Origin of the sequence: Eubacterium pyruvativorans (assembly GCF_900102225.1) — a bacterium.
Taxonomy (GTDB): Bacteria; Bacillota; Clostridia; order Peptostreptococcales; family Anaerovoracaceae; genus Aminicella; species Aminicella pyruvativorans.
In genome coordinates, this window is record NZ_FNBF01000013.1 from 1 (window position 1) to 49002 (window position 49002).

Sequence of the window (49002 nt, forward strand, 5' to 3'; positions counted from 1 at the left end):
TGTCTTCTGAACCGCTGCGGTATGCGGCTTCGATGCTTTCGGATTCTTCGCATTCGGCGTACTCGGTGCAGCCGGCACTGTCGGAGTATCGACGGACGGCTTGGATGGTGTCGTCGGCGTCGTCGGAACTACTGTTGACGGCGTTGTTGGCTGTGCCGGCGTTGTTGGCGTTGTCGGCTGTGTCGGTGTGGTCGGCGTTGTCGGCGTGGTCGGCGTGGTCGGCGTGGTCGGCGTGGTCGGCGTGGTCGGCGTGGTCGGCGTGGTCGGCGTGGTCGGCGTGGTCGGCGTGGTCGTATCAGTGGACGGCGTATTTTGCGGGATAATGCTTTCCGGAGAAGTTGGCTTGAATTGGTAATGAGAAATATTGTGCCATTCTCCGCTCGTGATGTTTACCTGGTTAGCAACAATCCATCCCGAACTCGTCGCATTAACATTAACGATTGCGTTAGGTGCGTAAATTACACCGGCAACTGATCCATTAATATTCAAAGTATTTACATTAGGCAAATTCCAAATTACTGATGTTGCCAATGAATCATCCGGTTCGAACGCTTTGTCTTTTTTGTCTCCGAGATACTTCTTAGCATCGCTTCCCGTTCCGTTCCAGTTGAATTTCTGAAGTTGGAAACTACTATTATTATCCAAAAAATCTTTATCTACGTTGAATACAATGCTTTGACCTTTCTCTGCAGTGATCCAAAGACTCTCAGCTTGTTTGAATTTTTCCTTCGTGTTCTGACCATCGGCATTGGAATCAAAAATAGTATTCTTCAGTGTGACATAATATGTCCCCGGCGCATTTTGTGGTAATTCCAAGTGGTATTTCTGATCAGTCGACCGATATTCAATCGTTGCTTTCAGACTGGTGTTGTCTGCAGCCCTCTGAAGACATGCATCTGATTGGATCCTCACATTATCTCTCAGCGAATCGATCGCATTATTAATGTCTTCTGAACTATAGTTATTTACCGTTATTTTCACAACGTCTAAGCCCGTTACTTTGCTCTGTTCAGTCGATGGTGTGTACACCGTAGTAGATTTATTTCCTTTGATTTTGAACTTATCATCAACTGTCCCTAACATGAATTCCTGTTTGACTTTTTCGGAAGTCAGATCATTTCCGGTTTGAGTTTTACATACTCCGGTTTTTGCTGCCACATTTGTCTCGGCATCCCCCTGGTTTAACTCAAATCTGTTTGCTACGATGCCATAGTTTACTGCTTGTCCAAGGAATTTGTCTGCAGTGTAGACAGTATTTACATCATTGTTCTCCGTAGAAGCTTCTGTTGTTGTAGACTGCTCGCTTACCTGTTGTCCGGAATTTGTGACAGTCGTGTCCGTTGCTGCCTCCGCCATCGCCGGAATGGACGAACATACGAGCGTGATCGGAACGCAAAATCCGAGGATCAGCATCTTCTGTACGAATTTTTTCAAATTAGTTTTCTTCATGCCTTGGTCCTTTCTTTTTCTTTGATTCGATTCGTGCGGCTTTTCGTGCAATTCGGGTAAACAAAAAAGCCGCAAGGACATCATCCTCCGGCAGCTGGCTGTCTCGCACGGTTCACGGGCGAGACCCTATAGTTTTGCGTCTCAGCATCACTGCTGATTTGCTCTTTTCACTTATGATTTCCTTCTTAACTTAAATGCATATCGCAACTATGCACCTTTGATGATACCACTTTTTGACCATCTGTCAATATCTGGCGCACAAAATCAGGTTCAAATCGGATATTCCGGAGCAGCAACAGGGAGGTACGATGATGAAGAAAGTATTAGTGACATATTTTTCGGCCAGCGGCGTCACAGCGGGGGTTGCAGAGGAACTGGCAGCAGGCGCCCGGGTTGCGGCAGAGGAATTAACCTATCGTTTCCTCAGACAGCTGTTCTGAGAAGGGAGGCGGTATCCTTCGATGCAGCAGCTTCATTCCGTGTCGAAGGCGTAGACCGTTTCTGTCCGGAAGGTTTCTCCCGCCCGCAGAATGGTGGCGGGATGCGCCGCATAGTGAATCTCATTGGGCGGGAACTGGGGCTCGAAGGCGATGCCCGCCCGGTTGCTGTAGGGCAGTCCCTGCCGGGAGCGGGGACCGCCGGACAGGTAGTTCCCGGTGTACACATGAACCGCCGGCCGGTCGGTGAATATCCGAAGACGCCTCCCGGAAACGGGATCCGACAGAATGACCGCAGGGGTATCCGCCGGCGCTTCCGTGAGACGGAAAGAGTGGTCGATGCCCCGGGTGCCGCAGTGACTGCAATAGTCATCGTTTAACGCCGATTGAAGATGGGTTGGCATGCGGAAGTTCAGCGGGCTGTTTTCCGTCTGCAGTAATGCACCGGTGGTCAGGCCGTTCTGATCCACCGGATACCATGTGTCCGCTCGGATTTGAAGCATGTGACCGCCGATGTCTGTGCCGGTGCCGTCGGTCAGCAGCGGATGACCGGTCAGGTTGAAATAGGTGTGGACAGTGGGATTCAGCAGTGTGTCCCGGTCGGAGCGGCCCGTGATCAGGATGCGCAGGCAGCTTCCTTCCAGCCGGTAGGTGACCTGCAGCGTTACCGTGCCGGGATATCCCTCTTCGCCGTCCGGGGAGGTTGTGGTGAAGGTGACTGCGGCGCCTTTCCTGTGCGGCCCGGAAGAGCAGGCGGGTTCAGATGAATCGTCGGTTTCGGAAAGATCCGGGTCTGTCGGCAGGATGCGGAATATTTTTTTGTCGAAACCCCGGCGTCCGCCGTGCAGATGGTTCGGTCCGTTATTCCGGGCAAGGCGGAATTCCTGTCCGTTCAGGGTGAACCAGCCCCCGGCGATCCGGTTGGCAACCCGTCCCACACAGGCGCCCAGCATCCGGTCGCAGTTCAGGGCATCCCGGACGTCGGCATAAGAGAGGACGATGTCGTCCCGGTGTCCGCTGCGGTCCGGGGCCTCGATGCTCATGATGCGGGCGCCCAGAGGAGAGAGGCGGACTGTGAGCTGGTTGCTCCGGAGTGTGATGCAGGTGTCTTTCACGGGACTTCCCCTTTCTGTTTCAGTGGAATATGGAATGCGGTTTCGGCAGCGGATCCGGCCTGCCGCTGGAATCGGACACCCCCATTATACAATCTTCGGCCCGGATGGAAAATAGATCAGCGCAGGAAGTACGTCCGCTTTCTGCGCTTTTTCATTGAAATTTCAACGATGCAAGCAGGGCTTGACAGCCGAGAAACCGTCTGGAAAGAGCGGGTTGCTTGTGCTATCATGGACTCTGCCCCAGAATGGGATTCGTCAGAGGGATGCGGCGGCGCCGATCCTTTGCGCAGAAACATTTTTTTCAAATATGCAGAAGGAGAAACGAATGGAATTCAGTGAACAGATCCGGCAGATTCGAAAAGACAGCGGTCTGACCCAGGAAGCATTCGCCGAAAAGGTGCATGTGACCCGGCAGGCAGTTTCCAACTGGGAGAATAACAAGAATCTCCCGGACATCGAAACGCTGATCGTGATCTCTCAGACCTTCCATGTTTCTCTGGATGAATTGATTCTGGGAGGAAAAGAAGACATGAACAAGATGACAGAAAAACTCATTAAAGACGGAAATGAAGGAAGAAAGGCGAAGATGAACCTGGTTTCCACGGGGATCGGCGGTGTGCTGATGCTGATGGGGCTGATGTGTCTCTTCATCAAGGCGAACTCGGTGGAATACGTGGACAAGCAGGGGATTCTGCACGAGAATTTCTACCTGCTGCCGGTGGGTTTCCTGTTTCTCGTTGTCGGCGCAGTGGTTATCCTGACCACGGGAATCGTGTTTGCGGCAAAAAGAAAGAAGGAGGCCGATCGGGAAAACTGTTAATAATATATCTAAATTGACAGAACCGATCCGGTTCGGATATAATCGGCGTATGAAATGCTCCGGAAAGGAGCCCCGCTGCAGTACTGGCGGAAGGTGAATTGACACAGTGTACTGCAGCGGGAATACGCCGACCGCCTGGGCATCTCGGGAGAGATGTCCTTTTTTTATTTTTTTCTCTCCCGGGACAGTGAAGGATTCCGTTTCCGCAGAATGCGGAAGCGGAGGCGAAAGAGGTGCGCGATGGAACGAAAAACGCCGCTCTATGATCTGCATGTCAGCTTAGGCGGAACGATGGTGCCCTTCGGCGGGTATCTGCTGCCGGTGCAGTATCCGGCAGGGATCCGGAAGGAACACATGGCAGTCCGGGAGGGCTGCGGTCTGTTCGATGTCTCCCACATGGGGGAATTCACGCTGCGGGGATCGGATGCGGCCGGGAATCTGAACCGTATTCTGACGAACCGGTATGATGATCTGACAGTGGGTAAGGCCCGGTACAGTCCCATGTGTTATGAAGACGGGGGCACGGTGGACGACCTGATCGTATACCGGCGGGGAGAAGAGGAATTCTTCCTCATTGTCAATGCGGACAACCGGGAGAAGGATTTCAACTGGATCAGGGAGCATCTTTCCGGGGATGCGGATCTGGGGGATGTTTCAGAGGATCTTGCGCTGATCGCTTTTCAGGGGCCGAAGGCAGAAGACGTTCTGAGCCGGTCCGCCGGCCCGGACAGCATTCCGGCGAAGAATTATTCGGCGGTTTTCGACGCCCGGATCTGCGGGAATATTCCGTGTATGATCGGACGGACCGGATATACCGGCGAGGACGGATTCGAAATCTGTCTGCCGAAGGAATATGCGGAAACGGTTTTCCGGAAGTTCCTGGAGGACGGCGAAGAGTACGGTATTCTGCCCTGCGGGCTGGGTGCCCGGGATACGCTGCGGCTGGAAGCGGGAATGCCGCTCTACGGTCACGAACTGAGCCGGGAGATTTCTCCGGTGGAAGCGGGACTGGATTTCGCCGTGAACTGGGGCAAGCCGGATTTCATGGGCCGGACGGCGTTGATGAAGCAGAAGAATGCGCTGGCGGAACCGGGGAAGGGCATCCGGAAGCGGGTCGGCATCCTGGCGGAAGGCCGGGGGATTTTCCGGGAGCACTGTCCGGTTCTGATCGGAGAAGAAGAGATCGGGGTCACCACTTCGGGAACATTCCTGCCGTACCGGAAAGTATCCGGCGCCATGGCGATGGTGCCGGCGGAATGTGCTTCGCCGGGGACGGCAGTGGAAGTTCTGGTCCGGGGGCGGAAGATCGGAGGAACGATCACCCCGCTGCCTTTTGTCCTTCCGGCAAGGAAGAGAAAGTAGCATCATCACAGAGAAATAGAAGAAAGTTATACAGGAGGAAAATGAAATGGCAGGAGAATACAGATACACAGAGTCCCACGAATGGGTTCGCTTCGAAGAGGACGGCACCGCTTATGTAGGCATTTCCGATTATGCGCAGACCACGATGGGGGACATTGTTTTCGTCGGGCTGCCGGAGCCGGAGGAGGAAGTGACTGCCGGGGAGGTCTTCGGGGACATTGAATCCGTGAAATCCGTTTCCGATCTGATCTCGCCGGTGACCGGTGTGATTCTGGAAGTGAACGATCAGCTGACCGAGGAGCCGGAGCAGGTGAATGCGGCGCCGCTGGATGCCTGGTTCATTCACGTGGGCAGCATCACGGATCAGGCAGAGTTCATGGATGAGGAAAGCTACCGGACATTCACAGAGGAGGCGTAGCGGATGGGTAATTTCATACCGGGAACAAAAAAAGAGCAGCAGGCCATGCTGCAGGATATCGGCTTCCGGGACTGGGAGGACCTGTTCCGGGATATTCCGGAGGATACCCGGTTCCGGGGGGAACTGGACATGCCGCCGGGCCGGTCCGATCTGGAAGTGGAACGGGAGATCCGCCGGATGGCGGGGAAGAACCGGATTTTTCCGGTGATGCTCCGGGGTGCGGGCGCCTATGATCACTATGTGCCGGCGGCGGTGGACGAGGTCAGCTCCCGGGAGGAGTTTCTCACCGCTTACACCCCGTATCAGGCGGAGATCAGCCAGGGCATCCTGCAGTCCATCTTCGAATATCAGACCATGATCTGCGAGCTGACGGGCATGGATGTGTCCAATGCATCGCTGTATGACGGCGCTTCTGCGGCGGCGGAGGCCTGCGGCATGGCGTGCGACCGAAAAAAGAAGGTTCTCCTCCTCTCCGAAACCCTGGATCCCCGGGTGGTTCGGGTGATCCGGACCTATGCGGCGGGCCGGGGACAGCGGATTGTGATGGTGCCGGCAGTGAACGGCGCCGCCGATCCGGCGGCGCTGGAGAAGCTGCTGGGAGAAGAGCCGGAGACGGCCGGGTTCCTGATGCAGTACCCGAACTACTTCGGGATTGTGGAGGATGCGGACAAACTGGCGGAAATCACCCGCCGGGCCGGGGCAAAATTTCTCATGCATGTGAATCCGTTGGCGCTGGGCGTGCTGAAGACGCCGGGCGAGATCGGCGCCGACATTGTCAGCGGAGAGGGCCAGCCCCTGGGACTGGGCCTGGCCTATGGCGGCCCGTACCTGGGCATCCTGGCATGCCGCAAAAAGCTCATGCGCAGCATGGTGGGCCGTTTAGTCGGGGAAACGAAGGACTCCCGGGGGGACCGGGGGTATGTGCTGACCCTCCAGGCCCGGGAGCAGCACATCCGTCGGGAAAAGGCTTCCAGCAATGTCTGCTCGAATCAGGCCCTCTGTGCGCTGAAGGCCTCGGTGTACCTGGCGGCAGTGGGGCCGGCGGGGCTCCGGCAGGCGGCGGTGCTCTGCTCCTCCAAGGCCCATTATCTGGCGGAGCGGCTGGCCGGCGCCGGGCTGACCCCGGCTTACGACAGACCGTTCTTCCATGAGTTCGTCACCGTGTCCCGGGATCCGGCGACAAAAAACATCCTGCATGCGCTCGCCGACAACGGCATTCTGGGGGGATTCCCGCTCTCGGATCACGAGATCCTGTGGTGCGCCACCGAAAAGAATACGAAGGAAGACATGGACCGGGCAGCGGCGATTGTGGCGGAAACACTCTCCGGGCTTTCCGGCCGCCGGTACGGGGCGGCTCCGGGTGAAACCATGAAGGAAGCTGCGAAAAAAACGTCGGATAAAGTCATGAAGGAAGCCGCAGAAAAAATCCCGGGAAAGGAGGTACAGGCATGATGAAACTGATTTTCGAACGAAGTGTGCCGGGAAGAAGGATGTCCCTGTTCCCGGAGTGTGATGTGGAGGAATGTCTGCCGGAAGTACCGATGCGGGAAGCGCCGCCCCGGCTGCCGGAAGTCTCTGAAAATGAACTGGACCGGCACTACACGGCGCTGGCCCGGGAGGCCAGAGGACTGAACGACGGTTTCTATCCGCTGGGCTCCTGCACCATGAAGCATAATCCGCTGCTGAATGAACGGATGGCCGCTCTGGAAGGATTCACAGGGGTTCATCCGCTGCAGCCGGCGGAGACGGTGACCGGCTGCACGGAAGTCATCGACACACTGGAGAAATATCTGAAGACAATCACCGGAATGGACCGGGTGACCTTCCAGCCGGCTGCGGGATCCCAGGGAGAATTCACCGGCCTTCTGCTGATCCGGGCTTATCATGAAGCCAGGGGAGAAGGAGAACGGAATGAGATTCTGATTCCGGATTCCGCCCACGGCACGAATCCGGCCAGCGCTGCCATGGCCGGCTACCGTGTGGTGGAGCTGGTGTCCGATGAAAACGGAATGATCGATCTGGAGGACCTGCGGCAGAAGGCGGGACCGAAGACGGCGGGACTGATGCTGACGAATCCAAATACGGTGGGGATCTTCGACACCCATATCCGGGAAATCACAGCCATCGTTCACGACGCCGGCGGACTGTGCTACTACGACGGTGCGAATCTGAATGCGGTGATCGGTCTGGTCCGGCCGGGGGACATCGGCTTCGATGTGACCCACCTGAATCTGCACAAGACCTTCTCCACTCCGCACGGAGGCGGCGGTCCGGGTGCGGGTCCGGTGGCCTGCAAATCCTTCCTGGCGGAATATCTCCCGGGACTTAGGGCAGTCCGGGGGGAGGCCGGCTCTTCAGATACCTGGCAGTACGTCCGGGAGAAGCACAGCATCGGCAATATGACCGGATTCTACGGAAACTTCCTGATTCTGGTGCGGGCACTCTGTTACCTGGAGAGCCTGGGGCGGGACGGCGTCCCGGAACTGGCCCACAATGCGGTGCTGAACGCAAACTATATGATGGAGAAACTGAAGGACATCTATCCGATGGCCTATTACAGAATCTGTATGCATGAGTTCGTGATGAACCTGGATTCCTTCCGTGAGAAGGCCCATGTGTCGGCACTGGACGTGGCCAAAGCCCTGCTGGACTTCGGCATCCATCCGCCAACAATGTATTTCCCGCTGATTGTGCCGGAAGCACTGATGGTGGAACCGACAGAAACCGAAAGCCGGGAAACACTGGACGGAGCGATCGCCGCCTTCCGGGCGATCTACGAAGCGATGGTGAAAAATCCGGAGCGGGTGAAGGCGACGCCGGCCACCACGCCGGTGCGGCGGCTGGACGAGGTGACGGCGGCACGGAAGCCGGTGCTGAAATACGGCTTCGGCGGAGCAGAATAGGCTGGAAGCTGCCGGCGAAAGCCGATGGGGAGGGGAGGCAGGATGGAAACTGCCGTTGCGCCGGGTGCGGAATTCGAATTTTTTCGGATTTCGCACTCAATTTCCGCTGAAATGGCCGGAAATCCGGGGCGACACGGATAGGGAGGGTGCGGAATTACGAAAATCTGATGTTTCGCACTTCACTTCCCGAATGTCAAAATTTTACATCGTGTTTATTTTACTCAAAGCCGGGGATTATATCTAATCTTCGGCTTTTCTGTTTACTCTCTCGGCGCACTGTCGTTTCAACCGGAATGGTCGGACGACTGCTGCGTTATTTTTTGTCTAACTCAACCAAAATGTATACAATCCGTCTGACCATTCAGGTGCGAAAATCCTGTTTTATCCAGAATCGCACCCTCAGAGGAGGCTGGAATATATTAATCGGGATTTTCTTTCGGTTTCGCACCCTGCCAGCCGGCATTTTGGATGCGGATCAGGACTTTATAGGCGATTCCGCACATTTTCCATACAGTATACACGAAAATCACGGCCAAACCGTCTGCCCGCCGCACAGGTACCGGCAGTGCGACCGCCTACTCGGCGCACCCTGGTATTACAATCGTGATTTGTATACAATCTTCGGCCGGATCTCCGAACGACCGCCCACCCGTCGACCGCCCACCCGGCCCCGGTTTTACGAAGATCTTACAATTCCATGATAATGAAATTGATGTAAAGTCTCTATGATCTTAGTTGTAACAAGAAAGCAAGTGAAAAGACGGTTACAGTCTAAGGAGGGAATGAAGAATGAAGAAGAAATCTTTGAAAAAAGTGATGACAGGAGTCACCATTCTGACGCTGGCATGTGCCATGCTGCTGACCGGCTGCGGGAAGTCCGGCGGCGGTTCTTCCGCCAAGTCCGGCGGGGATCTGTCCGGGAATGTGTCCACCAACGGGTCCACATCCATGGAGAAGGTGATCGGCGGTCTGTCCGAGCAGTTCATGAACGACAACAGCGGTGTGAAGATCACGTATGATGCGACAGGATCCGGAACCGGTATCGAAGCAGCGAAGAAAGGAACCTGTGACATCGGTCTGGCGTCCAGAGACCTGACGCCGGAGGAGAAGAAGGCCGGTCTGGTTCAGAAGACGATTGCGCTGGACGGTATTGCCATCATTGTGAACGAGAAGAGCCCGGTGAAGGATCTGACGGTGAAGCAGATCGCAGATATCTACACCGGAAAGATCACCAGCTGGTCCCAGGTGGGCGGCAGCGACAAGAAGATTGCGGCCATCGGAAGAGAAGCCGGTTCCGGAACGAGAGACGGATTTGAATCCATCACCAATACGGCAGACAAGTGCAAGCTGTCCCAGGAACTGACCTCCACCGGCGGTGTGATTGAGGCCGTCAGAAACAGCCAGAACGCCATCGGGTATGCGTCCTTCTCCGATGCAGAGAATCAGAAGGGAATCCGCATTCTGACAGTGGGCGGCGTGAAGTGCAGTGAAGAGACCATCTCCAACGGTAAGTACAAGATTCAGAGAAACTTCAACCTGATCACGAAGAAGGGTCAGAAGCTCAGCAAGCAGGCCCAGGCATTCTATGACTACATGACATCCAAGGATGCGAATGACCTGATCATGAAGGCAGGAGTCGTCCCTGCGGGAAAGTAGCGAAATGAAGAGTAGAAATAAGAAAAAAATCTCAGAGGCGGTGCCGCACATGATCTTCCTGATCTGCGGCCTCGTCGCTGTTACCTTCGTACTTTGTATTTCGGTCTACCTGGTTGTTTCCGGCATCCCGGCGATCCGGGAAATCGGGCTGATTCATTTTCTGGGAGGCACGAAGTGGGCGTCCACGGCGAAGAATCCGAAATTCGGCATTCTGCCGTTCATCCTGACCAGTGTCTACGGCACAGCGGGGGCGGTGCTGATCGGTGTGCCGGTCGGCCTTCTCACGGCAGTGTACCTGTCCAAGTTCGCGAAGCCGAAAGTCGCCGGAATCATCCGGATGGCGGTGCAGCTCCTGGCCGGTATTCCGTCTGTGGTTTACGGCCTGGTGGGTATGATCGTGCTGGTTCCGGGAATCCAGCACGCATTCCACCTGTCCTCCGGCGCCACGCTGCTGGCGGCGATCATCGTTCTGGCGATTATGATTCTGCCTTCCATCGTCAATGTTTCGGATACGGCGCTCCGGGCGGTGCCGAAGGAGTATGAAGAGGCCTCCATGGCGCTGGGCGCGACGGAGACCGAGACCTATCTGAAGGTTTCCGTTCCGGCGGCAAAAAGCGGAATCGCAGCGGCGATCGTCCTGGGCGTAGGCCGGGCCATTGGCGAAGCCATGGCGATTATCATGGTATCCGGCAATGTGGCCAATATGCCGGGGCTGCTGAAGTCCGTCCGGTTCATGACCACGGCAATCGCTTCCGAGATGTCCTATGCGGCAGTGGGATCGCTGCAGCGGAATGCCCTGTACAGTATCGGTCTGGTGCTGTTCCTGTTCATTCTGCTGATCAATGTGATCCTGAACGTTATCATCAAGGGAAAGGACGGAGGCGGAAATGAGTCGTAAAATCTGGAACGGCATCTGGAAAGGGGCGCTGTATGTTTCGGCAGCGGTGACGGTGCTTCTGCTGATTCTCCTGCTGGGATATATTCTGGTGAAGGGCATTCCGAATCTGTCCGGAAAGCTGCTGACCTCGGTCACCAGCTACCTGACGAATACCATCGGAATTCTGCCGAACATCCTGAACACGATTTACATTGTCATCGTGACCATGGTCATTGTCACGCCGATCAGCGTGGGTGCGGCGATTTATCTGACAGAGTATGCGAAGAACCGCAGGCTGGTCAGCGTCATCGAGCTGGCTTCCGAGATTCTGACCGGTATCCCGTCCATCATCTTCGGTCTGGTAGGTATGCTGCTGTTCACCCAGCTCATGGGAATCCGGCAGGGTATTCTGGCCGGTGCACTGACTCTGGTGATGATGACCATGCCGACGATCATCCGGACCACCCAGGAGAGCCTGAAGACGGTGCCCCGGAGCTACCGGGAAGGGTCCCTGGCCATGGGCTCCGGAAAATGGTATATGATCCGGACGGTGGTTCTGCCGAATGCGATCGACGGAATTGTAACCGGCTGCATCCTGGCAGTCGGAAGAATTGTGGGAGAATCCGCCGCCCTGCTGTTCACTGCAGGCTTCGGACTGGCGCTGAACGGCTTCTGGCATTCTTTGACTTCTTCGTCGGCGACGCTGACGGTTGCGCTCTATGTGTACGCCAGCGAGCGGGGGAAGACCGATGTGGCATTCGCCATTGCGGTGATTCTGATCCTGCTGACGCTGCTGATCAACTTCATGGCGGATTTCGCAGCAAAACGTCTGAGGAAACAGCAGAAATCGAACTGAGATATATTGAACTGAGGTAATCTATGGAACATATGGACATTTCAATCGAAGCGGCGCACCTGAATCTCTGGTACGGCGACCATCATGCCCTGAAGGATGTGAATGTGTCGATCCCGAAGAATGAGATTACAGCGCTGATCGGTCCTTCCGGATGCGGCAAGTCCACATTTCTGAAGACGCTGAACCGGATGAACGATCTGGTGGACGGCTGCCGGATTGAGGGTGAAGTGCGATACGAGGGAAAGGACATCTACGACCCGAAAGTGGATGTAACACTGCTCCGGAAGAAGATCGGTATGGTCTTCCAGAAGGCGAATCCGTTTCCCATGAGCATTTATGACAATATTGCTTACGGTCCCCGGATCCACGGGATCCGTTCGAAAGCGAAGCTGGATGCAATCGTCGAGAAATCTCTGCGGGACGCAGCCATCTGGGACGAGGTGAAGGACCGGCTGAAAACCAGTGCCCTGGGCATGTCCGGCGGACAGCAGCAGCGGCTCTGCATCGCCAGAGCGCTGGCAGTGGAGCCGGATATCATCCTGATGGACGAATCCACCTCCGCCCTGGACCCGATCTCCACAGGAAAAATCGAGGATCTCTGTCTGCAGCTGAAGGAAAAGTACACGGTCATCATGGTGACCCATAACATGCAGCAGGCGGTTCGAATCTCCGATTACTGTGCCTTCTTCCTGCTGGGAGAACTGGTGGAATTCGGAAAGAGTGAAAAGATATTCTCCACACCGGAGGATAAGCGGACAGAAGATTATATTACCGGGAGGTTTGGTTAATGCGTGCGAGATTTGACAGACAGCTGGATGAATTGAATGAACAGATGACGAGAATGGGCATGCTGTGTGAGACAGCTATCGAGCGGTCCTCTGAGGCACTTTTGAATCATGATATCAGCATGGCGGAAAGTGTCCGGAAACTGCAGGAACAGATCGGGGAGATGCACCGGGACATCGAGAACCGCTGTTTCCGCCTTCTGATGCAGCAGCAGCCGGTAGCCCGGGATCTTCGGACGATTTCTTCTGCTTTGAAGATGGTGACGGATATGGGCCGGATCGGTGTGCAGTCTGGTGAAATCGCAGAGATTGTGACAATGGATGCCATCCGCTCCGTGGATCCGGAACTGCCAATCCGGGATATGGCCCAGAGTACCATCCGGATGGTGACGAGAAGTCTGGATGCCTTCGTCCGGAAGGATGTTGACATGGCCCGCAAAGTGATTAATGATGATGATGAAGTGGACAGCTACTTCAATCAGGTGAAGAAGAAGCTGATCGAAGAGATCAGGACGACCGAAGAAGACGGCGCCATGGTGCTGGATCTTCTGATGATCGCCAAGTACCTGGAACGGATCGGAGATCACGCAGTGAATATTGCGGAATGGGTCGCCTACTCCGTTACCGGAGAAATGGAAGGATTGGACATCTAAGATATGATCTATTGTGTAGAAGACGATTCCAGCAGCAGGGAGCTGATGCTGTATACCTTGAAGACCGCTGGGTTCCGGGCAGAAGGATTCCCGGATGCCGGCTCTTTTCATCGCGCTCTCCGGGAGCGGGTGCCGGATCTGGTGATCCTGGATATCATGCTGCCGGATGAGGACGGCATCACCATTCTGAAGAAACTTCGAAGAGACTCCCGCACGGAAGACCTCCCCGTCATCATGGCCACGGCCAAGGGGACGGAATATGACAAGGTCATCGGGCTGGATCTCGGCGCAGATGATTATCTGGCGAAGCCCTTCGGTATGATGGAAATGGTTTCCAGAGTGAAAGCGGTGCTCCGCAGGGCCGGCAGGGAGAAGGAGCAGAAGCAGAATGTGCTCCGGATCGGCGGGGTGGAAATGGACACGGCTTCCCACAGCGTGAAGGTGCATGGGGAAGAGACCGAGCTGACATTGAAGGAATACGATCTTCTGAAACTGTTCATGGAGAATCCGGGGCGAGCGTTCACCCGGGAAGCTTTGTTGATGAATGTATGGGACAGCGAGTACGCCGGGGAAACCAGAACGGTGGACGTCCATGTGGGGACGCTCCGCACGAAGCTGGGGGATCAGGCCGCCTTGATCCGGACGATCCGGGGTGTAGGCTATCGAATGGAGAATGAATTATGACAAAAAAGATATTCCGTGCCATACTGCTGGGAACCATAGCGGTGCTGGTGTTCACCACGGTCATGCTTTCCGGCATCATGTACCGGTATATGACACAAGTGTCAGAGCGGCAGCTCAGGACCCAGCTGAACCTGGCCTCCCGGGGACTAACACTGGAAGGAACGAAATACTTCCGCAGCCTGAATGATGAAAACGTGCGGATCACCTGGATCGACCGGAACGGAAAAGTTCTGTACGACAGCAGCCGGTCGGATGTTTCCGGCATGGAAAATCACAGAGACCGGAAGGAAGTACAGGAGGCGCTGCAGAAAGGGTACGGGGAAAGCGAGCGGTATTCCACAACCTTGACCGAGAAGATGCTGTATGCGGCCCGGAGGCAGCCGGACGGCACCGTGCTGAGAATGTCGGTCAGCCAGTACTCCGTATGGATGCTGCTGGTGGGCATGATCCAGCCATTTGTCATCATCATCATCGTGGCGGTGCTGCTGTCCCTGCTTCTGGCCTCCCGTCTGTCAAAACGTGTAGTGAAACCGCTGAACGACGTGGATCTGGATCATCCGCTGGAGAATGAAGGCTGCGACGAAATCGCTCCGATTCTGCGGAAGATCGACTACCAGCAGCGCCAGCTGGCCCGGCAGGAGCAGTCTCTGGACCGGCAGCAGGATGAACTGAACACCATTCTGCAGAATATGGCGGAAGGGATGATCCTCCTCCGCCGGGGCGGAAAGATCATCAGCATCAACAATCCGGCGGCGGAAATTCTGGGCATCACCGGCGACCACACCGGAGAAAGTCTTCTGCAGATCTGCCGTAATCTGGAACTGGAAGAACTGGTTCGAAAAGGACTGGATGGAACGCCGGCGGAGCAGGTTTTGGCGCTGGAGAGCGGCAGATACCAGGTGCAGGTCATGCCGGTCAGGGAGGACAAAGAGGTCCGGGGTGTCACGGTCGTTCTGTTCGATGTGACAGACCGTGAACTGGCGGAGCAGATGCGCCGGGAGTTCACGGCGAATGTCTCCCACGAACTGAAAACGCCCCTCCATGCGATCTCCGGCTACGCAGAGCTGATGCACAGCGGCGTGGTCCGTGAAGAGGACATCCATCACTTTTCTGGAAAGATCTACCACGAGGCCCAGCGCACCATCCGGCTGGTGGAGGACATCATCAGCCTGTCCCATCTGGATGAGAGCCCGGAGGACCTGGAATTCACGGAAGTACACCTGCTGGAAACGGCAAAGGACGTCTCCGTACATCTGGCGGAAAAGGCATCAGAGAGAGATATCGAAATCGTGGCGGACGGCGAAGACGCTGTCATGGAAGGCAATCCGTCCCTTCTGGCCACCATCATCACAAACCTGGCGGATAACGCAGTGAAATACGGCCGGTCCGGTGGGCGGGTGCGGATCCGTGTCGAAGACGACAACGATTCCGTGCACCTCACCGTCAAAGATAACGGCATCGGTATTCCGAAAGAAGATCAAAAGCGCATCTTCGAACGGTTCTACCGAGTAGACAAGAGTCATTCCAGAGATGTGGGCGGTACGGGACTGGGCCTCTCCATTGTGAAGCACGGCGTCCTGCTCCATCACGGAACGATCTCCCTTCAGAGCGAAGTCGGGAAGGGCACTGAGATCCGGATCACCTTCCCGAAGAAGCAAACAGAAGAATAACCAATTTCCCTCTTGTACATTTAAAGAAAGCCGAAGCTCGGAGCATCATCGCTCCGGGCTTCGGCTTCGCTGCGTATGGGGCGGATGACCGGCAGGCCGTCCGAAACGCCGAGACCATATACAATCTGCCTGCCCGATCAGAATCCGATCAGCATCCGATCAGCACCCGATCAGTGGAACGCCGCAATTTCCTGGAACGGCAGACTGCCGCCGAACAGATCCAGTGCGCTGCCGACGGTGAAGTCCAGCCGGCCGGAAGAGAGTTCTTCCAGCTCCCGGAGGTGATCCATGGAGGCGATGCCGCCGGCGTAAGTGATTCGGTTCCGGCGGTGGGAGGCCAGGATGCGGATCAGGTCTTTTTCGAAGCCGGCGCCCAGGCCCTCGGAATCTACGCCGTGAATCAGGAATTCATCGCAGTAACCGGCCAGTTCGTCCAGGATGCCGCTGCCCACTTCCAGATCGGTGAAGGTCTGCCAGCGGTCGGTGACGACATAGTATTTCCCGTCCCGCTTCCGGCAGCTCAGGTCGATCACCAGGTGGTCCCGGCCGGCTGCGGCGCAGAGTGCGTTCAGTTTTTTTGGGGACAGCGCCGGTCCGTCGAAGATGTAGGAGGTCACGATGACGTGGGAAGCACCCAGGTCCAGGAAGTCGGCGGCGTTCTCCGGTGTCATGCCGCCGCCGATCTGCATTCCCCCGGGCCAGGCGGAAAGCGCCTTCACCGCCTGGGCCCGGTCTGCCTCGTATTCCGGAGTCCCTTTCGGGTTCAGCAGAATGATGTGACCGCCGGAAAGGCTGTATTTCCGATACAGATCGGCGAAATACGATGCATCCTGGGAAGCAGTGAAGTTCTCTGTTGCGGAGACGTGACTATCCGAAAGACTTCCGCCTACGATTTGCTTGACCTTCCCGTTGTGGATATCGATGCAGGGTCTGAATCTCATTTTTTCTTCCTTTCTAATCTAAGTTCCGTCTGCGGGCGCGCCGGCTGTGCCGCCGCTACAGGCAGCGGGCTATTCGGTCCGGAGGGCGGTCACCGGATCGCTTTTTGACGCTTTCCGCGCCGGGATCAGTCCGCCCAGCAGGGTCAGGCCGGTGCTCAGGAGGATCAGGACCAGCGCCGCCAGAGGCGGAAGGGAGGCATGGATCGCCGCCCCGGAGGTCACCCGACCGATGACCAGGTTCACCGGAATCAGCAGCAGCCCGGTGATGGCCACGCCCATAAGGCCGGCCAGGGCGCCGATGATGAAGGTCTCTGCGTTGAACACGCTGGAGACGTTGCGCTTCGATGCACCGATGGCCCGGAGGATGCCGATCTCTTTTCGCCGCTCCAGTACGCTGATGTAGGTGATGACACCGATCATGATGGAGGAGACGATCAGGGAGATGGACACGAAGGCGATGAGCACGTAGCTGATGGCGTTGACGATTTTTGTGACAGAGGACATCATGGTGCCCACAATGTCGTTGTAGGCGATGACCCGGTCTTTCTGCCCGGCGGCCCGCACCCGGTCGTTGTAGCGGTCGATGAGTTTCGTGATCGATGTTTTCGCTGCGAAGTTTTTTGGATAAATCACGATTTCGGCCGGATCGTCCTCGTCAGCATATCCCATGGACCGGAGATTTTCCTCGTAGGAAGCGGTCTCCGGGGACATCATGGAAGTCAGCATGGACTGAAGCTGTTCTTCGGACAGGTTGGTTTTCATGGCACCGGCGAAGGCGGAGGCGTCGAACTTCATGCTGCCCGCCAGCGCCGAGGAGAGCCGGGATACGTACCGGGACATATATCCGGTCATCTGCTGTCCAATGGCTTTTGTGAGCTGGCTGCCCAGACTGGCGGAGATTTTTTTCGTGTCGATCATTTTCGACAGCCCGGCGGTCAGGCGCTTCTGGCCGTCCCGGGACTGCAGGTATTTTGTGAATCCCCCCAGGATGGTCTCCGGTGTGGTCAGATGGTATTTCTCAGCATAAGGGCCGTAGCCTGCGGCAATGGCGGCGGTTACCTGACGGATTTCGTCAGAGGAGACCGCCGGCCGGCTTTTCGCCAGGATTTTCTTCAGTCCGTTGGTGAGCGCCTGCCGGGCTGCCGGGGTTTGAAGGTACTGCGCCACATATTCTCCGGCCTTCGTCACATCGGTCAGATGGTTCTGTTCCACGTAACTGCTGAAGCCTTTCATGACGTCGTTCACCAGGGACTGTACATCGTCCTGGGAAACGCCGGAGGCGGCGATTTGGTCCAGCTTCTTCTCCATTGCCTCCCGCAGGATCTGCTGCACTTCTTCGGATCGTAAATAGGCGCTGTATCCCTGGGACAGTGCATCCAGGCCCGGTTCGCCGGACTTTCCATATCCTGCGGCCAGGTCCCGGAACAGAGTTTCCATGTTTTCCTGTGTCAGCCCGCTGCCGGCCTGCTTGAGCAGTTTCTGCATGTCTTTGTTACTGAAGCCCGGCAGGGTACCTGCCTTGAGCGGATTTTGTCCGGATGCAAGGTCCGGAAGGGACCCCGGGGCCAGTGCGGACTGCAGCGCCGACGGGTTGAACCGGAAGGCCTGGCTCAGTTTCTGGGGATCCAGGTGGAACAGCTTCTTCAGATCTGCACCGTTTTCTTTCGAAGTGAAAGCCTTGCCGGTCAGAACATTTTTCGCCGGCTGGGTTAGCTGCTGCCGGACCACTTCGCTTGCGGAAGCATCCGCAATAATATGGCTGCGGAGGGATGTCGGGAATCCCAGGCCGGTGCGGAGCATTGTGATGTCCGAGTTCTTCTTCGGGCTGACCACGCCTACGATCCGCAGCGTTTCCCCCTTTGCCGCCAGACGGCTGGTAAATGCAGTATCCCGGGACATGTCAGTCCAGGTCTGGTAATCTGCGTTGTACCGGTACAGGTCCGCATTATTCACCAGCTTGAAGTGGGTATGCATCAGATCCCTGTAGTCATACCGGGAGAGCTTCGTCCGGAACCGGACCTTCTTCCCGGCACTGAAATTCTTCGCCGCCTGTTCCAGTTCTTCCGGATTCTTCAGGCCCAGGGTGTACAGGGTCATGTCGCTGATCCGGTCTCCGGAGGAGAGCACCACGACGATCTCGTTGTATTTCCGGGGCCAGCGGCCCGCCTTCACCGTATACTGACGGCTGTAGAGCGCCCGGTCTTCCGGAAGAACGAAGAATGAATCACTGCCGGAGAACCCGCCGATGGAGGACAGGGAATCGCTTCCCAGACTGCTGAATGTGATGTCCGGATTGACCTGCCGGTAGGTTTTCGCTCCGGTCTTCCGATAAATCCGGGGCGTGATGTTATAGTGGTATTCCACGGATTTCGCGTATTTCTTCAACGTGGCGCTGTCCCGGTCCAGATACTGCTTCAGGGATTTCAGATCATTAGAGTTCATCCGGGAAAACGTCCGGGTCACTGTCTGGTATTCCTGCACACGGCCGGATTTTTCGGACTGATTCTCGGTGCTTCCGGTTTCACTCGTCGCATCCTCCGAAGAACGGTTTCCCGCCATCGGCATCATGGAACTGAAATCAATATTCGTCTTCTCGATCTGAACCGGATACTGGGACAGGGTTTCCTCTTCGATGCCGTTGATATACCCGTTGACCCCATTGGACAGAGAAAGAATCATGGCGATGCCGATGATGCCGATACTGCCGGCGAATGCCACCAGCAGGGTGCGGGCTTTCTTCGTCAGCAGGTTGTTGAAACTCAGGCCCAGGGCAGTCAAAAAAGACATGGATGCCCGGCCGAATGCCCGGTGTTCGCTGTCGGCATGCTGATCCGGGAGCGGATTGGAATCCGAGATGATCCGGCCGTCCCGCAGGTTGACAATGCGGGTGGCGTACCGCTCTGCCAGCTCCGGATTGTGGGTGACCATGACCACCAGACGGTCCCGGGCCACCTCCCGGAGCAGATCCATGACCTGCACGCTGGTATCACTGTCCAGCGCACCGGTGGGCTCGTCCGCCAGCAGAATGTCCGGATCGTTCACCAGCGCCCGGGCGATGGCCACCCGCTGCATCTGGCCGCCGGAAAGCTGGTTCGGCTTCTTGTGAAGCTGTTCCCCCAGCCCCACCTTCTCCAGAGCCTCTGCCGCCCGCCGCCGTCTCTCCTCCTTCGGAATGCCGGAGATGGTCAGTGCCAGCTCCACGTTGGACAGGATCGTCTGGTGGGGAATCAGGTTATAGCTCTGGAAGACGAAACCGACGGTGTGGTTCCGGTAGGCGTCCCAGTCCCGGTCCCGGTATTTCCGGGTGGAGATGCCGTTGATCACCAGATCCCCGCTGTCGTACCGGTCCAGGCCGCTGATGATATTCAGCAGGGTGGTCTTGCCGGAGCCGCTGGGACCCAGAATAGCAACGAATTCGCTGTCCCGGAGATTCAGGCTGACGCCGTCCAGAGCGTGCTGGACGAAACTGCCGGTCCGGTATTCTTTCCTGATGCTGCTGAGGTTGAGCATAAAAATTATTCTCCTGAATAGTATCGCCGGATCTCCGCATCATAGAGCTGCATTATGCGGCGCAGGGCTGTGTCGTTTACATCCAGTGTCTGCTCCCCGATCCGGGCGATGGGCAGAACCTTCGGGGATGTGCCGCTGATGAAGGCGGCATCGAAAGAATTAAGAGTGTCTGCCGGAATGATCTCTTCCTTCAGCACAACACCACCGGCTTCCGCCGCATGCAGAATGTGCTTCCTGGTGACCCCCAGCAGAACCCCGGACGCCGGGCTGGTGACCAGTTCCCCGTTTCGGACAAAGAAAATATTCGACTTGCTCCCCTCCGTGATATTCCCATGGTCATCCACCAGGATCGTCTCGAACAGGTGGTGGGCAGCGATCTGCGCATCCGCCTGCTCCCGGAGGGAGTCATTGATAATCTTCGCATGGGGGTTCTTCCGGACGGAGCGCATCAGCTCCGTGGCCACTCCCTGCCGGTACATCTCCTCCGTCGGGTAGGACGTGTGGGTGAAGAACAGGTAGAAGTTTCCGCCCGCCCGGAAGTCGTTATAGATGACCTTGACGTTATAATTCTGCACTCCGTTCCGTTCCGCCAGTTCCGTGATCATCCGGCCCAGGGTGTCGCAGCTGACCGGTGGCTTCTGCCCCACCGTGGCCAGGGTATGACAAAAACGATCATAGTGATCTTCCAGAAACAGTGCTTTCCCGTTGATCACCCGGATCACCTCATAGCAGGAAGGCTGAACCTCCCGGTAAACTTCATCGAAGCAGGCGGCATCCATCTGCGCACCGTTCAGCAGAAAATACTGCAGCATTGCATGGTCTTTCATGATTATCACCTCTTCCTGATAGTATACCCCGCCGCTTCACTGATGAAAACCGGGATAAGCGGTTCCAGTGCTGTGTCCGCCGCTTTGTCATTATTTCGTTCAGCACATCAGATTCGAATGACCCCGAATACGTTCAGCACGGAACTGATCAGAATGATGACCAGGAAGACCGGTGCGAGGTACCGGATCACGAAGTTATACATTTTCTTCATGCGGAAGCGGGAAGAGATGGTCACTTCCTCCTCGATCACCCGGGTTCCGGCCACCCGGACCACCAGCAGACAGGTCATGAAGGCGGCCACCGGCATCATGACGGAATTGGTCAGAAAATCGAAGAAATCCAGAATCGCCATGCCGAGGATCGTGACACCGCTGAGAGTGCTGTAGCCCAGAGAAGACAGGGAGCCCAGTACAATCATAATGAGCAGCATGAAGCCGCAGGCTTTCTTCCGGCTCCAGCCCAGTTCGTCCTGGAAGGTGGAGGCACTGGTCTCCGCCAGCGAAATGGCACTGGTCACGGCGGCGAAGAGAACCAGAACGAAGAACAGCAGGCCGAACCACCGGCCCAGTCCCATGCTGGCGAATACCTTCGGCAGTGTGATGAACATCAGTGACGGCCCGGCATTGAGCACTTTCGGCGCTCCGCCGTAGAATGCGAAAACCGCAGGGATGATCATCAGGCCGGCCATGATGGCGATGCCGGAGTCGAAGATCGCCACCTGACAGGTGGCAGACTCAATGTTGACCTCTTTCTTCATATAGGAACCGTAGGTGTACAGGATGCCCATGGCGATGGACAGGGAGTAGAACATCTGGCCCATGGCTGCCACCACGGTCATGATGGAGAAATGGGAGAGATTAGGTACCAGCATATACTTCACGCCGGCCAGCGCTCCCGGCCGGGTGATGGAGTAGATCATGACCACGGCAGCCAGTATCACCAAAACCGGCATCATGAACTTGGAAACCCGCTCCACACCGCTTTCCACACCGCCCAGGATGACCAGAATGACGATGGCTGCGAAAATCAGGAACCAGATTTCCGCACTGGCCGCATTGCTGATGAACTCCGGGAAGAAGCTGTCTCCCGCAATCCGCTTCTGATCCCCCAGTGCGTATTCCGCCAGATACTTGGTGACCCAGCCGCCGATCACACTGTAGTAGGGACAGATCAGCATCGGAATGACGGCGTTGATCCAGCCGCCGAACTTCGCTCCGCCGCTCCCGGAGAAGTGGCGGAATGCCCCCACCGGGCTCTTCTGGGTCAGTCTTCCGATGGCCTCTTCGGATACCATCATGGTGTACCCGAAGGTGAAGGCCAGCAGAATATAGACCAGTACGAACATACCGCCGCCGTACTTGGCAGTCAGGTAAGGGAAACGCCAGATATTGCCCAGTCCCACTGCGCTGCCTGCGGTGGCCAGAACGAATCCCAGCTTTCCGGAAAAATTAGCGCGGGTGCCGGTGTTCCCGGAAGATGCACCCGTTTTTTTTGTTACTTTTGACATTGTTATACCTCTCTCTTTCACAACAGAATGACTTTTCCATTGTAACACTGCACAATTAATTTGCAATTGCTTCCTGAATTGTTAAGTTTTTTTTCGCTTTATTGTGCACGAATACAATGTTCGGGGGAAGAGGGAGTTCCGGGAAGAAGGAAAAGCATGTAAGGGAAATAGTTCAGTGTTCTTGAATTATGTTTGGGATTCGATATAATCATATATAATTGAAGCAATCCGGGCTGCCGGAAGAACAGACGGGAGAATGCCGTCGGGCGGCCGGGATGGGCAGGGTATTTTTTGTCTGGGAAACAGGAGGGAGCGTATGCTGAACCGCAATTTGGCCCGGGTATATCGGAAATGCAAGCTGTCGCTGTACGCCCGGGTGATGCAGAGTTTTGCGGATGACCGGGAGGATGCGCTGTCCGCCATGGAAGTGATCTGTATGGAGCTGATTGTGGCGCTGGAAGAGCCGACGGTGAATGAGTTCGCCCGGTACGCCAGTCTGTCGGCGCCGAACGCAGCCTACAAGGTGGGACGGCTGGTGAAGAAGGGATATCTGGAGAAGGTGCGGAGCGAGAAGGACCACCGGGAGTATCATCTCCGGCCGACGGAGAAGTATGACCTGGAGTACGGCGAGGTGTTCGGTTACACGGATGAGGTGAGCCGGAAGCTGCGGGAGAAGTTCAGTCAGGAGGATCTGGCGAAGTTCGATGTCATGCTTCGTTATGTGGGGAATCTGGTGATGCCGGATGCGAATTCCGTCCGGGATTTGAAATAGGGGAAAATGGAAGAAACCGCTCCGGCCGATCGGGCTGACGGGGCAGGGAGGTCCGCTGTGAGAAATCATGGCGGATCTTTTTTTGTGTTGTTTCTGTGTTGTTCGCGTTAAGAACCGGAGAAATCCGGCTCTACGGGGAAATGAATTCTTAACAAAAAGGGCAACGTTTATGTCTTTTTCGTGAAGAGTGACCGGCGGTCATTTACATCCGGGGGAAGGTGGGTAAAATGAGTTTGCTCGAAAAAAATTGTATACACGATCCGGAGCAGGGAAGGAGGAGATGCCTTGATTGATCTGAATCATATCGGACCCAGAATCATACTGACGTTCGGTAACGGACATATCTATCTGACGGAAAGCGTGTGTCTGGAAATCATCGTCTGTGCCGTGATCGCCGCCCTCGGTATCTGGATGGGAAGCCGCCTGGAGCGGGTCCCCCGGGGGAAGCAGGTTGTGGCCGAGACTATTGTCAGCGCAGTGTACAAGCTGGCGGAGGACAATCTGGGGAAGGAAACCGGAGAGCGGTATGCGCCCTATCTGGGGTCGCTGATCGTCTTTCTGATTTTCGCTAACAGTCTGGGGCTTCTGGGGCTCCGGCCGATCACTGCGGATCTGAATGTCACATCTGCACTGGCCGTGATGTCCTTCCTGATCATTCAGGTGAGTGCTGTGAAGAAGCTGGGATGGAAAGGAAGGCTCAGCGCCATGGGAGATCCTTACTGGTTCATGATCCTGATGAACATCATCAGCGCAGTGGTGCTGCCGGTAACGCTGGCACTGCGGCTGTTCGGCAACATCTTCGGCGGCATGATTGTCGTTGATCTGTGGCTGAACTTCATGGGGAATCTGAGTATGCGGTTCTGTTCCGTGCCGATTCTCCGTTGTGTGACCGGGATCCCGCTGAATCTGTTCTTCGACATTTTCGAACCACTGATCCAGGCATACATTTTCACAGTACTGACGGCGGTCAATCTGAACGAAGCCCTCAGCGGAGAGATGCCGGAAACGGCCGAAAAACGCCGGCGGAAACGTCTGGCCCGTCAGGAAAAACGAAGGTTGAGAGAAGAGAAACAGGAGGCATAATTATGCATGCATTCATCGCAATTGGTGTGGGTCTCGCCATGGGACTCGCTGCACTGGGTGTTGCCATCGGACAGGGTCTGGTGGGCAAGGGAGCTATGGAAGGCATTTCCCGACAGCCGGAAATGAGCAACAAACTGATCGCTTATATGATCGTGGCCATGGCCGTCATGGAGACCGCGCTGGTACTGGGGTTCGTCATCGCCCTGATGCTGCTCGGCAGAATGTAAGGAGCAGCCTATGCGGATGACACAGGGATTATTTGAATTCGACTGGAATTCGCTGTTCGCCCTGATTACATTCCTGGTGCTGTTCCTGATCCTGAAGCATTTCTTTTTCGAGAAGATCCATAACTTCATGGAGGAGCGGGCCGCATCGGTGCAGAAAACGCTGGATCATGCGGCGGAAACCGACCGGAAGGCGGAGGAACGCCTGAGAGCCTATGAAGAGAAGATCGACGGCGCCGAGGCAGAGGGCCGGCAGATCATTGCGGATGCCAGGAAAACAGCGGATGCGCAGGCAGACCGGATCCTGGAAGATGCGAATGCGAGAGCGGAGGAAGCGCTTCGCCATTCCCGTCAGGAACTGGAGCGGGAAACCGCCGGCGCCCGGAAGCAGCTGCGCCGGGAGGTGGGAGAACTGGCCACAGAGGCTGCGGGCAGAATCCTGCAGAAGGAGCTGAATCCGGAAACCCATCGGGAAATCATCGACCGGGTGCTGGAAGAAGCGGACCGGAAATACCGCAGCGAAAATGCGCCGGGAGAGCCGCCTGCGGAAGCGCAGAAGGAATGAGGTGGATGAATGGAACGGGCAATTGCGGATATCTATGCGCGGGGGATGTACGCCGCCGCCCGGGATGCCGGGAAGACCGATGAGGTGCGGGAAGAACTCCTGGGCCTGAGAGATATTCTCCGGGCAGAGAAGCTTTTCCGCCGTTTTCTGCAGGATCCGGCGATTTCCCGGGACGAGAAAAAAGAGAAGATCCACACGATCTTCGACGGAAAAGTGACGGATGAGACGAGAAATTTCCTTTGCCTTCTGGTGGACAAAGGGCGAATGGCGCTGTTTCCGAAAATCACGGAGCAGTACATCGCCATCGACGATGCGGAGCACGAGGTGGCGGAAGGCGTGATTCAGTCGGCCGTGCCGCTGACGCCGGATCAGCTCAGCCGCTTCGAAGAGCAGGTTGGTGCATTCTACGGGAAGAAGATTGTTCTTCGAAACCGGGTGGAGCCGAAACTGATCGGCGGCGTGAAAATCTACGCAGAGGACAGACTGATCGATGCTTCGCTGGCGAGCAGGCTTGAGGAATTGAACGAAAGAATACAGAGGGGGTGATCGGTGCATGAATCTGAAACCGGATGAGATCAGTACCCTGATCAAGAATGAGATAGAAAATTACAGCAATGAACTGGACGTTTCGGATTTCGGACGTGTCATGCAGGTAGGAGACGGAATCGCGAGGATCTACGGGCTCCGGAACTGTATGTCGGGGGAACTTCTGAAATTCCCTCACGATGTATACGGCATGGCCATGAACCTGGAAGAGGACAACGTTGGTGCTGTCATATTAGGAGATGATTACACCATCGGCGAAGGGGATATTGTGAAACCTACCGGTACCGTTGTACAGATGCCGGTGGGGGAGAACATGATCGGCCGTGTGGTGGACGCCCTGGGGCGTCCGATTGACGGGAAAGGCCCGGTGGAAACGGAAGAAAGCCGGCCGGTGGAATGCCCGGCGCCGGGGGTGCTGGACCGGCAGCCGGTGACGGAACCGATGCAGACCGGCATCAAGGCCATCGATTCCATGGTGCCGATCGGCAAGGGTCAGCGTGAGCTGATCATCGGAGACCGGCAGACCGGGAAAACGGCGCTGGCAGTGGATACGATCCTGAACCAGAAGGGAAAGAATATGATCTGTATCTACGTGGCCATCGGACAGAAACAGTCCACCGTGGCCCAGCTGGTACAGACCCTGACGGACCGGGGCGCCATGAAATACACAACGGTGGTATCCGCCACAGCCAGTGCCGCTGCACCGATGCAGTACATTGCGCCGTATGCGGGATGCGCACTGGGAGAATATTTCATGTACGGCGGGAAAGATGTGCTGATCATTTATGATGATCTGAGCAAGCATGCGGTGGCGTACCGGGCCATGTCCCTGCTGCTGAAGAGACCGCCTGGAAGAGAGGCGTATCCGGGAGATGTTTTCTACCTGCACAGCCGGCTGCTGGAACGGGCGGCCCGGCTTTCCGATGAACTGGGCGGCGGGTCCATGACTGCGATTCCGCTGATTGAGACCCAGGCGGGGGATATCTCTGCGTACATTCCGACGAATGTCATTTCCATTACCGACGGGCAGATCTTCCTGGAATCGGATCTGTTCTTCTCCGGACAGCGGCCGGCCATCAATGCAGGTATTTCCGTGTCCCGTGTCGGCGGCAAGGCCCAGACGAAGGCCATGAAGCAGGTGTCGTCCCAGATCAAGCTTATTCTGTCTCAGTACCGGGAACTCCAGTCCTTCGCCCAGTTCGGGTCCGATGTGGATCCGGCCACGAAGAAACGGCTGGCCCACGGCGCCGCACTGATGGCGGTGCTCCGGCAGAGACAGTATCAGCCACTGGATCTGGCGGACCAGGTGATGATCCTGTATGCGGCGGTGCATAACATGGTGGATGATGTTCCGGCGGACCGGATGCCGCAGTTTGAAGAGGCGTTCCGGACTTATATGACGGAACGGTACCCGGAGGTCCGCCATTCCATCGAGGATACCGGGGAATTGACGAAGGACACCGAGGAACTGCTGGTGAAAGGGATCCGGGCATTCCGGAAACAGTTTCTTTCGTTTAATCAATAGAAGAGAATCAATAGAAAAGGAAAGAAAGGCGGTGTGAAGCATGGCGGAACATATGCAGGATATCAAGCGGCGGATCCGCAGTGTGGAGAGCACAGGGCGGATCACCGGCGCCATGAAGCTGGTTTCAGCATCGAAGCTCCGAATGGCCAGAAGCCGGTATGAACACAGCCGGGCCTATCTGGAACGGCTGACCGATTCTGTCCGGGATGCATTCGCAGACGCCGGGGCGGTTCCGGACGCCTATATTCTGGGGCGGAGAGAAATACACCGGACCTGCTTCGTGATCATCACCAGCAGCAGCGGCCTGTGCGGATCGTTCAACGGCGATGTGATCCGGGCGGCGCAGGATATCATCGACGGGTGTGAGCATGAGAAAGTGCTGATGTGCATCGGCTCCCGGGGGGAGGAGTATTTCCGTCGCCGGGGATACACCCTGTCGGACAGTGCTTCGGACGCCGGCGCACTGCTGGAGGACCGGTCTTTCCGGGAAATTCAGAAGCTGACAGGGCCGCTGGGCAGACAGTATCTGGATGGGGAAATCGACGAGATCGTGTTCATCTACACCCACTACGTGAACCCGCTGGTGCAGAAGGTGGTCAGTCAGCGGCTGCTGCCGGTGGATATAAAAAAACTCCGGCGGGATGTCCGGGAGAGCTATGGGGATACCGGTGCATATCGTCACATCATTGAATACGATCCGGATCCGGATACCCTGTTCCGGTACCAGATGGAGCGATATGTACAGCTCAGGCTCTACGGTGCGGTTATGGAGTCTGTCACCTGCGAGCATGCCGCCCGCAGACAGGCGATGGAGAGCGCCAGCGACAATGCCTCCGATCTGCTGGGCAGGCTCCGGACCAGCTATAACCGGGTCCGGCAGAGCCGGATCACAGACGAGATCATCGAGATCGTCTCCGGAGCGGAGGCAATGAAATAGAAGGAGGAATGACCATGAACAAAGGAAAAATTCATGAGATCATCGGGCCGGTCATCGATGTGAAATTCAAGAGAGGAGAACTGCCGGAACTTCTGAATGCCATCGAGATCACGAACGACAAGGGAGAAAAAATCGTGGCGGAAGTTGCCCAGCACAAGGGGGACGACCAGGTCCGGTGTGTCGCCCTGTCCTCCACGGACGGGCTGTCCAGAGGCATGGAAGCTGTGGATACCGGAGCACCGATCCGGGTGCCGGTGGGGAACGAAGTGCTGGGAAGGCTGTTCAACGTCACCGGAGACCCGATTGACCGGAAGGGTGCGGTGGAGACCCGGGAAAAATGGCCGATTCACCGGAAGGCGCCGGACTTCGAGGATCAGGACACGAAAGCACAGATTTTCGAGACCGGCATCAAGGTCATCGATCTGATTGCGCCGTACACGAAGGGCGGAAAAGTCGGTCTGTTCGGCGGCGCCGGGGTCGGGAAAACAGTTCTGATTCAGGAACTGATCCATAACATCGCCACCGAGCGGAACGGCATCTCTGTTTTCACCGGCGTCGGAGAACGGACCCGGGAGGGCAATGACCTGTATGGTGAAATGTCGGAATCCGGGGTGCTGGAGAAGACCGCCATGGTTTTCGGACAGATGAACGAACCGCCGGGAGCCAGAATGCGGGTGGCGCTGACCGGCCTGACCATGGCGGAATATTTCCGGGACCACGAGAAAAAAGATGTTCTGCTGTTCATCGACAATATTTACCGTTTCACCCAGGCGGGATCGGAAGTCTCCGCCCTGCTGGGCCGGGTGCCGTCCGCCGTGGGCTATCAGCCGACCCTGGCCAATGAAATGGGAGATCTTCAGGAGCGCATCACCTCCACAAAGGACGGATCCATCACCTCCGTGCAGGCAGTCTATGTACCGGCGGACGATCTGACGGACCCGGCGCCGGCCACCACCTTCGCCCATCTGGATGCGACCACCGTGCTGGATCGTTCCATCACAGAACTGGGCATCTACCCGGCGGTGGATCCACTGGCCTCCACTTCCCGGATTCTGGATCCGCTGATCGTGGGAGAAGAGCACTACCGGACGGCCCGGGAGGTACAGGAGATTCTGCAGAAATACAAGGATCTGCAGGACATCATTGCAATTCTGGGCATGGATGAACTGTCGGAGGAAGACAAAAAAACCGTTTCCCGCGCCCGGAAGATCCAGCGTTTCCTGTCCCAGCCGTTCACCGTGGCGGAGCAGTTCACCGGAAACCCGGGAAAGTACGTGCCGCTGAAGGACACGATTGCCGGGTTCCGGGGCATTCTGGACGGGGAATATGATGACATCCCGGAAGAGCTGTTCCTCTTCGCCGGCGGCATCGACGATGTGACCGCCCGCTGGGAGAAGGCAAAGCAGGAGAAAGAGGCGTAGCATGGCACAGAAAGTGAAACTGGAAATCATGACCCCCCGGGAACTGCTGTACCGGGACGAGGTAGATTCCGTTTCGGTGAAAACCGTCAGCGGTTCGGAGGGCTTCATGGCCGGTCACACCTGGGCTCTGAAGCTGCTGCCGGAGCAGGGGGGCGTGACGATCCGGAACGGGAAGAACACCCGGAAGGCCAGACTCCGGGGCGGCTGCCTCTACGTCAGAGACGATATCATCATTCTCTGTGACGAGGCAGAGTGGGTCAGCTGATTTCGGAAGCGAATTGAATACGAAAAAGCTGCTTCCCGGGGGACGAAACCGTTCGGGAAGCAGCTTTTTTACGTACGAAACCATTGCTTCGGCCTGCGTCGGTGGCTTGTGTACGGGCTTTTGCGTGTATACTGTATGGAAAAGGTGCGGATTTGCTCCTTTGGTCCATTTTCGCAGGCAATGCCACGTTCGGAAGGGTGCGAAAATGAAAGAAAAACCTGGTTAATTAATTCCTGCCGCCTCCTCAGGTGCGATTCGGAAGAAAATGTGATTTCCGCACCCGGACCTGAGGGCAGACTGTATACGATTTAGCTGTTTTCGAATTCGTTAGACAAAAAATGACCCGGCTTCCGATCGGTCATTCCGGACATCGCTTTGCTGCGGCAGAAAAGCGGACGGAAAAGCCGGAGCTTGGCGTCCATACGTGGGCGTTGGGAAAATAAACTACAGTTTCAGAACTTGACGTTCATACAGCAATGTGCGGAAATAAAGATTTTCATATTTTCGCACCTCACTGAATCGTGTCGCCTCGATTTCCGGCCGAATCGAGCGGAAATGGGGTGCGAAATCGAAGAAAATGAAGATTTCGCACCCGCCCGGACCGCACCTGTTCGGCCGCCCGCACCTGCCCGTATATATAGGAAGAGAGGGCGTCACATGAAGCATGGTGTTTGCTTCATGTGACGCCCTCTCTATTTGCAGCCGGAATTATAATTTTGCGATAGTGTTCCGGTAGAGACGCCGGAACAGCATGATAGTGATGCAGAGAGACACGACTTCCGCGATCGGGAATGCCCACCACACGTTGGACAGCACGCCGGTGCGGGACAGCAGCCAGGCCACCGGAATCAGTACCACCAGCTGCCGGGTGACCGAGACGATGAGGGAGTTCACGCTGCGGGAGAACGCCTGGAAGATGGATCCCCCGATGATGCCGATGGAGGCCAGCGGGAAGGACAGGGCGATGATCCGCAGGGCGGGATCTCCCAGTTTTGTCATCTGCTGCGAAGCGCTGAACAGAGCCAGGAGCTGGGACGGGAACAGCTCGAAGATCACCGTTCCGACGACCATAATGCTGAAGGCCAGCATAAAAGCGAACTTCAGCGCATGGACGATCCGCTCTTTCTTTCTGGCACCGTAGTTATAGGCCAGCACCGGGATGATGCCGTTATTCAGTCCGAACACCGGCATGAAGAAGAAACTCTGGAGCTTGAAGTATACGCCGAATACCGCAGTTGCCGTGGTGCTGAACGTGATCAGAATCCGGTTCATCAGGTAGGTCATGACGGAACCGATGGACATCATCAGGATGGACGGTACCCCCACGGCGTAGATGCGGCCGACGATCCGGGCCTTCGGCTTCAGGATCAGTGCGAAGGAGAAATGAATTTCTTTGTTCTTCTTCAGGTTCAGGGTTAATCCTGTGCAGGCGGCGATGTGCTGTCCGATGCAGGTGGCGATGGCGGCGCCTGCGACGCCCAATTTCGGCGCACCCAAAAGCCCGAAAATCAGGATCGGGTCCAGGATCAGGTTGATCACTGCTCCGGTAATCTGGGAGATCATGCTGAGGTGGGTCAGGCCTGTGGACTGAAGCAGACGCTCGAAGGTCACCTGATAGAAGAGCCCCAGGGAGAAACAGGAAATATAGTGCAGGTACGTGGTGCCGTATGCGATGATTTCCCGGTTATCGGTCTGGGTGGTCATAAACCAGCGGGCGCCGAAAATGCCAAGTAACAGGAACAGGATGAAGTTGCAGAACGTCAGCAGCAGTCCGGTATTCGCCGCTGCATCCGACCGGTCGGTCCGCCGTTCTCCCAGAGATTTCGATAGCAGGGCATTGATACCCACGCCGGTTCCGGCACCCAGAGAGATCATCAGATTCTGCACCGGGAAGGCCAGTGAAACAGCGGTCAGTGCATTCTCTGAAATCTGGGCGACGAAGACACTGTCCACAATGTTATAGAGAGCCTGCACCAGCATGGAGATCATCATCGGAATGGACATGGTGATGATCAGCTTCCGGATTTCCATGGTTCCCATCTTGTTTTCTTTCGGAGCGCATTCCTTCGCCATTTTTTCCTCCAGAGCGTGATAATCATGAATGTTATTCTTCTCTGTCATTACACCAAACCTTTCTTCTATTATATATCATTTCAAATTCACTTTGAGGCATACCAAACTATTATATCGAAGATCGAAAAGATGTCAAATGTGGTGCAGGGACAAAAAATGACCGTGCATGCGTTCCGGAAGAACTGATATAATGAAAGAAAATACAGTCATTTTTTGTCCCTGCCGGAAGGCGGGATGAAACAGTTCACATCCGGCAGTGAGCCGGGGGAGGTGCGGATGAGTCGATACATGCTGGAGCCGGAATACACACTGGCGGTGCTGGTGGATTATCAGGAAAAGGTCTGCCGGCCGATCTGGAAGACAGAGGAACTGGAGCAGAAGCTGGTTCATGCGGTGAAGGGACTGCAGATTCTGGAGGTGCCTCTTCTGGTGACGGAGCAGTATCCGAAGGGCCTGGGGCAGACCACGGAGCCGCTCCGGAAGGCGCTGGAGAACTATGAACCGCTGGAAAAGGTGACATTCAGCTGTATGCGGGATCCGGTTTTCCGGAAGAAGCTGGTGGAAAGCGGGAAGAAAGATATCATTCTGATGGGAATTGAGGCCCACGTCTGTGTGCAGCAGACGGCGCTGGAGCTGATGGAAGAGGGATACCGGGTGTTCCTGGCGGCGGACCTGGTGTCCAGCCGGAATCCGTATGACCGGGAAATGGGCATTGAACGGATGCGGGATGCGGGATGTGTGATCACCACCATCGAATCTTTGTACTTCGAGCTCATGGGCAGTTCGAAGGCGGATCATTTCCGGGAGATTTCCCTGCATATCCGGTAAATAACCCGGTACATATCCCCGCATATCGGCAGCGCAGGGCGGGGCAGGGAGCACGCCTTCTTCGGACGCAAAAGCGGGACCCCGCAAATCGAGGTCCCGCTTCCGCATATAGAGGCGTTAGTTGTAGATTGCAAATTATTTATTCTGGAATACCGGATCCCTCTTTTCGACGAATGCGGACATTCCTTCCACTCTGTCTTCAGAAGCGAAGCACTGCTGGAATCCCTCAATCTCCAGACGGCAGCCGGTTCTCAGATCGGTGTTCATGCCGTTGTTAATCGCCATCTTGGACTGCTGCACTGCAATCGGCGCCTTCGCAGCAATGCCCTTCGCCAGCTTCTCCACCGTCGGCATCAGTTCTTCCGCCGGCACAACCTGCTGAACCAGGCCGATCCGAAGCGCTTCATCTGCCTTGACGTTCTTCGCAGCCAGGATCATGTATTTCGCCATGCCCTTGCCCACCAGACGCGGCAGTCTCTGGGTGCCGCCGAATCCCGGGGTAATGCCCAGGCCGACTTCCGGCTGGCCGAACAGCGCCTTCTCGGATGCGATGCGGATGTCGCATGCCATGGACAGCTCACAGCCGCCGCCCAGAGCGAAACCGTTCACTGCGGCGATGAAAACCTTCGGGCTGTTATCGATCTTGTCCATTACCTTGTGACCCAGTTCTGTGTAATCATGTCCCTCCAGAACCGGCTTCGTCTGCATTTCGCTGATGTCCGCACCGGCGACGAACGCTCTGCCTGCGCCGGTGACGACGACCACATGCACATCGTTGTCCGGTGCGATTTTCGTATCCAGACAGTCGTCGATCTCTTCCAGAACGGCGGTGCACAGTGCATTCAGCGCCTTCGGACGATTAATGGTAAGGTAACCAACGTGATCCTTCACTTCATATAGAATATTCTCGTACATTTCAATGATCTCCCTTCTGGAAAACTCACTCTGATCCGATGCCGGCGCCTTCCGCCGGCGGCCTGTTAATAATATAACATGTTGTTGCGGCTTATACAATAGATTCTGACAATTCCTGGCGGGAAATTTTTCGATGATTTTCGGACAAAAAGTACCGGGGAAAACGCTCGGCACTTGTTAGAATAGTATTAAAAAACTGAGATGAAAAAATTGTGTGAAGATTGGGTGATTATACTGGATTATTGTGTGCAACTTGTATATACTGAGATTCAGCGGGTTTCAGTCAAATTTTCCGAAGATTGACGATACCGTGAAAATAATACTTGTTAAAGAATAATCAATGTGCTATAATTCAATACAGCCAGGGGGGCCGAAGAGCGGGACGCCTCGGAACCCTTGAAAATACAAGTGAAGACGCGCATTTCAGATGATGCGGGTTGCGCATCATATATTTTTTCCAATGATTTGTTAAAAAAACAACAAATCATTGAAATAAACGAATTGCAGCGTAATCGCAGTTGAAAAATTCTATTGCTGAAAATGGTTCATAACCGCCTGCGGGTGGTCTTGATACTAAAATCGTCTACTATTTGTTTAGATAGGAGGGTTTTTATGAAAGTAGCAATTTTTGGTGCCGGCACGATGGGATCCGGTATTGCTCAGGTCATGGCTTCTCATGGTCACGTTGCTCTGATGTACGCAAGCAGCCTGGAATCTGCACAGCGTCACAAGGACAAGCTCGCGAAGTCTCTGGAGAAGAAAGTCGCGAAGGGCAAGATGACAGAGGAAGTCAAGGATGGCATTCTGAACAACATCCTTGTAGAAGAGAAGTCTGCTGCTGCTGACGCAGATCTGATCATTGAATGCGTCAAGGAAGACATGGCTACGAAGAGAGTTCTGCTGAAGGAACTGGATGAGATGTGCAAGCCGGAGACTGTCTTCGCTTCCAACACATCCTCTCTGTCTGTTACAGAAATGGGTAACGGACTGAAGCATCCTGTAATCGGCATGCACTTCTTCAACCCGGTTCCGGCGATGAAGCTGGTAGAGGTTATCCGCGGTGCGAACACGACACAGGAAACTTTCGACTTCATCTACAACCTGTCCAAGGAAATCGGAAAGGATCCTGTGGAGGTTTCCGAAGCACCTGGATTCGTTGTAAACCGTATCCTCGTTCCGATGATCAACGAAGCTGTGGAAGTTCTGCAGAACGGCATCGCTTCCGCGGAAGACATCGACAAGGCTATGAAGCTCGGTGCCAACCATCCGATGGGACCATTACAGCTCTCCGACTTTATTGGAAATGATATCGTTCTCGCAGTTATGGAAACGATCTATAACGAGACCGGCGACTCCAAGTATCGTCCGTCCCTGCTCCTGAAGAAGATGGTTCGTGGAGGACTGCTCGGTATGAAGACAGGTAAGGGATTCTACGACTATTCCAAATAAACTAAAGTGAAAAGGAGATAGAAATTATGGATTTTCAGCTGACTAAAGAGCAGCAGATGCTTCGTAAGATGTACAGAGACTTCGTAGCGAACGAAGTTGAACCGATCGCTGCTGAAATCGATGAAGAAGAGCGCTTCCCTTCCGGGACAATTCCTAAGATGGCGAAACTCGGCATGATGGGAATTCCGTTCCCGAAGAAGTACGGCGGCGCAGGCGGATCCAATCTGGACTACGCAATGTGCATCGAAGAGCTGGCGAAGGCCTGCACAACCACATCTGTAATCGTCGCAGCTCACACTTCTCTGTGCTGCTATCCTATTTACAAGTTCGGTACAGAAGAGCAGAAGATGAAGTATCTGCCGGATCTGCTGTCGGGCAAGAAGGTCGGTGCCTTCGGTCTGACAGAGCCGGAAGCCGGTTCCGATGCTGCGGGACAGCAGACAGAAGCTGTTCTGGAAGGTGACCATTACGTACTGAACGGCACGAAGTGCTTCATCACGAACGCTTCCGAAGCGAGCACATTCGTTGTATTCGCTATGACAGATAAGACCAAGGGTAACCATGGTATCTCCGCTTTCATTGTCGAGAAGGGATTCGAAGGATTCTCCATCGGCAAGCACGAGAAGAAGATGGGTATCCGCGGAAGTGCTACTTCCGACCTGGTATTCCAGGACTGCATCGTACCGAAGGAGAACCTGCTGGGTAAGGAAGGTAAGGGATTCAAGGTTGCGATGGGTACTCTGGAAGGCGGACGTGTCGGTGTTGCGGCACAGGCTCTGGGTATCGCAGAAGGCGCCATTGCAGAGACCGTGAAGTACACCGGTGAGCGTATGCAGTTCGGCAGAAGAATCAGCCAGTTCCAGAACACACAGTTCAAGCTCGCAGATCTGGAATCCTCCACAGAGGCTGCACAGCTGCTCGTATACCGCGCTGCAGTAGCGAAGGATAACAACGATCCGATGACCGGATACTATTCCTCCATGGCGAAGCTGTATGCCGGCGGAAATGCCTCCACAGTAACACGTGAGTGTCTGCAGCTGTTCGGCGGATATGGATACATCCGTGACTTCCCGATCGAACGTATGATGAGAGACGCTAAGATCACAGAGATCTACGAAGGTACTTCCGAAGTACAGAGAATGATCGTATCTCGGGCAATGGGAGTGAAGTAAATAAGCATTATGGAAGATTTTCAGAAAATATATTCCGAAAAACTGACTACCCCGGAAGGGGCGGCGAAGCTGATCGAAAGTAATTCCTGCATCGCAGCGGACATCGCTCTGTCACAGCCTTTCACATTATACAAGGCGATTGCAGAGAGAGTGCGTAAGGGCGAATTGAAGAATCTGACACAGCACTCGCTGCTCGACACTGAGGCGGCACCGTTTATGACGGATGCCGAACTCGCAGAGAACTACAGGGGTATCACCTGGTTCTCTCAGGCTTTCGCCAGAAAGGCAGTGAATGCAGGGATTATGGATGTCATGCCTGCGTACTACAGAGACATCCCGCATCTCCTGGGCGATGTGGTAAGTCCGGACGTCTACGTCGGAGTTGTCTCGCCGATGGACAAGCATGGTTACTTCACAACCGGTACGTCCCACTCGGTGAGCGCCGGGATTCTGAAGTCTGCGAAGAAGGTAATCCTCGAAGTGAATCCGAACATGCCGAGGAGCCTTTCGTCGAAACTGATCCATATTTCTGAAGTAGACGCTCTGTACGAGAATGACGCGCCGCTGCCGACCGTGCCGGCGCCGCATATCGATGAGACGTCGAAGAAGATCAGTGACTACATCGTTGGTGAAATTCCGAATGGCGCCACGCTGCAGCTGGGAATCGGTTCGATCCCGGACGCCGTAGCTCTGGGGCTGAAGGGACATAAGCACCTTGGTATCCACACCGAGATGTTCACGAACAGCATGATCGATCTGATCAAGTGCGGCGCTGTCGATAACAGCATGAAGCCGATCCACACAGGGAAGACGGTTGCAACCTTCGCACTGGGATCCAGAGAGATGTATGACTATATCGATGACAACCCGGCGATGGAAATCCTGCCGGTGAATTATGTCAATGATCCGGCGGTGATCTGCCAGCATCCGAATTTCATTTCGATCAATGCGGCTCTGGAAGTAGATTTCTACGGACAGGTTTGTGCGGAAGGCCTTGGCACGAAGCACATTTCTGGAACCGGCGGACAGGCTGACTTCGTAAGAGGAGCAATCCAGTCCGAGGGAGGAAAGAGTTTCATCGCATTTTCATCCACAGCGGCCCATGGAACAGTCAGCCGGATCACACCGACGCTGACACCGGGATCGCCGGTATCGACGAGTAAGAACGATGTGGATATGATCGTAACGGAATACGGCATTGCGAAGCTGAGAGGCAGATCGCTGAGCCAGCGCACGAAGGCGCTGATCGCCATTGCGGATCCGAAATTCCGGGATGAGCTTACATTCCAGGCGAAGAAAGAGAACATTATCATTTAAGAACTAAAGGATGGTTAGATATGAAAATTCTTGTTTGTGTCAAGCAGGTTCCAGACACCTCCGGTAAGGTAGCTGTGAACCCAGATGGAACACTGGATCGTGCGTCCATGCAGACCATCATCAATCCTGATGACCTGAACGCTATGGAAGCTGCGCTGCAGTTGAAGGACGAAACAGGCTGCAAGGTTGTGGCAGTCACCATGGGACCACCGCCGGCAGAAGGAATGCTGCGTGAGCTGCAGGCGATGGGTGCGGATGAAGCTGTTCTGGTTTCTGCTCGTGAATTCGGCGGATCCGATACATATGCTACATCCCAGATTATCGCTGCTGCACTGCACAGAATCGGTGTTGAAGATGACGACATCGTAATCTGCGGACGTCAGGCGATCGACGGAGATACCGCTCAGGTAGGACCGCAGATCGCTGAGAAGCTGAATCTGCCGCAGGTGACATACGTTGCGGAAATGCACAAGGATGGCAATACCATCACATGTAAGCGTATGCTGGAAGACGGATATATGACAATCAAGGTCAAGACACCTTGCCTGCTGACCTGCATCAAGGAACTGAACGAGCCGCGTTACATGTCCGTTAGCAGAATCGTTGATTCTTACTCCATGCCGCTGACAGTACTCGACTACGAAGCACTGAAGGATGAGCCGCTGATCGACCCGACAACGATCGGTCTGAAGGGTTCTCCGACAAACATCCTGGTTTCCTTCACACCGCCGCAGAAGGGTGCCGGCGTTATGCTGGAAGGCGCAGGCGAAGAGACATGTGCAAAACTGGCGAATACGCTCGTCGACAAGCACATCATCTAATGGAAAGGAGAAGAATTAGCTATGGCTAAAGAATACGCTAACACGAATGCTGCTCTGTACAAGAACGTTTGGGTTTTCTGTGAGCAGCGTCAGGGCAAACTGATGCCTACAGATTTCGAGCTTATTTCCGAAGGACGTAAACTTGCCGATGAGCTGGGTGTTGACCTGTGCGGAATCCTGCTTGGTGATGACGTGAAGGGCCTTGCCAACGAGCTCGGCGGTTATGGTGCGGATGAAGTAATCGTTTGTGAAAGCCCGCTGCTGAAGAACTACACAACCGACGGTTATGCGAAGGTTATGTGTGATGCGATTGAAACGCTGAAGCCGGAAGCCGTTCTGATCGGTGCTACGAATATCGGCCGTGACCTGGGTCCGCGCTGCGCAGCCCGTCTGCACACCGGTCTGTGCGCTGACTGTACACACCTGGATGTGGATATGCCGATCTACATGGACTTCCTGAAAGAAAATTCCACTCTGCCGGAAGACAGACTGAAAGTGATCGAGGGCCACACAGTTAAGGTTCTGGGCGAAGATCATGATACAACCCGTGACCTGAAGATGACCCGTCCGGCATTCGGCGGCCACCTGATGGCATCCATCATCTGCCCGAGATTCAGACCGGCTATGGCGACCGTTCGTCCGGGCGTAATGACCAAGTCCAAGTTCGACGAAGCGAAGGCGAACGCTGTGAAGGTTACAGAGTTCGACGTTCAGCTGACCGATGCGGATATGAACACTGAGGTTGTGGAAGTTGTCAAGGCAGCGAAGCAGCTGGTTGACCTGGTCGGCGCAGACTATATCGTCTCCGTAGGCCGTGGTATTTCCAAGGATGTTGAAGGCGGCATCAAGCTGGCAGAAGAGCTGGCGGATGAACTGGGCGGCGTTGTCGGCGGTTCCCGTGTAGCGATCGACTCCGGCTGGCTGACAGCAGACCATCAGGTAGGACAGACCGGTAAGACGGTACATCCGAAGGTCTACATCGCACTGGGTATTTCCGGATCCATTCAGCACAAGGCAGGAATGCAGGATTCCGAGTGCATCATCGCTATCAACAAGAACAAGACGGCTCCGATCTTCGAAATCGCGGACTACGGCATTAACGGGGATCTGTTCAAGGTAACTCCGCTCCTGATCGAAGCAATCAAGAAGGCGAAGGCTGAGAAGGAATAATCAGCATCGAAAATAGTATCATTGTCGTCCACATATGACCGGCCGGGCAGGCCGTCCGACCGGCCAGATTATGGAGGTTTTACATGGAAACAAAGAATGTTGTAATCGTAAGTGCTTGCCGTACAGCAATCGGTAAATTCCTGGGTGAATTCAGCAAGGTTCCTGCAAAGCAGCTGGCTGTGACAGTCGGTAAGGAAGCAATCAAGCGTGCTGGCGTTGATGCAACAGCAGTTGATGAAATCGTTATGGGTCAGGTTTATGGCGGAATGCAGGGTTCCCTGCCTGCTCGTCAGGTTGGTATGGCCTGCGGTCTGGCAATTGAGAGCAACGCATGCAACGTCAACCAGAACTGTGCTTCCGGTATGAGAGCTCTGGAGATCGCCTGCAACGACATTCAGCTGGGCAAAGCTGACATCGCTCTGGTTGTCGGTGCTGAGAACATGACACAGGCTCCGTACATGCTCCCGGATATGCGTCAGGGTCACAAGATGGGTGCTATTCCTGACGAAGGTGCTGCGAAGATGTACGACTCCCTGCTCCACGATGCGCTGTATGACACGCTGAGCGGCGGCCACATGGGTGTTACAGCAGATAATGTTGCGAAGAAGTACAACATCACACGGGAAGAGTGCGATGAGCTGGCCTGCATGTCTCATCAGAGAGCAGCTGCTGCTACAGCAGAGGGCAAGTTCAAGGACGAGCTGGTTCCGGTGATCACCACGAAGAAGAAGCACGGCGAGAAGATTGAAATCGCTCTGGACAAGGATGAGCACTTCATTCCGGACTGCAACATGGAGACCATCTCCAAACTGAAGCCGGTATTCACCAAGGATGGTGTTACAACAGCTGCGAACGCTTCCGGTATCAACGACGCTGCTGCAGCAGTCATCGTTATGTCCGAAGACAAGGCGAAGGAACTGGGCGTTAAGCCGATGGCGAAGATGATCTACATGTGCGCTGCCGGTGTTGATCCGAGCTACATGGGTATCGGCCCTGCGGAAGCAATTCCTAAGTGCCTGGACAAGGCTGGCGTTAAGTTCGAAGATGTTGATTACTGGGAGGTCAACGAGGCATTCGCTGCGCAGTTCATCGGCGTAGAGAGAAAGCTGAAGGAAGATCACGGCTACATCGTCGACAGAAACAAGACGAACCTGAACGGTTCCGGCATCTCCCTGGGTCACCCGGTAGGATGCTCCGCACTCCGTATCATCGTAACCATGCTGTACGAGATGCAGCGTCAGGATGCCAAGATCGGCTGCGCTTCCCTGTGCGTAGGCGGCGGCCCGGCTATGGCTTCCCTGTGGACGCGTGAATTCTAAGCGAACTCCGAATCTGGACTAAATATTAGACGTAGGGAGGGACTCCTTCGGGAGTCCCTCCCTATCGTTTTTTTTTGGGTAATGACAAAAATAAATAAAAAGCCTTCCGGAAAACCGGAAGGCTGAAGTGCTCAGACTCGGAATTGAACCAAGGACACGTAGATTTTCAGTCTACTGCTCTACCAACTGAGCTATCTGAGCATATCATCAGAAAAAAATTGGAGCGGAAGACGAGATTCGAACTCGCGACCCTCGCCTTGGCAAGGCGATGCTCTACCCCTGAGCCACTTCCGCATGGGTTCGGCTGACTATTGAACCGACTTCGTCATTATAACAGGTTTCTCCCGGTGTGTAAAGAGAAAGAACGGGAAGAAGCACATTTTCGCAGATGCGGACCGGGTCGCTTCAGCGGGATAAATAATGTGGGAACTTTGCGAATTTAATCCGTTGAATTGTGTTACCTCTCCGGGATACGGGGTATCAAAGAGTAGATACGTTCGGTCGGCACAGACCGGAAATATAGTGGAGACCATGCAGGGGCAGGGGAGTGCCCGGCGAATGCAGAATTTCAGGAGGATTGTCGAATGACGAAGTTAGACATCAGTAAGCTGGATCTGAATGACCTCTGCCGTTTTTGTGAAGACGGCGCAGAGATAGATGAAGAGTCGTTGAATGTGGAAATCAACGGGATCATGAAGGAGATCCTGGGAGATTACAGCAAGGGGCGGGATATTGACAAGATGAACGCCTTCGACCAGCCGGATCAGGGCGTGGTGGTTGAAATCATCAACGAACTGATGATGATTCTGTTCCCGGGATATTACCGGGAGAAGGCTTACCGCACCCGGGATACCCATACGAAACTGTCCGTGCTGATTGAGGATGTCATGTACCACCTGCGGAAGCAGATCGAAGTGGCGCTGCTCTATGATGATCAGTATGCCGGCACGAAGAAATACGTTCGGAAGCGGGCCGCCCAGAAACTGTGCCTGGACTATTTCCGCAAGATCCCGGCGATCCGGGAGTACCTGGATACCGATATCCAGGCGTTCTATGACGGTGATCCGGCGGCAAACAGCAAGGATGAGATCGTTCTGGCGTACCCGGGACTCTACGCCATCGCCGTTTACCGTCTGGCCCATGCACTGTTCGAACTGAACGTGCCGCTGCTGCCTCGCATGATGACGGAGTATGCCCACAGGGAGACCGGCGTGGACATTCATCCGGGCGCAACGATCGGAAAATATTTCTTTATCGACCATGCTGTGGGCATCGTGGTGGGATCCACTTCGGTGATCGGAGACCATGTGAAACTGTATCAGGGGGTCACCATCGGAGCACTGTCCGTGAAAGAGGGACACAAGCTGCACGGAACCAAGCGTCATCCGACGATCGAGGACAACGTCACCCTCTATGCCGGAGCCACAGTGCTGGGCGGAAACACCGTGATCGGCGAAGGCAGCGTCATTGGCGGCAACTCTTTCGTGACGAAATCCGTGGAGCCGCATACAACCGTGACGATCAAGACCCACGAGATGGTATACGATTCAGAAGGAAAGAAAACGAAGGAAGACCGGGAACTGGAGCAGGACGCCTGGTTCTATGTGATTTAACCGAAATACCGGGGACAGGAGCGTGTATGGGGCTGTTCAGGAAGAAAACCATCATCTACATATCCAAGGGTACGAAGGAGGACTGGAGGGCGCTTCGGGACGGCCTGAAGAAAGCGGGAATCCGTGCCAGCGCCTCTTCCTACGAGGACGAAATACCGGTGGGTGGCTGCGGTGCGAAAATGGACATCCGGGACTTCGGACCGGAGGGAAAGATTGACCGGACCGTGTACGTGGTCAGGGTGGCGGAGGCTGACCGGGCGGCAGCGTCGAAGATTACCCGGGAAATCCTTCCGGATTACATTCCATACGAGAAAATCGGCGGAAAACAGTAGCTCCGCCTGTTAAAGATACAATCAAGAAAAAGAAATTTGCAGCAGGCCGTTTGGTTCAGACCGAACAGGCCTGTTTTCATGTCCGCTCGTCCCTGGACTGCTTCAATGAACTGGGCGTTGTTGCCGTTAAAACTATCTAACTTGAAAGGATAAAAAAATGAACACACAACCGTTGTAATTGCAACAGCTGTGTGCTCACATCCGAAGTGGCCCATACAAGACTTGAACTTGTGACCTTCTGGTTGTCACCCAGACGCTCTCCCAGCTGAGCTAATGGACCGTATTCAGTTCAAACAGTAATATTAATATAGCATAGATAGGGGAGGCACGCAAACAGAAAATGGAATGTTCCCGGAAAAACACAATGGAAAGGCGGCATCGGGGGGGATCTCGTGTATACATACCCTGAGGCGGTGGAATGTACCTTTTTGTGGAGTGGGATAAATGGTAAACTATGTATGTGAAGCAGGGCGGCCGGGGGCTGTTGCTTTTGTTGCGAAAGGGGTGGGGAAAGCGTGAAGGACAGGGCGTACATCTGTATTGATCTGAAGTCGTTCTACGCATCGGTGGAATGCCGGGAGCGGGGGCTGGACCCCATGACCACCCATCTCGTGGTGGCAGACCGGTCCAGGACAGAGAAAACCATCTGTCTGGCGGTGTCTCCGGCGCTGAAGGCCTACGGAATCTCGGGAAGGGCCAGGCTTTTCGAGGTGGAGCAGCGGGTGAAGGAAATTAATGCGCTAAGGCAGATGCGGCAGGGTGGAAGGCCCCTGGGGGAGACGTGCACAGATGCGGAAGAGCTCCGGCGGGAACCGGGAAGGAAGCTGGGGTTTCTGGCTGCGCCGCCCCGCATGGCGCTGTACATGAAGTACAGCACGGAGATCTACCGGATCTACCTCCGTTATGTGTCTGCAGCGGATATTCATGTGTATTCCATTGACGAGGTATTCATGGATGTGACGGATTATCTGGGGCCGCTGGGTATGACGGCGGAAGAACTGGCCCGTCATATGATGGCGGAGGTGCTCGGGGAGACCGGTATCACAGCCACGGCGGGAATCGGCACGAATCTGTACCTGGCGAAGATCGCCATGGATATTGTGGCGAAGCATAAGCCGGCGGATGAGGACGGAAGCCGGATCGCCGTACTGGATGAGATTTCGTACCGCAGGACGCTGTGGGACCACCGGCCGCTCACGGATTTCTGGCGGCTGGGCCGGGGATATGCCCGGAAACTGGAGGCTCATGGCATGTATACCATGGGGGATGTGGCCCGGTGTGCACTGGAAAGGGATCAGCTGCTGTATGATCTCTTCGGTGTCAATGCAGAACTTCTCATCGATCACAGTTTCGGATGGGAGCCCTGCACCATGGCGGATGTGAAGGCATATCGGCCGAAGGATACCAGTATGGGGACGGGACAGGTTCTGCACTGTCCGTATGATGTTCAGAGCGCCGGACTGGTGACCCGGGAAATGACGGATATGCTGGTGCTGGATCTGGTGGACCGGAAGCTGGCGACCGATCAGCTGATTCTGGACATCGGATACGACCGGGAGAGTCTGACTGATCCGGAAATCCGGAAGTGGTATCACGGGCCGCTGGCGGCGGACGGTTACGGCCGGGTGGTGCCGAAGCACGCCCACGGCACGGTAACTCTTTCGCACCGGTCCGCATCCACGAAGGAGATTACCGAGACGGTGATGGGACTCTATGACCGGATTGTGGAGCCTCATCTTCTGGTCCGCCGGATTACGATTACTGCGAATCACCTGGGTGAGGAGGAATCCCCGGGTGCGGGGGCGACGGAACCGGAGCAGCTGAATTTTTTCACGGATTATGCCGAACGGGAGGCGGAAGCCGCCCGGGAAGCAGAGGACCGGGAACGGGAGAAGCGGGAGCAGCAGGCGGTTCTGGATATTCGGAAGAAGTTCGGGAAGAATGCTCTGCTGAAGGGAATGGACCTGGAGGAGGGGGCCACGACAATCGCCCGCAACGGGCAGATCGGAGGACACAAAGCATGACGGGAATGGATCGGAACGACGGGGCGTGGAAATACAGTGATATTCTGTACGTCAGACATCCGGAGCCCTCCCGGGCGCGGATGTCCCGGGAGAAGCGGGCGGCACAGTTCGCCCCTTTTGCTGCTCTGACAGGCTATGAAGAGGCCGTACGGGAGACTGCCCGGGAGACGGAAGCAGCTCCGTCTCTGGATGAGGACCGGCGAGAGGAACTGGACCGGATCCTTCACCGGATTCTGGCGCAGCCGGACCGGCAGGTGACCATCGTCCGGTTTCAGCCGGATGAACGGAAAGAGGGGGGAGCCTATGCGGAGAACCGGGGCCGGCTGCGCCGGCTCGATCCGCAGAACAGAACGCTGGAACTGGAGGACGGAACGGTCATCCCGCTGGAAGATGTGGTGGAGATCCGTCCGGGGACGGACGGGAGCAATTATTAATTTTGTCCTCCGGAAACGAACTATGTTCCGGAAGATTGGCGTTTTGGATTATTTTTCTCGATTTGAGAAAGAATCCGGGCCGGAGGACAGAAAAGTCGCAATTTGGGCGCAATTTTGGCTCGGTTTTTGCTAAAATTATATGAATGGAGAGGCGATATTCGCCGTCGAAGTGAGGGCTAGAAAGAATGACAACGAATGTGATGAAGAAGCGGTTTCTCTATCTGATGAAACTGCTTTATGAGAGAACCGACGAGAATCATCCGCTGAACACGAATGAAATTATTGCTTATCTGAACAGTGTGGGATGTTCCACGGAACGGAAGACACTGAAGAGTGACATCGATCTGCTGATCGATTTCGGCATCGATATCGTTTTCGTGAAGAGTTCCCCGAACAAGTATTACTGGGGAGAGAGAACGATACCGGTTCCGGAAATGAGTATGCTGATCGATGCGATCATGGCGTCTCAGGTCATCACGGCGGAGCAGAGTGAAGAACTGACCGCCAAACTGATGACTTTTGTCAGCACATACCAGGCGCAGAAGTTCCGGGAACTTCTGGAAGAAGGAGAACCTCTGGCCGGGGCGTATTCTGTTTCCGGGGCGGATGGAGATGCAGCCCGGGTTACAGTGGAACTGGAATGTGCTGAAGACACCAGAGAGGACGTAGTGAAACAGTTCGGTAAGGCAGCCGAACTGAGATGCAGCATGCCGCCTCGCAGCGGCGGGCAGGCAGGCCGGTTCATCGCCAGAGTGGAGACAGCGGCGGATCCGGCGTTTTATGCCTGGGTGTTCCGCTTCGGCGGGAAGATCCGGATCACGGCGCCGGAACATGCCGTGACCGGCTATCGGGAGCTGGCGGTGAAAGCGCTTCACGCCAGCGATATGCCGGAATAAGCCGCCGGCTGCGAAGGGAGAATGCGGCCGGCATGGAGGAAGTTGTGTATGGGTGTGAAAATGAATTTAGGGACAACGTCGCTGGATCGGAAGGAACTGGAACGGCGGAAAGAGGAGAATCCGTTCGCCCGGATCAGTGACATCGTCTATCAGATGCTGGAAGAGGCGATCCTCAGTTCCGAACTGGAGCCGGATACCCGGCTGAATACGGCGAAGATCGCAGAACATCTGGCGGTCAGCGGTACGCCGGTGAGCACGGCGATTCAGCGCCTGGCGGATAACGGTCTGGTGACGGAAACCGTGGGAGATAACGGAAAGTACCACAACTACTACGTATTTGACATTACGAATGAATCACTGGCGGAACTGTTTGAGGCCCGTTCCTCGCTGGAGGCGGAAGTCGCCATGATCTGCGCCAATCGGGCGCCGGTCATCGACCTGAGCGCCATGGAGAAACTGGCTGTGGATTTCCGGGACGCCTGGGAAGAATGCGCATCGGATCCGGAATCGGCTGTGCCGGTGGCAGAACGGGCAAGGCTGGACGCCGATTTTCACGAGTCCCTTGTTTATGCCACGGACAATAAATATATCATCGATATGTATGAGGCCATCAAGTCTTCCATCCGGTATACATCGATCCGGACAGCGGAGTTCATTACGGGGGCGGATCAGGAGAAGGGGATGCGGCTTCTGGGGGCGCAGCATCTGTCCATCTGCAAGGCCATCCGCAGCGGGTACCCGGAAACGGCCCGCTCGGTGATGATCCACCACATTGAGTACAGTTTCCGCCGGTGCCTGATGGACCGGATCGAAAAGGCAAGAAAAAAAGAGCGGAAATAATCCGCTCTGATCATCGGTTTCGTCCGGGTCTGTGTGAGTCAGATCTGGTCCGGACGCCTCTGACTGCGGCCGCCGGTGGAGAGCCGGTGGCCGCACCCTGTATGCGGGGTGTGAGTCCGTCGCACACAAATAAAGAGGTTGTTGTGTTAGAGGATTGCTGTTTTCCGGCCGGCTGTCCGCCTGCTGCCTGCAGCATCTGAGTTGGAGATGGATGATGCTGAAGGCGCGCACCGCCGCCGTGATAAACATTGAAAAACCCCGCACCCGTACGATCTGATTCGTTCGTGATGCTTCGGGTTTTAGAGCATTATATGTTAGTTTTCGGGTTTTGTCTACTTGCGGAAAAAACCGAAAGAAAAAGATGAAATATTCATCTTTCAGAACGAATTAACTCATCTTTAAGGAATCTTTTTGCTACATCGGATTACAACGGGTGCTCCGGGGGAATTGACAGCCGGCACCAATCTCATTATCCTTTTTTATAGAGTGAAAAAAGAAAGGAAGGATGATCATGGAAGTAGGTGTTGCACTGGCAGGGCTGATGCAGCTCGCCACATCGGATCCGAGTGTCCGCAGACAGCTGGAGGAGACCAGGAAGACAAAGGAGCCCATGGAAGAATTCTGCCGGCTGAGCACGAAACTGGGGTTTCCGATTGCGGAAATGGATCTTCTGACAGAGGGAGAGGCGATGTATGCCCAGATGAAGCGGAGTGTGAACGGCGGCGGAGACAGTGATCCGATGCTGGATTACGAGGACGATTATTATGAGCAGTTCTTCGCAGATCTGGAGCAGCGAAAATGACGGTGCGGGAAGAACGGGGAGTGAAAGCGCCTTCGCTGCCGTACCGGCTGGCGGTATTCGATCTGGACGGAACACTGCTGGATACCCTGGATGATCTGGCGGATGCAGTGAACTACGGGCTCAAAACATGCGGGTTTCCGGTTCGCAGCCGGGAAGAGATCCGGAAAATCCTGGGGAACGGCATGCGGAACCTGATCCGGCGCAGCGTTCCGGAAAATGCGGAAGCGGAGTGGGAGCGGGTGTTCCGGGTATTCGTGCCCTACTATGAGGCCCACTGCCGGGAGAAAACCGGACCGTATCCCGGAGTTCCGGAGACCCTTCGGGCGCTGCGGAGCGCGGGGGTGAAAACGGCGGTGATCTCCAACAAGGCGGACCCGGCCGTGCAGCTCCTCATCCGGGACTACTTCCCGGATCTGTTTGATTATATTGCAGGGGAGAAACCGGGAATCCGCCGAAAGCCGGAGCCGGACGCTGTGGACCGCTGTCTGGAGACGCTGGCCGTTGCGAAGGAGGACGCCGTATATATCGGCGATTCCGAAGTGGATATTCATACTGCGGCGAATGCGGCGGTGGATGGTCTGATTGTCACCTGGGGGTTCCGGGACGAGCCGGAGCTAAAGGATGTGATCCGCCGGGAGGCTGGTCGAAACCGGTTCTCCATCCTGCGGACGGCGGCGGAACTTCATCAGGCGCTGCTGCCGGAAAAGTAAGCGGGAACCGGTGCCCGGAGGACGATGCCCGGACGACGATGCCCGGACGACGAAAAACGATGTTTTTCGTCGTCCGGGCTTTTTGCATGGGCGGAGATGGGCGGAGATGGGCGGCAGGTGGGTGCGAAAATCAATTATTTTCGGATTTCGCACCCACCTGCCGCCGATTCAGCCGAAAAACGGGGGCGACACAATCGGAAGGGGTGCGGATCTGCGAAAAACTTCATTTCCGCACCATGCCGCTTGAACACCAGAGTCAAGTCCTGATTTGTGTGTAAATTGCCTTTAGGCATCTTTGGATGCAGGGGATGCCCTGCATCCACTACCTGACCGCCGGCGCACCGGAGCGGGTCTGTCAAGGATGCAGAATGCACCTCGAAGAGGTTTCCTTGACAGAACTGCGACGATGTGCCAGCCAAAAGTCATGCCGCCAGAAGCGCGATCTGTTCTTCTGCTATTCTGACGAGCTTCTCCTTCG

Annotated in this window: 45 protein-coding genes, 3 tRNA genes and 2 riboswitches; of the genes, 37 read left to right on the forward strand and 11 right to left on the reverse strand. The window is 55.4% G+C overall.

Features of this window, described 5'->3' with window-relative positions:
• The coding region (locus BLQ24_RS10105; RefSeq protein ID WP_207644946.1) for a collagen-binding domain-containing protein at window positions 1-1449 on the reverse strand (1449 nt) is incomplete at its 3' end.
• A gap of 86 nt (window positions 1450-1535) precedes the next feature.
• Window positions 1536-1622, reverse strand: a riboswitch (cyclic di-GMP riboswitch).
• Window positions 1623-1760: 138 nt separating this feature from the next.
• Between BLQ24_RS10105 and BLQ24_RS10440 the strand changes: the two genes are divergently transcribed.
• Window positions 1761-1889 carry a flavodoxin gene (locus BLQ24_RS10440; protein WP_272867338.1) on the forward strand — a complete coding sequence of 43 codons (129 nt, stop codon included), beginning with the start codon at window positions 1761-1763 and terminating at the stop codon, window positions 1887-1889.
• 32 nt (window positions 1890-1921) lie between these two features.
• Here BLQ24_RS10440 and BLQ24_RS05780 read toward each other — a convergent pair whose 3' ends face one another.
• Window positions 1922-3001, reverse strand: a complete 1080-nt coding sequence (locus BLQ24_RS05780) for an aldose epimerase family protein (protein ID WP_176755869.1) — start codon at window positions 2999-3001, stop codon at window positions 1922-1924.
• A 325-nt stretch (window positions 3002-3326) separates the two neighbouring features.
• Here BLQ24_RS05780 and BLQ24_RS05785 point away from each other — a divergent pair, with 325 nt between their 5' ends.
• From BLQ24_RS05785 to BLQ24_RS05840, 12 genes are all read left to right on the forward strand, one after another.
• On the forward strand, window positions 3327-3821 hold the full coding sequence (locus BLQ24_RS05785) for a helix-turn-helix domain-containing protein (RefSeq protein WP_090163607.1): 495 nt from the start codon (window positions 3327-3329) through the stop codon (window positions 3819-3821).
• Window positions 3822-3890: 69 nt separating this feature from the next.
• Window positions 3891-3969, forward strand: a riboswitch (ZMP/ZTP riboswitch).
• A 92-nt stretch (window positions 3970-4061) separates the two neighbouring features.
• Window positions 4062-5183, forward strand: coding sequence for a glycine cleavage system aminomethyltransferase GcvT (gcvT, locus tag BLQ24_RS05790; RefSeq protein ID WP_090163680.1), 1122 nt, complete (start codon window positions 4062-4064; stop codon window positions 5181-5183).
• A 46-nt stretch (window positions 5184-5229) separates the two neighbouring features.
• Complete coding sequence (gcvH, locus tag BLQ24_RS05795; RefSeq protein ID WP_090163609.1) at window positions 5230-5601, forward strand: glycine cleavage system protein GcvH; 372 nt, start codon at window positions 5230-5232, stop codon at window positions 5599-5601.
• 3 nt (window positions 5602-5604) lie between these two features.
• Window positions 5605-7053 (forward strand): aminomethyl-transferring glycine dehydrogenase subunit GcvPA, encoded by a 1449-nt coding sequence (gene gcvPA / locus BLQ24_RS05800; RefSeq protein WP_090163611.1) that lies wholly within the window; start codon window positions 5605-5607, stop codon window positions 7051-7053.
• Window positions 7053-8504 (forward strand): aminomethyl-transferring glycine dehydrogenase subunit GcvPB, encoded by a 1452-nt coding sequence (gcvPB, locus tag BLQ24_RS05805; protein WP_090163682.1) that lies wholly within the window; start codon window positions 7053-7055, stop codon window positions 8502-8504. Before gcvPA ends, gcvPB begins: the two co-directional genes overlap by 1 nt.
• A gap of 789 nt (window positions 8505-9293) precedes the next feature.
• A complete protein-coding gene (locus tag BLQ24_RS05810; RefSeq protein ID WP_090163613.1) occupies window positions 9294-10160 on the forward strand; it encodes a phosphate ABC transporter substrate-binding protein in 867 nt (288 codons plus the stop codon).
• Between the two features lie 4 nt (window positions 10161-10164).
• Window positions 10165-11058 carry a phosphate ABC transporter permease subunit PstC gene (pstC, locus tag BLQ24_RS05815; RefSeq protein ID WP_090163615.1) on the forward strand — a complete coding sequence of 298 codons (894 nt, stop codon included), beginning with the start codon at window positions 10165-10167 and terminating at the stop codon, window positions 11056-11058.
• Entirely contained in the window at window positions 11048-11893 is an 846-nt protein-coding gene (gene pstA, locus BLQ24_RS05820; RefSeq protein WP_090163617.1) for a phosphate ABC transporter permease PstA, read from the forward strand. The genes pstC and pstA overlap by 11 nt, the downstream gene beginning before the upstream one ends.
• 23 nt (window positions 11894-11916) lie before the next feature.
• On the forward strand, window positions 11917-12681 hold the full coding sequence (pstB, locus tag BLQ24_RS05825; RefSeq protein ID WP_336433262.1) for a phosphate ABC transporter ATP-binding protein PstB: 765 nt from the start codon (window positions 11917-11919) through the stop codon (window positions 12679-12681).
• The gene (gene phoU / locus BLQ24_RS05830) at window positions 12681-13331 is read left to right on the forward strand and encodes a phosphate signaling complex protein PhoU (protein WP_090163619.1); all 651 of its coding nucleotides are present in this window, start codon (window positions 12681-12683) and stop codon (window positions 13329-13331) included. Before pstB ends, phoU begins: the two co-directional genes overlap by 1 nt.
• Window positions 13332-13334: 3 nt before the next feature.
• The gene (locus BLQ24_RS05835) at window positions 13335-14015 is read left to right on the forward strand and encodes a winged helix-turn-helix domain-containing protein (RefSeq protein ID WP_090163621.1); all 681 of its coding nucleotides are present in this window, start codon (window positions 13335-13337) and stop codon (window positions 14013-14015) included.
• Complete coding sequence (locus tag BLQ24_RS05840) at window positions 14012-15685, forward strand: sensor histidine kinase (protein ID WP_090163623.1); 1674 nt, start codon at window positions 14012-14014, stop codon at window positions 15683-15685. The genes BLQ24_RS05835 and BLQ24_RS05840 overlap by 4 nt, the downstream gene beginning before the upstream one ends.
• 170 nt (window positions 15686-15855) lie before the next feature.
• On the opposite strand, the gene hisA is transcribed toward BLQ24_RS05840, so the two are convergent.
• The 4 genes from hisA to BLQ24_RS05860 all read right to left on the reverse strand — a co-directional run bounded on the left by hisA (window position 15856) and on the right by BLQ24_RS05860 (window position 22471).
• Window positions 15856-16626, reverse strand: a complete 771-nt coding sequence (hisA, locus tag BLQ24_RS05845; RefSeq protein ID WP_090163625.1) for a phosphoribosylformimino-5-aminoimidazole carboxamide ribotide isomerase — start codon at window positions 16624-16626, stop codon at window positions 15856-15858.
• 69 nt (window positions 16627-16695) lie between these two features.
• Window positions 16696-20136: an ABC transporter ATP-binding protein/permease gene (locus tag BLQ24_RS05850; RefSeq protein WP_090163627.1), complete on the reverse strand. Its 3441-nt coding sequence runs from the start codon at window positions 20134-20136 to the stop codon at window positions 16696-16698.
• A 5-nt stretch (window positions 20137-20141) separates the two neighbouring features.
• Window positions 20142-20963, reverse strand: a complete 822-nt coding sequence (locus tag BLQ24_RS05855; protein WP_090163629.1) for an aminotransferase class IV — start codon at window positions 20961-20963, stop codon at window positions 20142-20144.
• Window positions 20964-21070: 107 nt separating this feature from the next.
• Window positions 21071-22471, reverse strand: coding sequence for a sodium-dependent transporter (locus tag BLQ24_RS05860; RefSeq protein WP_090163631.1), 1401 nt, complete (start codon window positions 22469-22471; stop codon window positions 21071-21073).
• 316 nt (window positions 22472-22787) lie between these two features.
• On the opposite strand from BLQ24_RS05860, the gene BLQ24_RS05865 reads away from it, so the two are divergent.
• From BLQ24_RS05865 to BLQ24_RS05905, 9 genes are all read left to right on the forward strand, one after another.
• On the forward strand, window positions 22788-23243 hold the full coding sequence (locus BLQ24_RS05865) for a MarR family winged helix-turn-helix transcriptional regulator (RefSeq protein WP_163427087.1): 456 nt from the start codon (window positions 22788-22790) through the stop codon (window positions 23241-23243).
• Window positions 23244-23528: 285 nt separating this feature from the next.
• The gene (atpB, locus tag BLQ24_RS05870; RefSeq protein ID WP_090163634.1) at window positions 23529-24326 is read left to right on the forward strand and encodes a F0F1 ATP synthase subunit A; all 798 of its coding nucleotides are present in this window, start codon (window positions 23529-23531) and stop codon (window positions 24324-24326) included.
• Window positions 24327-24328: 2 nt separating this feature from the next.
• Window positions 24329-24553: an ATP synthase F0 subunit C gene (gene atpE / locus BLQ24_RS05875; protein ID WP_090163636.1), complete on the forward strand. Its 225-nt coding sequence runs from the start codon at window positions 24329-24331 to the stop codon at window positions 24551-24553.
• Window positions 24554-24569: 16 nt separating this feature from the next.
• The gene (atpF, locus tag BLQ24_RS05880; RefSeq protein ID WP_173451909.1) at window positions 24570-25115 is read left to right on the forward strand and encodes a F0F1 ATP synthase subunit B; all 546 of its coding nucleotides are present in this window, start codon (window positions 24570-24572) and stop codon (window positions 25113-25115) included.
• Window positions 25116-25124: 9 nt separating this feature from the next.
• Window positions 25125-25661, forward strand: a complete 537-nt coding sequence (gene atpH, locus BLQ24_RS05885; protein WP_090163641.1) for an ATP synthase F1 subunit delta — start codon at window positions 25125-25127, stop codon at window positions 25659-25661.
• A gap of 7 nt (window positions 25662-25668) precedes the next feature.
• Window positions 25669-27186 carry a F0F1 ATP synthase subunit alpha gene (atpA, locus tag BLQ24_RS05890; RefSeq protein WP_090163643.1) on the forward strand — a complete coding sequence of 506 codons (1518 nt, stop codon included), beginning with the start codon at window positions 25669-25671 and terminating at the stop codon, window positions 27184-27186.
• 40 nt (window positions 27187-27226) lie between these two features.
• Complete coding sequence (atpG, locus tag BLQ24_RS05895) at window positions 27227-28123, forward strand: ATP synthase F1 subunit gamma (protein WP_090163645.1); 897 nt, start codon at window positions 27227-27229, stop codon at window positions 28121-28123.
• A gap of 14 nt (window positions 28124-28137) precedes the next feature.
• Window positions 28138-29544 (forward strand): F0F1 ATP synthase subunit beta, encoded by a 1407-nt coding sequence (gene atpD, locus BLQ24_RS05900; RefSeq protein WP_205508033.1) that lies wholly within the window; start codon window positions 28138-28140, stop codon window positions 29542-29544.
• Between the two features lies 1 nt (window position 29545).
• Window positions 29546-29809, forward strand: coding sequence for a hypothetical protein (locus BLQ24_RS05905; RefSeq protein ID WP_090163650.1), 264 nt, complete (start codon window positions 29546-29548; stop codon window positions 29807-29809).
• 708 nt (window positions 29810-30517) lie between these two features.
• On the opposite strand, the gene BLQ24_RS05910 is transcribed toward BLQ24_RS05905, so the two are convergent.
• Window positions 30518-31930, reverse strand: a complete 1413-nt coding sequence (locus BLQ24_RS05910; RefSeq protein WP_336433263.1) for an MATE family efflux transporter — start codon at window positions 31928-31930, stop codon at window positions 30518-30520.
• Between the two features lie 186 nt (window positions 31931-32116).
• Here BLQ24_RS05910 and BLQ24_RS05915 point away from each other — a divergent pair, with 186 nt between their 5' ends.
• Window positions 32117-32710 carry a hydrolase gene (locus BLQ24_RS05915; protein ID WP_143004262.1) on the forward strand — a complete coding sequence of 198 codons (594 nt, stop codon included), beginning with the start codon at window positions 32117-32119 and terminating at the stop codon, window positions 32708-32710.
• A 135-nt stretch (window positions 32711-32845) separates the two neighbouring features.
• Here BLQ24_RS05915 and BLQ24_RS05920 read toward each other — a convergent pair whose 3' ends face one another.
• On the reverse strand, window positions 32846-33625 hold the full coding sequence (locus BLQ24_RS05920; protein WP_090163655.1) for an enoyl-CoA hydratase-related protein: 780 nt from the start codon (window positions 33623-33625) through the stop codon (window positions 32846-32848).
• A 612-nt stretch (window positions 33626-34237) separates the two neighbouring features.
• Between BLQ24_RS05920 and BLQ24_RS05925 the strand changes: the two genes are divergently transcribed.
• The 6 genes from BLQ24_RS05925 to BLQ24_RS05950 all read left to right on the forward strand — a co-directional run bounded on the left by BLQ24_RS05925 (window position 34238) and on the right by BLQ24_RS05950 (window position 40873).
• Entirely contained in the window at window positions 34238-35074 is an 837-nt protein-coding gene (locus tag BLQ24_RS05925; RefSeq protein WP_090163657.1) for a 3-hydroxyacyl-CoA dehydrogenase family protein, read from the forward strand.
• A gap of 26 nt (window positions 35075-35100) precedes the next feature.
• Entirely contained in the window at window positions 35101-36246 is a 1146-nt protein-coding gene (locus BLQ24_RS05930) for an acyl-CoA dehydrogenase (protein ID WP_090163659.1), read from the forward strand.
• Window positions 36247-36255: 9 nt separating this feature from the next.
• Complete coding sequence (locus BLQ24_RS05935; protein ID WP_090163661.1) at window positions 36256-37563, forward strand: acetyl-CoA hydrolase/transferase family protein; 1308 nt, start codon at window positions 36256-36258, stop codon at window positions 37561-37563.
• Window positions 37564-37583: 20 nt separating this feature from the next.
• Complete coding sequence (gene acrB / locus BLQ24_RS05940; RefSeq protein WP_090163663.1) at window positions 37584-38384, forward strand: acryloyl-CoA reductase electron transfer subunit gamma; 801 nt, start codon at window positions 37584-37586, stop codon at window positions 38382-38384.
• Between the two features lie 21 nt (window positions 38385-38405).
• Window positions 38406-39554: an acryloyl-CoA reductase electron transfer subunit beta gene (acrA, locus tag BLQ24_RS05945; protein WP_090163665.1), complete on the forward strand. Its 1149-nt coding sequence runs from the start codon at window positions 38406-38408 to the stop codon at window positions 39552-39554.
• Window positions 39555-39637: 83 nt separating this feature from the next.
• The gene (locus BLQ24_RS05950) at window positions 39638-40873 is read left to right on the forward strand and encodes a thiolase family protein (RefSeq protein WP_090163668.1); all 1236 of its coding nucleotides are present in this window, start codon (window positions 39638-39640) and stop codon (window positions 40871-40873) included.
• A gap of 128 nt (window positions 40874-41001) precedes the next feature.
• Here BLQ24_RS05950 and BLQ24_RS05955 read toward each other — a convergent pair.
• Window positions 41002-41074, reverse strand: a tRNA-Phe gene (locus BLQ24_RS05955).
• 18 nt (window positions 41075-41092) lie between these two features.
• Window positions 41093-41167: transfer RNA gene (locus BLQ24_RS05960), tRNA-Gly, on the reverse strand.
• A 290-nt stretch (window positions 41168-41457) separates the two neighbouring features.
• Between BLQ24_RS05960 and epsC the strand changes: the two genes are divergently transcribed.
• Together epsC and BLQ24_RS05970 are read left to right on the forward strand one after the other, a co-directional pair.
• Window positions 41458-42486: a serine O-acetyltransferase EpsC gene (gene epsC, locus BLQ24_RS05965; RefSeq protein ID WP_090163670.1), complete on the forward strand. Its 1029-nt coding sequence runs from the start codon at window positions 41458-41460 to the stop codon at window positions 42484-42486.
• Between the two features lie 26 nt (window positions 42487-42512).
• Window positions 42513-42818, forward strand: a complete 306-nt coding sequence (locus tag BLQ24_RS05970) for a hypothetical protein (protein WP_173328097.1) — start codon at window positions 42513-42515, stop codon at window positions 42816-42818.
• 207 nt (window positions 42819-43025) lie between these two features.
• Here the strand turns inward: BLQ24_RS05970 and BLQ24_RS05975 are convergent.
• A tRNA-Val gene (locus BLQ24_RS05975) sits at window positions 43026-43098 on the reverse strand.
• Between the two features lie 235 nt (window positions 43099-43333).
• On the opposite strand from BLQ24_RS05975, the gene BLQ24_RS05980 reads away from it, so the two are divergent.
• The 6 genes from BLQ24_RS05980 to BLQ24_RS06005 all read left to right on the forward strand — a co-directional run bounded on the left by BLQ24_RS05980 (window position 43334) and on the right by BLQ24_RS06005 (window position 48524).
• Complete coding sequence (locus BLQ24_RS05980) at window positions 43334-44842, forward strand: Y-family DNA polymerase (RefSeq protein WP_090163672.1); 1509 nt, start codon at window positions 43334-43336, stop codon at window positions 44840-44842.
• Entirely contained in the window at window positions 44839-45276 is a 438-nt protein-coding gene (locus tag BLQ24_RS05985) for a YolD-like family protein (RefSeq protein ID WP_090163674.1), read from the forward strand. Before BLQ24_RS05980 ends, BLQ24_RS05985 begins: the two co-directional genes overlap by 4 nt.
• Before the next feature lie 185 nt (window positions 45277-45461).
• A complete protein-coding gene (locus tag BLQ24_RS05990) occupies window positions 45462-46172 on the forward strand; it encodes a WCX domain-containing protein (protein WP_090163676.1) in 711 nt (236 codons plus the stop codon).
• A 48-nt stretch (window positions 46173-46220) separates the two neighbouring features.
• Complete coding sequence (locus tag BLQ24_RS05995; RefSeq protein ID WP_173451915.1) at window positions 46221-47012, forward strand: GntR family transcriptional regulator; 792 nt, start codon at window positions 46221-46223, stop codon at window positions 47010-47012.
• A 511-nt stretch (window positions 47013-47523) separates the two neighbouring features.
• Window positions 47524-47814, forward strand: coding sequence for a hypothetical protein (locus tag BLQ24_RS06000; RefSeq protein ID WP_090163690.1), 291 nt, complete (start codon window positions 47524-47526; stop codon window positions 47812-47814).
• Window positions 47811-48524, forward strand: a complete 714-nt coding sequence (locus BLQ24_RS06005; protein ID WP_242869600.1) for an HAD family hydrolase — start codon at window positions 47811-47813, stop codon at window positions 48522-48524. Before BLQ24_RS06000 ends, BLQ24_RS06005 begins: the two co-directional genes overlap by 4 nt.
• The last annotated feature ends 478 nt before the right edge of the window (window positions 48525-49002 follow it).

What these genes read in the sequence shown, in the direction of transcription:
- BLQ24_RS10440 (WP_272867338.1), top strand. Translation starts at nt 1,761, where the DNA reads ATGAAGAAAGTATTAGTGACATATTTTTCGGCCAGCGGCGTCACAGCG.
- BLQ24_RS05785 (WP_090163607.1), top strand. Translation starts at nt 3,327, where the DNA reads ATGGAATTCAGTGAACAGATCCGGCAGATTCGAAAAGACAGCGGTCTG.
- gcvT (WP_090163680.1), top strand. Translation starts at nt 4,062, where the DNA reads ATGGAACGAAAAACGCCGCTCTATGATCTGCATGTCAGCTTAGGCGGA.
- gcvH (WP_090163609.1), top strand. Translation starts at nt 5,230, where the DNA reads ATGGCAGGAGAATACAGATACACAGAGTCCCACGAATGGGTTCGCTTC.
- gcvPA (WP_090163611.1), top strand. Translation starts at nt 5,605, where the DNA reads ATGGGTAATTTCATACCGGGAACAAAAAAAGAGCAGCAGGCCATGCTG.
- gcvPB (WP_090163682.1), top strand. Translation starts at nt 7,053, where the DNA reads ATGAAACTGATTTTCGAACGAAGTGTGCCGGGAAGAAGGATGTCCCTG.
- BLQ24_RS05810 (WP_090163613.1), top strand. Translation starts at nt 9,294, where the DNA reads ATGAAGAAGAAATCTTTGAAAAAAGTGATGACAGGAGTCACCATTCTG.
- pstC (WP_090163615.1), top strand. Translation starts at nt 10,165, where the DNA reads ATGAAGAGTAGAAATAAGAAAAAAATCTCAGAGGCGGTGCCGCACATG.
- pstA (WP_090163617.1), top strand. Translation starts at nt 11,048, where the DNA reads ATGAGTCGTAAAATCTGGAACGGCATCTGGAAAGGGGCGCTGTATGTT.
- pstB (WP_336433262.1), top strand. Translation starts at nt 11,917, where the DNA reads ATGGAACATATGGACATTTCAATCGAAGCGGCGCACCTGAATCTCTGG.
- phoU (WP_090163619.1), top strand. Translation starts at nt 12,681, where the DNA reads ATGCGTGCGAGATTTGACAGACAGCTGGATGAATTGAATGAACAGATG.
- BLQ24_RS05835 (WP_090163621.1), top strand. Translation starts at nt 13,335, where the DNA reads ATGATCTATTGTGTAGAAGACGATTCCAGCAGCAGGGAGCTGATGCTG.
- BLQ24_RS05840 (WP_090163623.1), top strand. Translation starts at nt 14,012, where the DNA reads ATGACAAAAAAGATATTCCGTGCCATACTGCTGGGAACCATAGCGGTG.
- hisA (WP_090163625.1), bottom strand. Translation starts at nt 16,626, where the DNA reads ATGAGATTCAGACCCTGCATCGATATCCACAACGGGAAGGTCAAGCAA.
- BLQ24_RS05850 (WP_090163627.1), bottom strand. Translation starts at nt 20,136, where the DNA reads ATGCTCAACCTCAGCAGCATCAGGAAAGAATACCGGACCGGCAGTTTC.
- BLQ24_RS05855 (WP_090163629.1), bottom strand. Translation starts at nt 20,963, where the DNA reads ATGAAAGACCATGCAATGCTGCAGTATTTTCTGCTGAACGGTGCGCAG.
- BLQ24_RS05860 (WP_090163631.1), bottom strand. Translation starts at nt 22,471, where the DNA reads ATGTCAAAAGTAACAAAAAAAACGGGTGCATCTTCCGGGAACACCGGC.
- BLQ24_RS05865 (WP_163427087.1), top strand. Translation starts at nt 22,788, where the DNA reads ATGCTGAACCGCAATTTGGCCCGGGTATATCGGAAATGCAAGCTGTCG.
- atpE (WP_090163636.1), top strand. Translation starts at nt 24,329, where the DNA reads ATGCATGCATTCATCGCAATTGGTGTGGGTCTCGCCATGGGACTCGCT.
- atpF (WP_173451909.1), top strand. Translation starts at nt 24,570, where the DNA reads ATGACACAGGGATTATTTGAATTCGACTGGAATTCGCTGTTCGCCCTG.
- atpH (WP_090163641.1), top strand. Translation starts at nt 25,125, where the DNA reads ATGGAACGGGCAATTGCGGATATCTATGCGCGGGGGATGTACGCCGCC.
- atpA (WP_090163643.1), top strand. Translation starts at nt 25,669, where the DNA reads ATGAATCTGAAACCGGATGAGATCAGTACCCTGATCAAGAATGAGATA.
- atpG (WP_090163645.1), top strand. Translation starts at nt 27,227, where the DNA reads ATGGCGGAACATATGCAGGATATCAAGCGGCGGATCCGCAGTGTGGAG.
- atpD (WP_205508033.1), top strand. Translation starts at nt 28,138, where the DNA reads ATGAACAAAGGAAAAATTCATGAGATCATCGGGCCGGTCATCGATGTG.
- BLQ24_RS05905 (WP_090163650.1), top strand. Translation starts at nt 29,546, where the DNA reads ATGGCACAGAAAGTGAAACTGGAAATCATGACCCCCCGGGAACTGCTG.
- BLQ24_RS05910 (WP_336433263.1), bottom strand. Translation starts at nt 31,930, where the DNA reads ATGACAGAGAAGAATAACATTCATGATTATCACGCTCTGGAGGAAAAA.
- BLQ24_RS05915 (WP_143004262.1), top strand. Translation starts at nt 32,117, where the DNA reads ATGAAACAGTTCACATCCGGCAGTGAGCCGGGGGAGGTGCGGATGAGT.
- BLQ24_RS05920 (WP_090163655.1), bottom strand. Translation starts at nt 33,625, where the DNA reads ATGTACGAGAATATTCTATATGAAGTGAAGGATCACGTTGGTTACCTT.
- BLQ24_RS05925 (WP_090163657.1), top strand. Translation starts at nt 34,238, where the DNA reads ATGAAAGTAGCAATTTTTGGTGCCGGCACGATGGGATCCGGTATTGCT.
- BLQ24_RS05930 (WP_090163659.1), top strand. Translation starts at nt 35,101, where the DNA reads ATGGATTTTCAGCTGACTAAAGAGCAGCAGATGCTTCGTAAGATGTAC.
- BLQ24_RS05935 (WP_090163661.1), top strand. Translation starts at nt 36,256, where the DNA reads ATGGAAGATTTTCAGAAAATATATTCCGAAAAACTGACTACCCCGGAA.
- acrB (WP_090163663.1), top strand. Translation starts at nt 37,584, where the DNA reads ATGAAAATTCTTGTTTGTGTCAAGCAGGTTCCAGACACCTCCGGTAAG.
- acrA (WP_090163665.1), top strand. Translation starts at nt 38,406, where the DNA reads ATGGCTAAAGAATACGCTAACACGAATGCTGCTCTGTACAAGAACGTT.
- BLQ24_RS05950 (WP_090163668.1), top strand. Translation starts at nt 39,638, where the DNA reads ATGGAAACAAAGAATGTTGTAATCGTAAGTGCTTGCCGTACAGCAATC.
- epsC (WP_090163670.1), top strand. Translation starts at nt 41,458, where the DNA reads ATGACGAAGTTAGACATCAGTAAGCTGGATCTGAATGACCTCTGCCGT.
- BLQ24_RS05970 (WP_173328097.1), top strand. Translation starts at nt 42,513, where the DNA reads ATGGGGCTGTTCAGGAAGAAAACCATCATCTACATATCCAAGGGTACG.
- BLQ24_RS05985 (WP_090163674.1), top strand. Translation starts at nt 44,839, where the DNA reads ATGACGGGAATGGATCGGAACGACGGGGCGTGGAAATACAGTGATATT.
- BLQ24_RS05990 (WP_090163676.1), top strand. Translation starts at nt 45,462, where the DNA reads ATGACAACGAATGTGATGAAGAAGCGGTTTCTCTATCTGATGAAACTG.
- BLQ24_RS05995 (WP_173451915.1), top strand. Translation starts at nt 46,221, where the DNA reads ATGGGTGTGAAAATGAATTTAGGGACAACGTCGCTGGATCGGAAGGAA.
- BLQ24_RS06000 (WP_090163690.1), top strand. Translation starts at nt 47,524, where the DNA reads ATGGAAGTAGGTGTTGCACTGGCAGGGCTGATGCAGCTCGCCACATCG.
- BLQ24_RS06005 (WP_242869600.1), top strand. Translation starts at nt 47,811, where the DNA reads ATGACGGTGCGGGAAGAACGGGGAGTGAAAGCGCCTTCGCTGCCGTAC.